Here is a 57,671-nt window from a genome sequence, read left to right as displayed (position 1 = left end):
GCGAAACGCCACCACTTCGGCCTCAACCACAGCACCGCTCTGAAGGTGTATCCGACACAGTTGGCCAAGCCCCACGGACGGGCCGCTGCTTTCAACGGTCAGCCCGGAGACGTGGGTTACAGCCCCCTTGCGTGATCCGACGGGAGCCTGTCGTACCGCCTGGATCAACGGTTCAAAATCCACAAACGATAATGTTTTATCTTCAGTCATAGGTTATGATACCTGATGCAGGGCCATTTCAATTTGGCGCAGATGTTCCTGGATCGTGCATTCCATCGTTCCCTCGCCGGTTTCGATGACGCACTCGGCACGTCCCACCGACCAGTCTGGTGTCAGTTTGACATCCTGCCCCACAAGGACGTGGCCATTTTTGATCATGTCCTCACAGGTTTTCAGGTCGTCCGGATTGAGCCGGATTTCAAGAATCGGGCCGGACGCATTCTGCTGGATAGCCTGGGTCAGAATCTTGTCGATTCCATAATGGCCTTGTTCTATCTCGCGGGCCAGGACTCGCGATGCAATCTGAAGGGACAGATGAATCAGCTGCTCCCGGTGCGAGACAAACAGACTGCGTCCATAAGCCTCTACCCTCTGGACGGCCTGCTGGAGGGCCTGGCAAAGCGATTCCAGTCTGCTTTTCAAAGCGGCGGTTTCCTTGGCCGCCGCAGCGGCTTTGTCGGGTGTGATGGCACCGGCCTCAAGAACACGGACCGCACCGATCGCGGAATCGAGCTGAACACATACCTTGCCGTTCATCTCTATTCTTCCTCTTCAATAAACAACAGGTCTCCTGATTCATTGGCTTCACGCAGCGGTTTAGCCACTTCTTCGCGTGCGGCCTGTACATCTTTTTTTCGCGGTTCTCCAATCAGCGACAATTCATCGTCAATCATTTGTGAGAGACGCTCTGAAATATTGGATCGGATTTTCTTGGCGATTGCCTCATCTGCACCAAACAGAGCTTTTGCCAGTATACCGGCCTCCACTTTCCGCAGGAGACCCTGCAGACACTTATCATCAATTTTCACAATATCTTCCCAGGTCACCATCAGGGCCTTGACCGTGTTGGCAGTGGCTTCATCCCGTTTACGAATCTGCTCCAGCAGACTATCGCGGCGATCCTTGGGAAGTCCGCTTAATACGAGTGCGACCCGGCGGAGCGTTTCTTTGCTGGCGTTTTCCTTGATGACGGGGACCTGCTGTTCGGAGTTCATTTCCATCAGCCGATTACATACGATCTCCCCGATGCGACGCAGGGTTTTGATGGACACCTCCTGCGGGAGAGTCATACGCCAGATGACCTGTGTACTTAATGACTCGTCGAGCTTGGCCAGGACTTCCGTGCTAAGCTTGGGCGGAAGAGCCGATAATACCAGAGCAATCGCCTGGGCCGGTTCAGTCCCCACAGCGGCGGCGATCTGCTCGGCAGGGCTGTTGGCTATATAAATAAAAGGGTCTTTCTCACGCACAGCCTTTTCAAGACGTGACTGGATATCAGAGACCTTTTCTTTGCCCGAGGTACTCTGGAGAAGATTGCTGATAAAGCTTTTAACGTGCAGGGAGCCGCCGCCGCGATGTTGCAGTTCAGTGCAGAAGGTCCGGCTAATCATGGTGGCCTGTTCCGAGCCGCAGAGTCCCTTGGCATCCAGCTGGGCCAGTTCCATGGCGATTTTCTGCACTACATCGGCCGGCTGTCCTTTGAGCAGTTCGGTTGCAGTCGCCGGATCCAGCGTCGTCAGCAGCAATGCGGCTTTTTGAATTCCTGTAAGCATGGCTGTTTACCGATCCTCAGCAAGCCAGTTGGCAAATAATTGACGCACCTGTTCGGGGTTCTGACGCAATTGTGCCGCGATGTGCTGACGAATGGCATTGGCAGCATCTGCTCCGTTGCCGGCGGTCAGCAGGGGAGCTGTCCCGGCAGCCAGTGTATTGGCCGATTGCTGGGCGGCCGCGGCGGCTTTCTTTCCGGCACTGGTAAAGATTTTCAATGCCAGCAACGCACACAGGGCCAGAATGCCCATGGAGGATTGACGGGCAATTTCGATATAGCGGTCCCATTTATCAAAACTCATCGCATCGTTGATTTCAGGACTCATCGGACGATTGAATGGGACATGTTTGACAGTGAGATTTTCTTCTTTTAACAGCTCAGGGCCAATGGCTGTTCGAACGATGGCCTTTACATCCTCTTCTGTCAGCAGCAGACTGGTGGCAGCTGCTGCCGGAGATTCCGACGACGGCTGTGCACCCTGTGCTTCAGAGCTTTGCGATGCCGGCGGCTGCGGTTTGGTTAAATCCGCAATAATGGATACTGACCAGCTTGTAATTTTGCCTGGCGCGCTTTGTCGCGTGGTAACGGTCTGGGGGACTTTGTATTTGCTCTGGGTAGAGCCGGTTTTTTCTGTCGTGCCTGGACTGGGGGAATTTCCATCCGCAGAAGGTGAACCCTGCTGAATATTGGAGGATTCATCCACGGTTTCCTCTTCGGGAATCCCTTTTTCATAGGTCGTTTTGACTTCCGATTCGCTGGTCAGATCCACCATGGCACTGGCCAGAACGGTGGCCTTACCCGGCCCAAGAATCAAATCCAGGGAACGCATCAGACGCTCAGTCATTTGCTGTTCAACCGCGGCTTTGTAATCTTTATATGTATTGGCTCCCGCGGCAACCGTATCCGCCTGGGTGGTTCCGGTCAAAAGATTTCCCTGACTGTCGGCAATGGTAACATTCTCGGGCTTGAGACCTTCGACAGCTCCGGAAACCAGATTGGTAATGGCGGCGGCAGAGGCCTGACTGAGTCGCCAGCCAGGACGCAGCTTAAGCATGACCGAAGCACTGGCCTTTTGGCCATCGCCGGTGAACATCGTTTGTTCCGGGCGAACGATATGAACACGGGCATATTCCACGCCGTCGAAGAACTGGATGGTCTTGGCCAGTTCACCTTGCAACGCACGGTTGTAATTGAGTTTCTGAACCAGGGGACTGACACCGAGTTTCTCGTTATCGAATATTTCATACCCAGGTTCTCCCTCCTTGGGGCCAAGACCCTCTTTGGCCAGCATCGCGCGGACTTCATAAACCTTTTCAGAAGGGACATATATGCTGGAGCCGCCTGCGCCGATCTTGCATTCGATGTTTTTCCCCTGGATTTTGTCGGCAATGATTCCCGCCTGCTCGGCGCTGAGATTGCCATAGAGCAAACGCATCTCAGGGCGAGTGGCCCACTTGGTCAGCAAGCCGCCTGTAATAATACAGGCCATGATTGCTGCCGCAAGCACCGCCCGCTGCACCAATCCAATTCGTTGCCAGACTGCGTTGATTTTGTCAAACAAGGGATATTCCGTCAAAAAACGTTACACCGAGACCATTCTAAATCTGCATTCGCATCGTTTCTTTATAGGCTTCGACCAGTTTGTTGCGAACACCTACCAGAAGTTTGAAACTCATATCCGCCTTGGCCATGGATGCTACGACGGTATTGATGTCCTGCTGTTTGCCGCTGAGCAGGTCCACAATGGACTGGTTGGATTCAGTCTGGTCCTGATTGACCTGGCGAAAGGAATTGAGCAATGCGTTACCAAATGTGGTCTGCTCGGGGTTTTCCTGCCGAATACCCGGCTGCGATAACGGGCTTTGAATGGCCGGAGACTGCAGGTTGGGATTAAATTGTATGGACATAAAGATAATCCTTAACGAAGGAGTTCAAGACTGGTTTCGATCATTTTCTGATACCGTTTTAAAATCGCGGCGTTGGCCTGATAGGCTTTGCTGGCGATATTAAGGTCGATCATTTCCCGGGGCCAACTGACATTGGGCATGGCGACATAGCCATTTTCGTCAGCCTGAGGATGTCCCGGGTCTAAAATATACTGAAAATCACTCGGGTCCTGTTTTAGCTCTCCAACCTCCACACCATGAACCCCGTCTTTGCTTTCTTCGGCCTTGAATTCCAGCGTAAGGCGACGGTACGGCTGCCCGTTGCCGGTGTCAGTGGTCTGCATATTGGCGATGTTGGACCCAATGACTTCCATTTTGCGGTTGGTGGCTTTCATGCCCGATACCGCAATATGAATTGTGTCAAACATATTACTTTCTATTTTCACGGGACGGATTCCTTTCCGATCGGTCACTCACAAAGGCTTTTGATACAAGAACTTAATATTGCAGCTTGATCGCTGAATCCATTTGCTGGTATTTCTTTTTCAGCAGTGACATATAAGCCCGGTGCCGCAGAGAGTTCTCAACCATCTTCCCCAATTCGGTATCCAGGGATACATCGGATCCATGTTCATTAATTGGGGTATTTTGAGGTTGATAGAATTCCATTTTGATTTTATCAGGATTTATATCTTCGCCTTTGGCCATCGCCTTTTTGAGTTCCATCTCAAAATTGACGTCAATACGCCGATAGCCCTCGGTATTCATATTGGCAACATTGCTGGCAATCGCCCGCTGGCGAAGTCCCTCGGCCTGCATGGCTGATTCGAGCAGATGAATCACGGTATTGTCTTGAATCATAGCTTGTCCTGTCCTGCAAACGGTTCCACATTGACATACTATCAGCTGCTCTTAATGTAGCAACCTTTGTGCCAGGAATAGGAATGCCCTTTTTTTGATTCAAAAACAGTTTTTTTCACGATCGCTGGGCCGGTGGAGGTGTCTAAAATATGCAAACTTGTATGAGCTTTGGACGAGTTTGAATATAAATCTATAATAAAGGTGTGATATACCCTGATACAGGAAAACAGGTCTTTTTAATAAACCTCTCGTAAAGGGGCTTGCAAATATCAGGAATTAGGGTTAGATTACCTTGGCTGGCAAGATTTTAGATTATGGAGAGGTGTCGGAGCGGCTGATCGAGCTGGTTTCGAAAACCAGTGTACCCATTGGGTACCGCGGGTTCGAATCCCGCCCTCTCCGTTTTTTCTTTTGCCCGAAAAACACATCTCTATTTTCCTGGTACTTTTTCCACAATTTTCATTCGCTCAAAGGGGTGGTACTGTGTTATATTGAGGTGCTCAAACGGATCGATTTTGTGTTGTAAATTGAGACAAGTCTATTTTTTCATGAGGTTTACATTTTTCAAATGTCTCAGTTTTTGAGGAAGGCATCACGATGAACCCCCATGTTTGTGTCTCCAAGCACATGTTGGATGTCTAATCGCTCAGTTTGAATTAAACAAGGAACATTATGTTTTGTCTTTCGCAACACAGGTTCTTTTCAACAACATACTTCCATACCGAAAGGCCGCATAATGTGACTGCTTTCTATTCTTTCCCTGGCAATTATGGATGAAAACCTGAATAAAAGATATAGATCGGCGGGTATTAAGGAGAGTCTCGGATGGGTACTTGTGCGAAGAATTATGCGGTTGGGGTCATCCTGAGTATGGTATGGATTAGCGGCCAGGCAGTTGCGTCGCTGGCCGAGCTTGCTGAGCCAAAGGATGGCCGGAGTATGCGGACGACCAGTACGCGGCGGTATGCCAAAGGCGAGGAAAACAACTATGACAATCAGAAGGTCAAACCGGGCGAAACCGTAGTTTTAATGGATGAGAAAGGGCCTGGCGTAATTACCCATATCTGGCTGACGTTTCTGGGGCCAGAACCCCAGGCCTGGGCCCCAAACGGTTCGGCCAGCCATCAGGATATGGTGATTCGCATGTACTGGGACGGGGCCAAAGAGCCTGCCGTCGAGGCGCCGGTTGGCGATTTTTTTGCCAATGCCTTCGGCAAACGCAGCGAGGTCATCAGTTTGCCGGTGATTGTTGAAGACGGCGATTCGTATAACTGTTTCTGGCACATGCCGTTCCGCAAGTCGGCCCGGATTGAAATTGAGAATCAGAATCCTGACAAGCCCATCAGCCTGCTGTATCACAATATCGACTGGATTAAAAAAGACCGCATCGACAAGGATACTCCGTATTTCTATGCCCGCTACCGCCAGGAATACCCTGTCGAGGGTGGCAAGGATTACGTGATTCTCGACACACAGGGCAAGGGGCATTATGTGGGGACCGTACTGAGCGTGCGGACTCGCAGTCCATCGTGGTTTGGGGAAGGCGACGAAAAGATTTATATCGACGGCGAGAAAAGTCCTTCCATCTGGGGCACGGGGACAGAGGATTATTTCTTGAGCGCCTGGGGGTTAAAAACCACCAGTACGCCGTATTTTGGCGTGCCTTATTTTGACCAGTGGGGCATTGTCGGTGGCCATACGAGCGCGTATCGCTGGCACATCCAGGACCCGATTGTCTTCCAGAAGGGCATCCGGGTGACGCTTGAGCATTACGGCTGGATATCTCCGGATGAGAATCCCGACTTCAAGACCACAAGCTGGAATGAGCGGCAGGATGATTATTCAAGTGTTGCATTCTGGTACCAGACCGGCAAACCCACGTTTAATCCCCCTCTGCCCACGGCCCAGCAGCGATGGCTTCCCTCACTGGACCTGCAAATCATCTATGCTGCAGAATTCACTGCTGACACATATCATGGCCCAGGAGCCGCAAGTGCTCAGGAACTGCCGGATTTATATCCTAAATCGCAGTTATTCTACAGTCCCACATCGCTGGATAATGGCTGGATTGAAATTCCTTTCAAGGTGGAAAAGAAACAACCGGTGCGTCTGCTGATTGTGGCGACCCAGGCGCCGGATTACGGGATTTATCAGGCCACGCTCAATGGTGTGAAAATCGGTCCCAGACTGGATTTCTATCATAAGGACATTCGTTCCCAAGAATATCACCTGCTGGATTTCTGGCCGGAGCCGGGAGACTATACTCTCCGGCTGGAGTGTGTCGGCAAGAATCATTTCTCGGAAGCGGCCAAATGCGGGATAGAGTCGGTCCGGCTTCGCCAGCGCCAGCCGCGGGTTACGCAATATGGGCATGAAAAAGATAAAAAATGGCAGGAAAATCCGACTTTGTACAATTGAGGAGCAAAATAATCTGTATTATGATTATCAGAAATCAGCGGGGTATTCCAGGCAGGTTGTAACTTTAATGAATCTATTTTTATCTGTATCAGTGGGCACCTTTGGTCAGTCCATTGCATCGTCAGGGTTTGTATGGTAGAGTAACCCCTTTGCGTGGTCTTAGCTGGTCGGTAAAGAATAGCCTCAACAGAAGATTTCGATCCAGATGCATTTTATCTGTTATAGTATTAATTTTCATACAGCGCCATTGGAAATAAGGGAGACAGTTTCGCTGGATTCTTCCCGGCAACGGGATTTCCTGGAGGTTCTTCGATCTGCCGAGGATGCAGTCGAAGCGATGGTGCTTTGCACCTGTAATCGTACTGAATTATATCTGAATTGTCCCAAAAAAGTCAAACCTGAAGCCATTGTCGAGAAGGCATTGTCTGTGGTCAAGCCCGAGGCGGTGGCAATCTGGCAAAGTTATTGCGACGTATTTGAGGACAAAGTCGCCATAGAACATCTATTTTCACTGGCTGCAGGTCTTGAATCGCAGATGCTGGGGGAAAACCAGATTGTGCATCAGCTCAAGGATGCCTATGCGCAGTCGATTGAGGCGGGAACCAGCCGGTTTTTTTTTCATAAGCTGATGCACTGTGCCTTTCGGGCGTCCAAAGCCGTCAGGCAGGGCACAGAGATTAGCTGCGGAGCGGTGTCGCTGAGTATGGCGGCGGTAGAGACGGTGCGGGCCAAATCCCGGCTGGAAGGGGCGAAGGTACTCTTGATTGGGGCAGGGGAAAATGCAGCATTAGTGGCCAGGTATCTGGCCAAGTCAGCACTCTGCCGCCTGACGATTATCAATCGTACGCTGGATTCGGCTATGCAGCTTGCTCAGACCATTCGAGGGGCTCAGGCCGCAGCACTGGCATGCCTGCCGGAATATTTGGCGGATGCGGATGTGGCGATCTTTTCCACGGCTTCACCGCATCCGGTTTTGACGGCCGAAGATGCGGGATATTATCTTTCTCAGCGGAGCAGTCCGCTGTTGATTATCGATCTGGCTGTGCCGCGGGATGTGGATCCGGCGGTGGGCAGTCTGGATCATGTCGAACTGATTAACATTGATCAGTTGAATGAGCAGGTTGAAAAGAACCGGGCCAATCGCAGTGTGTGGATTGAGCCGGCCCAGAAGATTGTTCGTCAGCATACCATGCGATTCATCCGCTGGCAGGAGTCGCTGGACACGGCGGCGGTGATTGCGGAGTTGACCGGCAGGATTTTGGGTGAGGCAGGCTCCTACGCCAAACGGAACCGCCGTTATTTTGCCAAAAGCGATCAACAGCGGCTGGAACAGTTTGCCGAAGGGCTGGCCCGAAAGCTGCTGCATGGGCCGATACAATATCTCAAAGAAGCCGATTCACCGCGTGCCCGGGGCGATAAAGCCCAGGCAGTTGAACTGATCCGAAAGCTGTTCCTGGATACCAAACGGCGGAGGAAGGGGCAATGACGGTTATGCGGATTGCCACACGCGGTTCGGCGCTGGCGCTGGCTCAGACAAAGCTGGTTGCGCGGATGCTGGAGGATAAACACCCCGGCCTGCACACGGAACTGGTTATTGTCAGTACGCGGGGGGATCAGGATGTCGAGCAGCCGCTGTGGAAGATGGAGGGGGTGGGGTTTTTCACGACGCAGCTGGAGCGGGCTTTGCTGGACGGCAGGGCGGATGTGGCGGTGCACAGTTATAAGGATTTGCCGACGGCGGATACGGCGGGATTGATGATCGCTGCCGTGCCCGTTCGGGAAAATCCGGCTGATTGTGTAGTCTCGCGGCTCAAGATTGGGTCGTTTATGCAGATTGCACCGTCGGCATTTGTCGGGACGTCCAGCTTGCGGCGACAGGCCCAGCTACTCAGGCTGCGTCCGGATTTGACTATCAAGCCCATTCGCGGCAATGTGAATACGCGGCTGCGAAAAATGGATGAGGGACAATATGATTTGCTGATTATGGCGGCGGCGGGTCTGTTGCGGTTAGGCTTGCAGGAACGCATTACGTTTATGTTGGAGCCCGATCGTTTTTTGCCCGCTCCGGCACAGGGTGCGTTGGCGGTGCAGGTTCGGGCTGATGATGCGGCGACGCGTATGGTTGTGGAAGCGATAGATGACAGGCAGACTCGTACGCTGGTGGAGGCGGAACGGATTGTGCTGCGGCGGCTGCATCCGGGCTGTCACGCGCCGGTTGGAGTGTATGCCCGCCGTGTGGGACAGCGGATTGTGATGTCAGCATTTGCGTCGCGGCCGGATGGGACGGATGAGCTGCGGTGTCAGGTCGAAGGTAACTTTGCGGCGGCCCAGGCGGTAGCTGAAGGGTTAGCAGAAAAAATGATTTCGGGTGGAGCGATAGACATTCTGGAGGAGGGCTAAACGATGAAAAAACCGTTGGTGTATCTGGTGGGAGCAGGGCCGGGCGATCCGGAGCTGATTACGCTTAAGGCTATCCGGTGTTTATCGGAAGCGGATTGTGTCATTTTCGATGGGCTGGCGAATGCAGATTTTCTGGAGTATGCGCCTGCGGCTGCCGAGAGAATTTCTGTTGCTAAACGCGGCGGACACGACAGCATCAAACAGGACCAGATCAATACACTGCTTGTGCAGAAAGCCCTGGAGGGCAAGACCGTGGTTCGTCTCAAAGGCGGCGATCCGACGCTGTTTGCCCGGGGCGGGGAAGAGGCCGCGGTGTTGTGTCAGGCAGGGATCGCATTTGAAATTGTGCCTGGTATTACGGCCGGGTTGGCCGCAGCGGAATACAGCGGGATTTTTCTGACCGACCGCAATACCAGTTCGCAGGTGGTGTTCGTGACCGGACATCCGTCGGCGGACAAGGCGTTTGATTCTATCGACTGGGACTATCTGGCACGGTTTGACGGCTCGATTGTGCTGTATATGGCCATGAGCAATCTGGCCCAGATTGCCGAGCGGCTGATTGCCGGCGGCAAACCCGCCAATATGCCCGCGGCGGTGATACAACATGCGACGCTGCCGGGGCAAAAAATGGTCAGAGGGCCGCTGGATAAGATTGATACGCTATGCAAAGCAGCGGGATTGTCGGCACCGGCGATTGTGATGATCGGCAACGCCGCCAAGAGTCCCGATGCATATAACTGGTTTATGTCACAGCCATTATTTGGAAAGACGGTTGTTGTTACCCGTGACCCGGCGGGCAATCGGCGTCTGGGCAAGCTGCTCAGCCAGCAGGCGGCCAGTGTGGTTCATTTTTCATGCATTGAGCTGCAGGGGCCTGTCGAAAGCCCGACACTGAAGAATGCCATCCGGGATTTGAACGATTACGACTGGGTCGTGTTTACCAGTTCGCACGGGGTCGATTTTACGATGGAATTGCTGACTCGATATCGTAAGGACAGCCGGGCATTGGGTTCTGCCAAAATTGCCTGCATTGGCAAACCGACGGCGGAGTCCCTTCTGCGATATGGTATTCGTGCGGATTTTGTGCCATCGGAATTCACCGGCAAGGCTCTGGCTGCAGAACTGGCCGGGCATTCGGACCTGCGGCGAAAGAATGTTCTGCTGCTGCGGTCGGGGGCGGCAACCGACGACCTTGCCGACAGCCTGCGGCAAAGCGGAGCGGCGGTGGAGGATATTCGGATTTACACCACAGTGACCAGACAGCAGACGCAGGAGGCAAAAGACCAGATGGCTGCGTTGATTGAGTCGGGCGGGGCGGACTGGATTACCTTCACGAGTTCATCGACGGTGCAGGGCTTTTTTGAACAGATTGATCAGACGCTGGTGAAAAACGCAGCGGTCAAAATCGCATCCATCGGCCCAGAGACGACACGGCAACTGCAGGCTCTCGACCTGACAATTCATCTGGAAGCCAACCCCCATACAGCCGCGGGCCTGGTACAATCGCTGGCAGCGTATTATTCTAAAATCGGAACATAGCATCAGGCCAGAGTCCCGAACAGCGTCAGTGCAGATGTTTTGCAAATACTGACTTTGACAAATTGTCCGGCCAGCGAGGCGGGGCCGTTAAAGACCACGATGTAATCATGGGCCGTACGGCCAATCAATTGCGGATTATCGTCTGAGTCGGCAGCATTCAGGTGAGCCTTTTTGCTTGGGCCTTCGACCAGTACTTCCAGTGTTTTTCCGACAAAGCGTTTGTTGTCCTCTTCGGCGATCTGATTGACGATTTCCAGCAATTCCATATTGCGCTGCTGTTTAACCTCATCGGCAATATCGTCAGCCAGATTCTGTTCGGCGCGGGTGCCCGGCCGTGGTGAATACTTGAAGATAAAGCAATTTTTGTAGCGTACCCGGCGAATCAGTTCGGCTGTGGCCTGATAGTCCTGATCTGTCTCGCCGGGAAAGCCGACGATGAAATCCCCTGCGATCGCGATATCGGGTACGGTGGCGCGGGCCTTGTCCATCAGGGCCAGATAATAGGCGGATGTATAGCCGCGATTCATTGCTTTCAAAATGCGGTCCGATCCGCTCTGAGCAGGAATATGGAGATACGGGCATACTTTAGGCAGATCGGCCATAACCTGAAGGATCGAATCATCAAAATACCCCGGGTGGCTGGTGATGAATCGAACCCAGTGCACGCCGGCGATGTCACTGACCTTTTCGAGCAGGTCGGCCAGCGTCCATATTTTATCTCCTTGTTCATAGCGATAGGCGTTAATGCTCTGACCCAGCAGCGTGATTTGCCGGATGCCGGCATCAGCCAGTTTTCGGGCCTGTTCCAGAATCATCTCGGGCGGACGTGAAATCTCAGGCCCGCGCACATAAGGCACAATACAGTAGGTGCAGAAGTTGTTACAGCCCCGCATGGCACGGATAAAGGCCTGCGATTTGATATGATTTTTGTCAGAATCATATTCCATCTCGAATTCATCGAGAATCTGCTGATGTTCGAGACTATCCGGCCGGCGGATCGATTCTGTGACGGCCAGGCGGCTGGTGTGTATCTCGATGGCTTCATCAATCAGGCGGGGAACCTCGGCCAGTTGGCCTGGGCCGGCGACGATATCCACGCTGTCATGGTTGAGCAATTCTTTCCCCATACGCTGAGCCATGCAGCCGATAACAGCTACCAGCAGAGACGGGCGGGTCTTTTTCAGGTGTTTGATATGCCCCAGATGAGACAAGACGCGGTCCTCGGCATGCTGACGGACCGAACAGGTATTGATGATGATGACATCGGCTTCCCCGGCCTTGTCGGTAGGTACGTAACCCCTGCTGGAAAGGGCATTAAAGAGCAGACCCGAATCCAGCTTGTTCATCTGGCAGCCAAAGTTTTTTAAATGAAATTTCCTTGAATTCATAGGGCGGCTACTATACCACAAATCTTTGTTTTTACAATTTACAATTCTCGGGTTTGGCCGTACAATTTCCCCTCTATACGATAGACTATGAAAGCAATCCATCCAAATCGAGAATTGATAGAACATGGCGGCAAGCACGCGGTCAAACGTGGCCTGCTGGGATTTATCCATTGGGAAAATTTCGACTTTCTTAATCCGGTTGTAGAATTTCTGGTCAAGGTTGTTGGGCTTTATGGACGAGGCTACCGCAATGCAACGGCTATTCGCCTGGAACAGGTGGTACTGAATTTGCCTCGGCTGCCGAGGGCTTTTGACGGATTTCGGTTATTGTGGGTATCGGATATCCATGTTGAACGGTTTGACCACCTGCCGGATTTGATTCTCAAGCTGATTGAACCACTGCAATACGATCTCTGTGTATTTGGGGGCGACAGTTGTTTTGAGCATTTTATTTCTGATAAGGCCTGCTGTCTGACGGAGCGACTTGCGGCCGGGCTGGTGAAAAAATCGCCGGTATTGGGGATTTTGGGCAATCATGATTTTTATCAAATTGCCCAGATACTGGATTCGCTGGGTGTGAAAATGCTATTAAATGATAACCTGGCGATTGAACGTGATGGGCAAAAACTGTGGTTTGCGGGGGTGGATGATTGTCACTATTTTTTGGCAGATGATATCCGACAGGCATGTCACGGCATTCCGGAGGATGCCTGTAAAATTCTGCTGTCCCATTCGCCGGAACTGTATCGGCAGGCCGAGAAGGCGGGCTTTGATGTGTGTCTTTCGGGGCATACCCACGGCGGACAAATCTGCCTGCCGGGGGGGATTTCGGTGATTTCCAGTGCCTCGGTACCGCGACGCATTCGACGGGGACTGTGGCGTGAAAACAACATGCTGGGCTATACCTGTCGGGGGACGGCAGCCAGCGGAGCGGCGGTGCGTTTTAATTGTCCGGCGGAAATTACTCTGTTTACCCTGTCGGGCCGATGTTGTTAGCAATCGAATTATGAGCAGGACTCTATTTGGGCGGGATTTTTAAACGCATTCCGGGTTTGAGTTGCTCGGGTTTTTGAAGACTATCCTGATTGGCATCCAGAATTTTTTGCCATTGTGAGAAATTGCCGTAATATTGGGCAGCTATGGAACCGAGGGTTTCACCGGGCTGGACAATATGGATTTGAGGCTGATTGTCCAGCGAAGAAGTGTTTTGTTGCGGCGTCGGTAAAGAGGGGCTGGCCGGGTTCAGGGGGGGCACTGGAGCGGGGACGGATTGTACTGTTTGCGGAGCGGGATTGGTGGGTTCGGTTTCAAATTGCTTGAACCGCCGCTGCTGGGGACTATCCGAAAATAGAGCAAACAAAATCCACCCAACCAAAACAATACCGGCTCCTGCCAGCATTCCAATTTTCAAATCCTTTTGCATCGTATATCCTGTTGTCCGGTCCTGTTCTGTTGCCAATGTAAAATGTAAAAGGTCCCAGCGGATTATTCAACAAAAAAAGCCGGGATGTTCACGACATCCCGGCTGGGCTATTGAAGCAAGTAAAAGATGTCTTTATTCGGTTTTTTTGGAGCTTCCGGTAATCAGAATGGGAGCTGCAATCGCGACGGATGAGTAGGTCCCGATGAGGATACCAAACAGCATCACGAAGTTGAATCCGCGGAATCCCGAGCCGCCCCAGACATACATCACAAAGACCGCGATGAACGTGGCAAACGATGTCAAAATGGTTCGGGCGAGGGTCTGGTTAATACTGTCGTTGATAATCTGGGCCGTCGGCAGAACATTCTTGCCGCGATTTTCACGGATACGGTCAAAGACCACGATGGTATCGTTGACCGAATAACCAATCAGGGTCAGGAACGCTGCGATCAGTTCGAGGTTGATCTTGAAATCTTCTATCAGCAGTGCTCTGCCAAAGACGGTTTCGGAGATATAGGTGCAGGAGACCACGACGCCCAGCGTGATTAACACGTCATGGATCAGGGCTACCACTGCCGCAAAGCCATACCGAGCGGTACCAAACCGCACCCACAGATAACCAATCATGCCCACAAACGACAGCAGCATGGCAATCAGGGCCCGGGTCTTGGCCTCGGAACCGACGGATGCATCAATTTGCGTAACCCGGGACAGGGTGCTTTCCAGCGAGCCGGCGGCGATCAGTTTGGACTTTTCATTTTCAACATAGCTGGTCCATTCCGTATCACTGAATTCACGGAAACCCGCTTCCGGGTGCACACTGACAAAGACAAACCCGGTGATCTTGTCTTCCGGCGCCAGAGCGGCCAGGTCGGTGCTGAGCAGTCTGTAGTTATACCACTTGATATTCTGCATATCCGGCTTGAAGCGAATTTCATTGATACGAGATGCAATATCGGCTGCGGTGGTTTCACTGCCCAGCTTGCAGACGATTTTAATGCCGCCCAGGAAGTCATTCAATTCTCCGTTGGACTCACCGATTTTTTCAACCGAGACGATTTCCGGATTGAGGTTTTCCTGGACCGCCAGGTAATCGGCAAAAGCTTCGCGGACGGCATTGGTTACCACTTCGTCCACATGCAGTTCAGACACCGTTCCGTTTTGTCCGAGAGCTTCCATCAGAACCTGTTTGACCATCGATGCATTGACACGGGAGGTTACGATTTCGAATGTCGTTGCATTTTTGGGGGTAATATTCAGCTTGGACAAAACAAACTGCTGGGTGTCTTCGGCCTGGTGAATGGCTTTCGCCAGAGAATCCACGGTCTGGCCGGGCTGATTCATGGTTATGATCGCAGTGGTGCGATTGGTTTCGGTGGTGGTGATTTCGAACTGCCGTCCGGTGTCGCCGACACTGTTAATGCGGGCGGCTTTGAGCGGCGAATCGCCGACATGCTTTTTGAAGATTTCTTCCACTTTGCTGCGATCAAAACCCGTGCCTTCTTTCAGGTCGATCTGCACGCTGGTGCCGCCGGTGAACTCGATGTCATACTTGCTGTTGACCGATTCATCGCGGGTAAAGAACGCAATCATACCCAGCACAATGAGCGAGCCGGAAACAACAAAGAATACCGGCCGCATCCTCATCCAGTTGATATTGATCTTCTGGAACAGCCCCAGCATCTTGAGGTCCTTGGTCAGCAGGCCCCGGCTGGTCAGGAAGTCAAAAATCAGCCGTGTAACAAACAGGGCCGTGAACATACTCCATGCGATACCGATCATCAGCACGAGAGCAAAGCCCTTGATTTCTTCCGAGGCCACCAGATACAGAATCAAGGCGGTCAGGAAGGTCGTCAGGTTCGAGTCGAAGATGGTCGTGAAGGCACGTGAATACCCGTTGGCAATGGCTGCCCGCAGCGATGAGCCGCGCCGCAGTTCTTCACGGATACGCTCGAAAATCAGCACGTTGGCGTCCACGCTCATTCCGATAGTCAGCACCATACCGGCGATACCACCCATGGTGAAGGTGGCCCGCAGCATGGACATGGTTCCCAGCACAAACAACACGTTGAGGACCAGTGCGATGTCGGCGATGGCGCCCCCCAGCAGATAATACAGCATCATGAAGACAGCGGTGGCGATCAGAGCGACTTTGCCGGACAGAAGACCGCGATCCTTGTTGTCAGCACCGACAGCCGGGCCGATGGTCTTTTCCGAAATCGGCAATTCCGAAAGGCGGGCCGGGAACGAACCGGCGTTGAGCTTGTTGACCATGTCTTCGACGTCGGTCTGGCTGAATTTGCCGGTGATAATGCCAGATGAACTGATGGCGCTGTTGATATTCGGGGCAGAAATGGCAATGTTGTCCAGCAGAATGCACAGCGGTCGCTGCAGGTTGGCGCTGGTCAGACGATAAAACATATTGGATGCCACTTCGTCAAACACAAAACCGATGGCACGTCGTCCCTGGTCGTCCACGGTCGGATAGGCTCGTTTGAGTTTCCAGGCCTTGTCGCTGCGAACCATCTTTTCGTTATCGAGGTTGCTGGCCAGCACATACAGCTTGTCACCAAACTGTTCGACGATGCCGCCTTGCCAGGTGGTCGGATCTTCAACCTCGCACCAGATATACTGGGCGGTGGAAGCCCCTTTGGGGCCTTTGGTCTTCAGGGCTTCACGCTGGGCTGCGGCATCCACGCCGGAATCACCGGGTGTCGGCAGAATGCGGAATTCCAGTACACCGGAGCCCTTGAGCATCCGCTTGAGGTCTTCGGGGTCATCCAGTCTGCCGCCAACTTTGGCATAGGTATCATAGGCTGCAACCACGTTGCGAATCGCTGTGGCGCGGGAAGGAAATTTCTCCTGCAGTGTTTTGAGCATCTCGGCCCGCTGGCTGGATTTAGCGGGCATCTCAAGAATCTGACGAAGAGTGTCAATATTCAGGTTAATCGTGCTCAGTTTGGCGACCGCCGCATCCCACTTGGCGTTCAGACCGGTTTCTTCTGCGGTCAATTCATTGACAACAGAGGCCCATTCCTGATACAGGTCCAGGTACTGGTCAATCATTGGCAGGAATTCTTCAGCTTTGGTGGTAACCCCCGCCGGCAGGGCGTTTTTGAGATAATCTTGAATCTGGGTCTTGCGTGCCTCGGGAGCGGCTTTGGCCCAGGTCTGAACCTGGTATTCCAGTCCGCTTTCGGGAAGCCCCATTTCAGTCATCTGCTTTTTGATCGTGTCCAGCTTGGCGGCCAGATCATCGCGTTCGGCCTGCTTGTTGCTTCGCAGGTCATACACCGAGGTCAATTCATCGATAATCTGCTTGCGCTCCGGGGAATCCTTGGAGAATTTGGCCAGTTCAGCATCGCGGGTTTGGGCCGGAAGACTCAGGGCACGTTTAATCTGAAGCAGGTTGATGTTTTCACTTTCCAGCTTCATCAGCGCTTCTTCGTAAGCCTTGCGCTTGGTAATCGTGTCGCGGCTGGAGACCGGCAGCTGAATTTCGATGCGGGTATCCCCCTGAGGACGCATGACAATGTTGGCTACATGGGTCGGGTCAATGCGTTTAAGCAGAATCGGAATCATCTTTTCAGCCAGCCCGCGGCGGTCCGCCGGAGACAGGTCGCTGGCGTCAATTTCATAAATCAGGCTGGTGCCCCCGGCCAGGTCCAGACCCTGTTTGAGTTTTTCCGAAGGCGGATAGACGTAAATCCCCGCCACTGCAATCAGAAACGCTACCAGTGCTGCCTTCCAAAGCAAATCCTTATACATAGTCGGTTTCCTGAAAAATAGTGCTTGTTATTGATTTTTCTTCTCGTCGGTTAATACCTGGGCGACAGCCGAAGGTATAATACGTATTTTGGTGTTGTTGGCTTCATCGATTTTCAGAACGATTTCGTCATCCCGAACATCGATAATGGTGCCCAGGATGCCGCCGATGGTGCGGACCCGATCATTTTTCTTGAGACTGGCTACCATTTTCTGCTGTTCCTGCTGACGTTTCTTGGGGGCGCGAAACAGCATGAAATACATCAGCACAAACAGGAAGACCATCAGCATTATCTGCGGCCAGACGCTTTGAGGCTTGACAGGCTGTGCCGGGGGGGTCGTTCCCGAGGTCTGGGTGGTGGTTGTTGTTGCCGGGACCTCTCCGGCGGGGGCGGCCTGCTCCATGGTGATGACAGTGCCGTCCTGCGAGTTGCCCGGGGTCTGGGCTTCAGCGATCATCCAGTACATACTCATTGTTCTATTCCTTCCACGTATGAGGTTGATTTTTCTTTATAGTTCGCAATAAATTCGGCAGACCAGTCGGCAAACGTGCTGTCTTCAATCCGCCGGCGTATGTCATGCATCAGACGCTGGTAATAAGTAATATTATGCAGCGACAACAAAATCGGGCCTAACATCTCCCCGACATTGAAAAAGTGTCGTATCGTACCCTTGCTGAAATGCTGACAGCAATAGCACGGGCAGCCTGCCTCCACCGGCGACGTATCTTTCAGAAAGGCGCTGTTGCGAAGCCGAATCGGACCGCTGGCGGTAAAGGCAAAGGCATTTCTGCCGTTTCGTGTCGGCAGAACACAATCAAACATATCGATACCTGCCCGGACGGCTGCGACAATATCGGCCGGCATTCCCACCCCCATCAGGTAGCGGGCCTTGTCAGCCGGCAGCAGAGGGGCGGTGAAATTGACCGTCTCAATCATCTGATCATGGCTTTCACCGACACTCAGGCCCCCGAGAGCATATCCATCGAAGTCCATCGCGATTAGTTTTTCGGCACAATCCCGACGCAAATTCAGGTCCAATCCGCCCTGGACAATCCCAAACAGTAGCTGACTGGGATTGCGGTGAGCCTCTTTGCACTGTCCGGCCCAGCGAATCGTGCGTTCGACGGCCTCTGCCAGCCGTTTCGACTCGCAGGGATAGGGGGTGCATTCGTCAAAACACATGATAATATCGGCCCCGAGCCGGTTTTGGGCGACAGTCGCGACAGTGGCGTCGATATAAAGCCTTGCCCCGTCAATATGGCTGGCAAACTCCACGCCGTCCTGCCCGATGCGGTTAAGGGTGCTCAGCGAAAACACCTGAAAACCGCCGCTATCGGTCAAAATCGGGCCGTTCCAGTTCATCAGGGCGTGCAAACCGCCAAGGGCTTCGACCACCTCAACCCCCGGACGTATCAGCATATGATAAGTATTCGCCAGGATGATGCTGCTGCCGGTCTGGGCCAGATGGGCCGGGGTAATCCCTTTTACGGCGCCGCGCGTCCCCACCGGCATAAAAACCGGGGTACGCACCTGTCCATGGGCCGTGGTCAGCAGCCCCAGACGGGCATGAGTTCGATGGTCGTTTTTGACTAATTCAAATCGTTTCATTGCAAATCCGGCAATGTTGTTATCTGGGCGCCGGGATAGTACCAGCTTAAAATCTCTCTGACAGTTTTGCCCTGACGGGCCATATTTTCCGCTCCCGTCTGGCACAGTCCGACGCCATGGCCGAAGCCGCGGCCATCAGAAAACGTGTACAAGACTCCCTGCCGGGTCATCGTAAAAAGGGTGCTTTTGAGCTTCATTCCGCTGGAATCCAGCGCCAGGCGGAAATCTTCGCCTCGGAGAAAATCCTTTTTTCCATTTTTTCCAAAGACCGAAACGCCCACCACCCGGCCGATCTGTCCGAATCGAACCACCTCGACAGAGGTAATTTCGTCCAGTTTTTCAGCCATCCCGGGATACCGTGAAAACAATTTGAGCTGGATTTCGGGCAGCGTATATTGAACCGGTCCCCAGTTCCAAAACTGCTGGCGAGCGATCGCTTCGCAATACGGACATGGCACTCCGCCAAGCGGAGCAAATGTGTCTCCGAACACATTGCGACTGTCTTCGGTATGACCGCCGCAGGTGGAACTATAATAGGCTGGGAATACCGCATGGATGTCATTCCCGCCGTAAGTCAACACCTGGTTTTTTGTCGCCTCCACAGCCTGTCGAACCGTTGCTGTTTCGGCGGCAAGACCCCGATAGACCTGGTTCGCCTGGGTGGTGGTTACATCCCAGGAGCGATTCCGGCCAAAGCGGGACTTGACATACAACGCATAAGTCCGAGCGGTAATGGCCTGAGCCTGCAGGGCCTGCGGTTCCCAGTAACTGTACATTTCTGCGCCAACCACACCCAGCAGATACGATTCCAGCGGGACATGATTAACGACGCTAAAGCCGTTGGGGTCCTCTCCTGTGGAAAGAATCAGATTGCCCCGATACCCCTGTCCATCAATGAAACAGAGATAAGGGGGACGCGGACAGATCGTTACCGGGCTGTCCATGTGAACATCACCCACATACATTTTGCCGTCTTGAAGACGAATCCGGACCGGCTCGCTCGTGTCGGAAAAGCCCGCCTGGACTCCGCGGGATTCATCGACTGCGGTAAATCCGTCAGGGGCGCTGACGACACACTCTGTTCGATTGCCAAAGAGCAAAACCCGCATCCATTGTTCCGATGGTTCGGACATATCGGATGTGGGCCGTATGGGTTCCCGTTTCGCACATCCGCCCTGAAGCAGGGCAAAGACGATAATGGCCCACAGTGCCGTATTACCGTATGCTGCGGGCCAGGGTCTGTTTAACGCCAACAATGACATTCCTTCCTGAATGCCGCACAAACTCGGACGGTCCGACCGTGTTAGTCCAGCTTTCGCAGGCTCAGGCCGAACGTTGCCAGTTTTTCCTTGATCTCATTGAGGCTGGTGACGCCGAAATTCTTGCATCCCAGCAGTTCCGCCTCAGTCTTGTTGACCAGGTCGTAAAAAAACTTGACGCCCAGCTTGGCCAGGGCCCGGCGGGCCCGAACCGACAGCTCCAGCTCATCCACGGATTTATTAAGCAGCTCTGGGCTGGCTCCGCTGATGTCCTCGGTTGCTGACGCGGGAGCCACAGGGCCGGCTTTCTGTTCCAGTGCCATACCAAGGCGAAGGCCTTTGCTGTCCAGGATTTTTTTGATTTCCTGCAGAGAGGTCTCTCCAAAGTTCTTATAGGATAACAGTTCGGCTTCCGTGGTTCGAAGCAGGTCGCCGAGGGTGGAGATATTCATCTTTTTCAGGCAATTACGGCTGCGCACCGACAGCTCAAAATCGGAAATGGGTATTTCCAGAATCTTGTTCTGACGATCCTTGCGTTTTTCGCGTTCTTCATCATAAATCATCGTTTGCGAGCTGGCGATGTCTTTTTTGAACAGGGCGGCTTTGGCATGGTTGGGATGCGAATTCAGTACAGCGTTGACGCACTGCATGGCTTTTTGATAGTCTTCTCGATCTTCGTACAAAACCGCCAGGTTCAGCAGGGCATTGACATGCGACGGAAGAATTTGCGTGGCCTTCTTGTAATAGTCCATCGCAACGTCTTCCTCGCCGCGTAGATCATGGGTGTAGCCCAGCTGGAACACTGCCTGCACATGATTGGGGTCGAGGTTAATAGCAATCTGATAATTGTCCGCTGCCTCGTCGTACTGCCCCAGCGCGTCCTGAAGACGCCCCAGCTGATAATGATACTCCGCACTGACATTCTGGAAGTTGACGCAGGCTTTAATTTCCTTTTGGGCCTCGTCAAACTGCCCGGCACGACGATAGGTTTCGGCTTTTTCCATCGCAACGGTCAGCGACTCGGCCTGCTGTTTTTTGGCGGACTCAAACAGTTCGATGGCTTTATCATAATTGCCCTGGGACCGGTATAAACAACCCAGGGCCAGGCTTTTCTGGACACAGTCCTTGGCCTTCTTAAGCAATTCTTCGGCCTGGCTGTAGCTGCCGCAAAGCCACAAAGCGATGCCTGCGGCCAGAGGATTGGAACTGCTCTCCAGGGCTTTCTGCCGGATGGCGTCTCTGGTGCGATCGCTGGAATTGACGAACGCAGAGAGCTTTTTAATCTGCTCAAACGACGGCAAATCCTTGCCAAACAATTCCGTCTGGAGTTCCGCTGTTGTTACCATATTCGGTTGTGCTCCTGTTTACTTGTACTGGGCAGCTGGCAGACAATGTCTGACCCGAGCCGGCCTGAATTCTCTTATTTGATTAGATTTCCTCTACAGAATCCCGAAAAGCCGGGATAAGTGGGACATTATACGAACCTGACGAATCTTTGCAAATTTTTTTTAACACCCCCCGGCATTCAGACGTTCATTAATAGGATGCGTGAAGATTTGACCCCGAATAGAGTCGATTATTGGGAACAGACCCATGAAACGCAACAATTCGACCCCAATGGGAAGGTGTCTATGAAATATCATATAGCATGCTTTGTTTGTCTTGTTACTGCCTCTGCGATCAGCTCTGCAAATTTCCGAGCCTATAACGACTGTATTCGTGGATCAGGCGATATGACGGCTGCCAATGTGACAAACTGGACGGTATATAACGGATTTACGTCCAATATGTCCGGTAAATTGGTGGATTTCAATACAGGTCTGGAGACTCCGGTGACGGCAACCTTTTCCTGGAACAGTGCAGCGGGTCTGCGAACCAGCGAGGTCAGCGGGAGTGCAGACGGTGAATCTCAACCCAGGCCCGGCACGCCAGCCTATGAAGTGTTTGGAGGAATAGTAGACTATTCATATCGCCTTGTTTATTATGGGAATACCGGCTGGTTTGTGGAAATCGAATTTACAGGTCTTAATCCATCCAAAAAGTACTCATTTGTCACCACAGCCATTCGCGGAGCCAATTATCCGGACCGATTAACCCTTTTTACCCTCTCCGGCCATCTCAGTGCAGTGAATAATAGCTCCGATGGAATTTATCTGAAAAACGGAAACCAATCGGTTTTAAGAGCGGGTGGAAATCATTTGGATACAACGGGTTATGTTGTTCGGTGGGATGATATTTTTGTTGCTGATAATGGCGATGGCACCGGCAGCTTCAAAGTCCGTGCCGAAGCCTATACATCCTATGGATACCCTTTTGGCGGCTTTATGCTGGAGGAACTGGATTCCGGGCTTAATACTGCACCGCAGGTTGTTATTGATCCTGAAATTACAATTCAATGGCCCAAACACTATCTGACCTTGTCAGCCCAGGTCACCGATGATGGAATTGGACAGCCAGAAGGCTTTTTGTCCACCCACTGGTCGCTGGTTTCCGGCCCGCAGCCAGTTGAATTCTGCACTCCCGAGCAAGCTTCGACCCAAGTTATCTTTCCGGCTCCAGGACAATATCAACTGCAAATCAAAGCCACTGATGGTTTATTAGAAACGACGGCTGTGACCACAATCACTATTCTTGAGCCGGTATGTCCGGTAGGGGACATTGACGGGGATTGCAGAGTCAGTTTGTCTGATTTTATGTGGTTATCGGACCTCTGGCTGTCAGAGACACCGCAACAGGCAGATTTGGATGGAAATGAGCAGGCCAATCTTTTGGATCTGAGCCTGGTTTGTCAGAGCTGGCTGGAGGACTGGACCGGGTCAGTGACGGTTACGCTGTTACCCCTGGAGGTTGCAGGGAGCGGGGCAACCTGGCGACTGGATCAGGGTCAATGGAATCCATCCGGATATATTTTGTCTTCTGTTCCAGAGGGGACACATCAGATTGAGTATTCAGTTGTCACCGGATGGGTGAGTCCTGAACCGCAAGCGGTTGAGGTGGTCCGCGGCCAGAATACATCGCTTTCGGCGACATACACTGAAATCCCTCCAGAATCCGTAGTTATTAACGAATTCATGGCCGTCAATTCCAATGTCAGCAATTTAAAACCTGTACCCTCGGTTAATATCTATACCATCATTGGGGGAGAAGTCTCTTATGATGACTGGATTGAGCTTTACAATCAAACCGATACTGCGGTAGACCTGGCCGGCTGGTATCTGAGCGATGACCCAGCCAATCTAACCCAATGGCAATTCCCGGCAGGCACAACCATTGCGGGCAAGGGATATCTGGTGGTTTATGCATCCAAGAAAGATCCGCTCAAATATGGCTACCCGTTTATCGATGATTTGGGCAGACTGCATACCAATTTTGAGTTGGCTTCCAAGGGTTATTTAGCTCTTGTTGGGCCGGATGGACACATAGAATATGAATATCGGAATTATCCCAAACAGAGAGGCTTTGTGACCTATGGTCTGACCTCCGACGGACGGGTTGGCTATCTGACCGGTGCCACCCCCAATGCTGCCAACACCGGCATCTATGAAGGCGAAGTTGCCGATACCAAATTCAGTGTTGGCCGGGGTTTTTATGATCAGCCCCAGACGGTGTATCTGAGTTGTGCCACGCCGTCGGCTGTCATTCGTTATACTACGGATAGCTCGATTCCGACAGAGAACCATGGATTGATTTATGACCCGGCCAATCCCATTGTCATTACGACGACCACCTGTCTTCGGGCAGCGGCTTTCAAACCCGGGTGGCTGGCGTCCAATGTGGATACGCAAACCTATCTTTTCCTCAACGATGTCATTCGGCAGGCGACCAATCCGAGCACCGGAGCTCAGGTTGTTCCCGCGGGTTATCCAGCCTTATGGGTCAGCAATTACAATGGTGCTACCGTAACCGGGGATTATCAAATGGACCCGGATGTGGTCAATTCAACAGCCTACTCAGCCACCATCAAAGAGGATTTAAAATCGATTCCCACGGTTTCGGTGGTTGTACCAGTGGAGCAGCTTTTCGGAACGTATGGGATTTATGTGGACCAGTCTCAGGATGGCACCGAACGAGCCGGCTCGGTGGAACTGCTTGATCCCAGTGGCAATGAGATGTTTACTATCGGTTGTGGTGTCAAGATGCAGGGGGGCGTGGGCAACGTCACCGGAGATCCCGGCGGAACCACGCTGAATCGCTGGAAGTGCTATAAGTTATCCTTCCGCCTGGTATTTCGCGGCGTTTATGGCGGCCAGTTAGACTACCCGTTATTCGGCCCTGACGCGGCGGACAGCTATGATACGGTTGTCTTGGATTCTCGTCCGCAAAACAGTTGGCTGCATTCGACGGAGATTCAGCGAATACGGGGGGAATATGTCCGTGACCAGGTTGCTTCCAATCTCCAGCTTGCCCTGGGCGGGTATGCCTGTCATGGCCGTCCGGTGCATCTGTATCTTAATGGTCTGTACTGGGGTTTGTACTGGCTGCATGAGCGGCCGGACGACTCCTTTGCAGCATCCTATCTGGGGGGAGACAAAGAAGATTACGATGTGATCAAGCATGATTATGAAAATGTCATCTGCGGCAGCAACACGGATTATATTGCCATGTTCAACCTGTCGGCAACGTCTCCCAATACGGTTGCGGCGTTTGAGGCTCTCAAGGGAAAACTGGATGTGGCGGACTTTATGGATTATCTGCTGGCCAATTATTATCTGGGCAATGGCGACTGGGACGGGAAAAACTGGTATGCCTCACACAATCGCTTTGATCCGGCGGGCCGCTGGCGCTGGCACATGTGGGATGCGGAACATGTGATGGATGACGGTTCCATGACGGTTGTCAATGCGACGACCAAGAACACTCCTATGGCTCCGACGGGCCTTCATCAGAAGTGGATTGCGAGCAATCCTGAATACCGAACGCTGTTTGGCGACCGTGTACACAAGCATTTCTTCCATAATGGCGCACTGGTTGCGGGCAATTTTGCCGCATTATTTACGAATCTGACCAATCAGATCGACCGGGCCATTGTGGGTGAGTCTGCCCGCTGGGGTGATAACCGCCGTGCCGCAACGCCCTATACGCGCGACAATGAATGGCTTACCGAAGTCAATCGCCTGCTGAATCAGTTTATTCCCACCCGACGTGATGTCGTGCTGGCACAGTTTACCGGAAAAAGTCCGGCCTGGTATCCGACGGTTACGGCGCCGGAGTTTCGCATTAATGATGTCACTCAGTATGGCGGAGATATCTCCGTGCCGTCGAGCCTGTCTTTGTCGATATCCTCCGACGAAGTATGGTTCACGCTGGACGGATCCGATCCGCGTCAGGCCGGCGGAGCGGTCAGCCCTTCGGCGATACGCTATCTGGGACAAGCGATTACGCTGGATAAATCAGTTCAGGCCAAAGCCCGTGCCCGCACGTCAGGGGGGAGCTGGAGTGCCCTGGCCGATGCGGTCTTTGCGGCCGGTCCGGTGCGGGACAATCTTCGGATTACGGAGATGATGTATCATCCAGTGGATGCCAATCTCGAATACATCGAATTAAAAAACATTGGGTCTGTGTCATTGAATCTTAACCTGGTGCGGTTTACCAAAGGTATCCGCCAAACCTTTGGCGATGTGTCAGTCGATGCGGGCGGTCTTGTACTGCTGGTCAGGAATCAAGCCGTGTTTGAATCGCATTATACGCAGATTCCAGCGGGTGTTCCCGTAATTCAGTGGCAGGAAGGTTCGCTGGATAACGCCGGAGAAAAAATAGAGCTTCAGGATGCTCTGGGACGCATCATCTTGTCATTTGACTATAAAGATTCCTGGCATCCGCTGACCGATGGTGATGGTTTCTCGCTGACGATTCTTGATCCTGCCAATCCTGATAGGACGCTGTGGGGGCAAAAGGCCGGCTGGCGTCCCAGCGTGTTTGCCGGAGGTTCTCCCGGAACCGATGAAGTCGGCCTGGCTCCCGGAAGCATCGTGATTAACGAGCTTCTGGCCCATTCCGACAATGAAAATCCGGACTGGATTGAATTCTATAATACGACCAGCCAGGATATTTCCCTGGGCGGCTGGTATCTGACCGACGATGCAGCGAATCCGACCAAATACCGCATTCCGGACAATACTTCGATTCGTGCTCATGATTATCTGGTATTGTATGAAAATACGGATTTCGGTTCCGCGTTTGCCCTCAGCGAAAACGGCGAAACTGTGATTTTGTCGGCGACCCTGGACGGGCAGATGACTGGTTTTCAGGTTGTGCAGGATTTTGACGCATCCGAACGCAATGTGTCCCTGGGCCGATATATCAAAAGTACCGGCGGAATGGATTTTGTGGCGATGGCTTTGCAGACGCCGGGTGGCGAGAATTCTCCGCCCAGGGTGGGGTCAGTGGTCATTACAGAGCTTCAGTACAATCCTTCTGCAGATAATAGCGGAGATGAATATATTGAGCTGCGAAATATCTCCGGTTCAGCGGTGATGCTGCAGGATGCGGTCAAGACCGAAATTGCTCCCGGTGTGTATCAGACCGATGTTGTGCCGTGGAAGTTTACCGAGGGAATTGACTATACCTTCCCGATGGATACGACAATTCCGGCCGGCGGTATCCTTATTATCGCCAGGAATCCCAGTGCGTTTACGGCGTATTACGGCGGACAGATGCCTGCGGGTACCGTTGTGTTAGGTCCGTTTGCCAATGATACCAACCTGAGCAATGGCGGTGAAAAAGTGCGTTTGTGTCGGGCGGGTGACCAGCTTTTGGGCAAACCTCGCAACTATATTCGAATCGATCAGGTCAATTATGATGATGAGTCTCCCTGGCCGGTCGGTGCCGACGGACAGGGCCAGAGTCTGACGCGGGTTAACCCGGCTGCTTACGGCAATGATGTGGGCAACTGGACTGCCGCGGCGCCCTCTGCGGGGTGGTAATCCTGCAAAAGGTTGGCAAAAAAAGAGTGTTCAGACGGGGACCTGTGTGGTATAGTCCCCGCCTATGAAGAATTGGATTTATCATCTGGGTCTGGCGGCCATTGCGGTATTGTGCCTGCTGAGCATTTTCGGCGCGTTTCTCGGTGCCGAGAATGCCCGGGCTTTTTTTAATTCCATTCCGCTGGCGGGCTGGTGGATCGGCTTCACAATTCTGCTGGTGATGTCGATTGCTGCTTTTCGTGCTCTGCACCAACGGTCCATGCTGTTTTTGGTGCATGCCGGATGTGTGCTGATTCTGTTGGGGGGCTTATGGGGCTCACGTGCGGGCCAGAAAATGACGTCCTCCGTGCTGGGCAGGCCCTGGATCGAACCCTGCTATTTGAAGTTGTACCCTGGCCGGCAATCCTCAACAGCTTACCGGGCAACCGATGGACAACCTCTGGATTTAGGCTTTTCGGTTGCCTTAAATGATTTCCAGATACACTATTATGACAATCCGACGACGCTGCTTGTGATTCAGTCTGAACTGGGGCAATGGCAAATTCCGCCTGCAAAAGGGGCGGAATATCTGTTGTCAGCCCGGGCCGGCTCCGTGCGGGTGCTGGAGACGTTTTCGAATCTTAAGATTCGCATGGAAAACGGAAAGCCCGTCGCTTCCGAAGGTCCGGCGGTCGAATCCAACCCTGCCTGGCTGCTGGAATTTGTCAGCCCGGATGGCAAGGCGACTCAGCAGTTTGTGTTTGAAAAATTCGCAGGCCACGCCATGCCAGGTTATCCATTTCTGGTGATGCCTCAGAAGCGGGGGATGGTTCGCGATTATATCAGCGATGTGCAGATTTTTCGTGATGGCCAGCGGGTTGCAGCTAAACAGATCGAAGTCAATGATCCGCTGCATTATGCGGGTTTTCATATTTATCAGGATTCGTATGGTCAGGATGAAAGGGGACAATATGCTGTGCTGCAGGTCGTTCCAGACCAGGGCGTGAATCTGGTCTTTGGCGGATATGGGCTGCTGACGATTGGGCTGGTGGTTCATTTCACACGCAAAGTGAATCATCATCGGAGGCCTGGCCGATGCACGTGAAATATTCCAGTGAAGGCCTGCTGATTTATGCAATGATGGGGGTCGTCGCGATGGGGCTGGTGCTCAGACTGATTGGTAAAAAACAGGCCTCGGTGTTTGCGGCATGTCTTGCCTGCCTGGTTGGTCTGAGTGCCTGGACTCTGCGATGGATTGTGGTTGACCATATTCCGATGCAGAATATGTTTGAGGTGTTTTTGACCCTTGGTGTTTTTATGCTGCCGGTGGGGCTGGCAGCCCGGCGGTTTACCGGCATTGACCATCCGTCTGACGGACTGGGGGATTTTATCCTGACACTGATCCTGCTGTGTCCGGCGGGTTTTGTCTTTTCTGATGCACCGCAGAAACTGCCGCCTGCCTTGCAAAGCCCGCTGTTTGGACCGCATGTGGCGGTCTATATGCTGTCGTATGTGCTGATGGCCAAAGCGGCATTACAGGCCGGAATGGGTTTATATGATCACGCCCGCAGTGCCAAACCATCCCGCGGGCAATGGTCCTGCCAAGACCATGAACTGTCGGCGTATCTGCTGGTGTGTCTGGGATTTCCACTGCTGAGCCTGGGATTGTTTCTGGGCAGTGTATGGGGCAAACTGGCCTGGGGTGACTGGTGGGGCTGGGATCCCAAGGAACTCTGGTCGCTGGCCTGCTGGCTGATGTACGTGTTTTATTTCCACTGGCGGTATCTGTATAAACAAAAAATGCCGCGAACCAACTGCCTTTATGTCATTCTGGGATTTGTTTTTATCCTGATTACGCTGCTGTGGGTGAATCTGTCAAATCTGTTTAAGGGGATGCATAATTACGCCTCCTGAGGCGCGGGACGGGCGGAATTGACCTGCAAGGCGATATGTGATACAATAACGCGGATGTCCGTGTGCTGATACTCAGATCGGGAAAACGTGTCTGACACGAAAGGCGAGTGTATGCTGAGTGATTTTTTACGAACCGTCAAGGCCTGCGTTGTGTTTTTTGGTCTGCTGCTAAGCCTGTTTGCGATTTTCGAACTGCTGCGGATGTTTCAAACCCTGTATTCTATTCATCCGGCGGCCGGCTATGTGTTTCTGGGGATATTGGCCGGCGGGTTCATCTGGCTTGTTGTCTGGTTTTTCCGTATCCTCGGCAACAGTCCGCGGGCTTTGATACCACCTGCAACGGTAGATATTGAGCAGGCCGATCTCAGGCAGCTTCGCCGCTGGGCCCGATACCAGCTGCGTTTCCTGCAGCGGCTGACGCAAAATCCATTTTTAAATGAGCCGATGCGAGCGCAAATCCAGGCGGAATTGGATCGTCTTACCCCGGCATTCAGCCAAACACGTGAATTTGAGCGGATGCATCAGCTGGTTTTGACGACGGAGGAAAAAACCATTCTTCCGGCGCTGGATATGCTGGACCGTCAGGCCGCTCGTCAGGTCCGCGATTGTGTCCGCGATGTAATGCTGGGGGTGACGCTGAGTCCTTATAAATCCGCTGACATTTTTATCGTCTTGTATCGCAATGTGCTGATGGCCGGACGGATTATCCAGACCTATAACACCCGGCCTGCCCTGGGGCAGACGATTCGTATCGGAATCGATATTCTGAATATTGTGGCCACTGTGAATTATATCAATATGGGCAAAAATCTGATTGAGGCGCTGGCCTCGAAACTGCCCGGTGTGGGGCGTCTGACCGACGATATTGCCCAGGGAATCGGAGCCGGATTTATGACGTCCATCGCAGGCCATGCCGCCATGGATCGCTGCCGGGCGTTCCGACGATGGAATCCGCAGGCGGCCAAGGCGGGACTGTTGAATCGCGTGGGGGATTTCTATGCGGATGTCCGCGATATCTTCTTTTCGGACGTGTGGGAATTTGTCAAGGTTCGTTCCAGCCAGGCGACCGACCAGGCCAGGGATGCCATCGGTCAGGCTCTTGACCAGACGGCCAGGACGCTGACGGAATGTGTGCGGATTCCCGTGCGGGCGGTTGCGGCAACCAGCCAGTCGGTGGCAGAGACGACCGTCGCAGGGACCAGGGTGATCCGGCACTGGTTCTCTCGCAGCAAGTCGCCACGGCCTCCGGAGCAAAAAGGCTGAGTTGGCAGGGGGGGCTACTTGAAGTCTTCGGGCAGAAACTGGGGCTGGTATTTGGTGCCGCCCAGTTTGAGTGCTGCCAGATCGGCCTCACTGACCCGGCCTTCGATAAATTGCTGGACCAGATCGTTGGGGTGATTGCGAATATGGTTGGCATCACCGTCAGCGATGATTTTACCGTGATAGAACATGACAATGCGGTCAGCGATTTTGTAGGCACTTTTCATATCATGGGTCACCACGACGCTGGTAACCTTTAATTCACGCTTGAGTTTCAGGATCAGTTCATTGATGACATCCGAGGTGATCGGGTCCAGGCCGGTTGTGGGCTCATCATAGAGAATGACTTTGGGATCCAGTGCAATGGCTCGGGCTAATGAGACCCGTTTTTTTTGTCCGCCGGACAGACTGGCCGGATACTGATTCTGATAGCCGTCCATGCCGACCAGGGCCAGCTTATGCTTGACCAGGTCATCGAGGGCCTTGTAATCCGTGATTTTCCGATGCTGCTGGATAGGGAAAATAATATTTTCAAAGACGGTCAGGCTGTCAAACAGGGCGCCCATCTGAAAACAGAACCCGAATTGCGTCCGGATATCAGCCAGTTCCCGTGAGCGGAGGTTGTCGATACGCCTGCCGCGAAAGAAGACCTGACCTTCGGTTGGCCGTTCCAGAACAATCAGATGCTTCATGAAGACGGTTTTGCCGCAGCCGCTGGTGCCAATGATGACGGTGGTCTTGCCTTCTTCAATGGCCAGCGAGACATTGTCCAGCACGGTACGCTTGCCAAATACTTTAACCAGGTTTTTGGCGACCAGGATGCCATCTTCAGGATGAACGTCGGGACGGATCACGGCAGAATTCTCCTAAATCAGGGAACGCAGCGGCCAGAAGGTTTTGTATATGGCATCCAGCGTGACAGCAAACACATAATTCAGAGCCAGAATCGAGATAAAGCAACCGACAAACGCCTCGGTGCAGGCCTCGCCGACACCCTGAGCCCCTTCGCGGCAGGTGAACCCTTTGTAACAGCTGATCACGGCAATGGCGGCCCCGAAGAAAACCCCCTTGAGAATGCCTGTCCCGATATCCCAGAATTCAACCCCCCTGGCACTGAAATCCCAATAGGCACCGCTGTTGATTTTGAATTGGATGACGCTGACAAAATAGCCGCCCAGAATGCCCAGCAGGTCGGCATACACAATCAAGGCCGGCGTCAGCAGTAAACAGGACAAAACACGGGGTGCGACCAGGTATTTGACCGGATCTGTTCCCATGCTTTCCACTGCGGCAATCTGTTCGGTGACATTCATGGTGCCCAGCTCGGCCGTCAATGCGCCGCCAACCCGCCCAGCCAGCATCACTGCTGCCAGTACCGGCCCCAGCTCTTTGACGACGGCGATATTAATCAGCACCCCCAGACGTTCTTCCAATCCCATCGCGGCAAGCTGTCCATAGGCCTGAACCGCCAGAATCATCCCAACAAATGCCCCGGTGGCCATGACCACCGGCACACTTTTGACGCCGATGGTGTTCATCTGTGTCCAAATCAGAGGGTAGGTTTTAGGCTGAAACGCGGTAGTGAGCATACATTTGGAGGTGGCGAAAATAAACCGAGAGAATCTCCCCAGATTGTTGATGCTTTGTGTGCATTTGTCAAAAAATGATAAAATCATAAGGATTTTCACTCGCCGCAGTTAGTTAATTAATAAGATAGTATCGGCCTTTTTGGGTTCGTTTTTAATTTTTTCTGGAGAAGAGTGTAAGGAGTATGAGTTAAAATGGGTAAAAATAAAATTTTTACAAACAAAATTTCCGCCTATGGTTTCCTTCCTATCTTATTTTTATCAGACTTGAATTTTGTCGTATAGCGTTTAATTAGTGCCTAAGTTATTGATTTAAATAAAGATACATGTTTTTCTGGAAGTAATATCAAAAAACTTTGCATGTTCTCTATATGCCCCAAATTGACTAAAGAATTTTTTGTCGAGCTTCCGATAGTTACCCATAGCTTAAATGTTACCCATATTCACACAAAACAGTGAAAATGAGGCCAGAAAAGGTAAACAAGAAAAAGCTGAGAGGTAAACTATGGTCAAGGAATATGTTCTCGAACGGTATCTGAATTCACTTCTGGATGGCAACCGCATGGAATGTCGCTCGATCATTGAAGAAGTCCTGCAAACCGGCACACCAGCCAATCGTGTTTACGTTGATATTATCTGGCCGATTATGGTTGAAATTGACCGTCTGTATCGCCATGGTCAGATCGATTCCGCTCAGGAAGCCTTTGCCTCCCGTATCAATCGTACCATTGTTAATCAGTTACAAAACAAACTTCCTCGCAAATCCGGAAAAGCCAAAAAGGTTGTCGTTTGCTCTGCCAACAATGAAAAAGCTGAGCTGGGAGGGCAGATGATTGCGGATTTATTCGAAAGTGATGGCTGGGATGCGCGTTTTCTGGGTGGGACCGTTAGTAATGATGATGTGATGACCTTTATCCATTCCTTCAAACCCTCGATGCTTGTCATTTACGGTATTGACGGCAAAGATGCCCCCTCCGTGCGTCAGTTGATTGACACCATTCGTTCGGTCAATGCCTTCCCGGATATGCGAATTATGTTGTCTGGCGGTGTTTTCGGCAGGGCCGAAGGTCTGTGGGAAGAAATCGGTGCCGATCTGTATGCGGAGAATGCCACCGAGGCCATTACCCTGGCTAATGCCAATCCAGAGGCGATTCCTGCACCGGTTCGAACCATCAAACAGCGGTTGCGGGGGATGGAAAATCAGGGTGAACTTTTAGTAGAAACCCTCTGATTTATGCAGTATAATTATAATGCAGACAAGGCTGGAAATGATTCCAGCCTTTTTCAATATGACAGATGGATTGCCCAATCGAGCCTGATTAACACCGGAAATCCGATAGCCATGATCAGCAAGTTGGCCAAAGACAATAAGCGATAAGACTGGTCCGGATATGAAAAATTAACGATATTCTTATTGCATTCTGAATCGAGCAAAGCTATAAGAGTAGCTTTGTTTATAATGTAGAAAACAGGTGTTGGTTTAACAGGTAACAAAATATGATACTTACGCAAATTCTTCAGCCCAGTTGCATTTGCGCTCCGCTGAAAAGCAAAGACAAAGAATCGGTTATTGAAGAACTCGTCACCGTATTGGCTTCGGCAGGACAGGTCAAGGATGCCAATGCCGCACTGGAAGCAGTGATGGAACGCGAACAGACCCGCAGTACCGGTATTGGTTCAGGCATTGCGATTCCTCACGGCAAATGCAATGCCGTCAAGGAGTTGGTTATGGCAGTGGGCATTGCTGCTCAGCCGATCGATTTTGCCAGTATCGACAACAAGCCGGTTAATATCGTAGTGATGCTGATTTCCCCGCCGGACAAAACCGGTCCTCATATTCAGGCCCTTGCCCGCATCAGCCGGCTGCTGTTGGATGAGCAATTTAAGGCTAAGCTGGAAAAAGCGACTTCTCCAGAAGAGGCGTATCAGCTTATCAGTGCCAAGGAAACTGAATAAGTATAAAACGGAACCAATATGTCGTATATGTGCTGAAGAATTTACCAAACAAGAAGAGTGATTGGCTAAATCAAGAAAAGCAGGCTTTTAAGGTCTGCTTTTCTTTTTTATGCGCAGTAAGCCTTATTTAGTACTCCTTATATCTTATGCCATGGCGTGCAGATGGCTGGAAAAAAAGATGGTTCGAGTAGTATTATTTGCCGATACAAGATAAAATGGGTATCTGAAATGAGGCTATTTCATGATTGATGCGTTTTGGACACGATGGCGAGTACGCAGACTATGCAAAGCCGACCAGGCCCTTGCCGGTAGATGGCTGGATGATTACGCCGGATGGCTATATCGGCGTGCATGGTACTGTACCGGCCAAAATGAACCCCAAGCCCATCAGATTTTATCGCAAACCCTGGCTGCCGCCGCAGGGCAAATCGCCGACTATCCTGGCTCGTCAGTCTCTATGTCCGAATGGCTGCTGGGATTTTATTTGGCGACCGAAGGGGTCCAGAAGACAGATTTTTCATGGCTGCAGGATTCTGCTGTCCAGGCGATTGTGCGAACGATTACCACCCAATCCATCCCGGAGGATGCTAAAGCCCGAGAGAAATTGCTGCAGGCTTGTCAATGTGCTTTGGCCTTGTTGGGGCGGGATGATCAGGAGATTCTGATCAGCCGTTATCTGCGTATGGAAACTCCAGCCCAGATGGCTGCTGCTTATGGTTTGGATTCGTCCCAGATGCAGGAGCTTTTATATCGGGCCAGGCATGCCTTTCGCCGTACTCTCGAGTCGTTGACGGGGGCTGTCAGCAATGAAATAAACAGGGCTGCTCAGGACAGTATGGAAGTGCTTGAGGCCAATCTGGAGAATCTGTTCCAATCTCTCGGGACGGCCCCGAGGATCGATCCGGACCAGATGAATACAATTCGCGAGACTGTGCTTGAGATTCTTTCAAAAAACAGGCCGGGGTCGGTGTTTTTGCAGTTGTCGTGGAAAAAGCTTCTTATTGCCGTCTTCATTGCGGTGATGCTTCTCATTGGGGCTGTGTTCTGGCAGTCTGACGCTGAGAGCCAGGCCCCCAATCCGGAGCCGACTGGTGCAGCCGCACAAAAGACCACGTCTTCTGAAAACAAGAATGCACCTACGTCGGCTGAGATGGGGCAGCAGATGAAGCTGGCCTTTGAGCTGGGCGAGAATAAAGATGTTGAGGGGCTGATTCGGATCCTGCAAACAGGCTCTTATCCGGCTCAGCTTATTGCCGCCAGGTATCTGGGGCAGTGTGCCGATAAATCCGCCATCAATGCTCTGGACCAGGCCGCCCAGAAATGGTATGCCCACGAGACCAACGAAACCAACCCTTTTATCGAAGCAATCAAGGCCATCGAGAACCGAGCGAAGGTTCGACAGCGTCTGGAGGCCGAACTCGAAAAAATCAAAGCCCAGCAGACCAGGGAGAAATCGGCTGAGCAACAAGAAGACCCTTCAACACCCGAAACTGCAGAACCGAATCAGTCGGGTACGGAGCCGAATAAAGCGGAAGCTATCCCGGCTGTGACCGAGATTCCGATCCCGATATTCCAGCAGCCCGATCAGATTGTACCGGAAGACCTTACTCCGGTGCAGGCTATGCCGGCGACGGATCCCAATCGTGTGATTCCGCAGGAACAAGGGGACGATGCTGAGCCTGGCATCAGCCTGCCTGTGTCCGATCCCAATCGAATGAACGATGAACTGGTCCTGTAAAACCACACCTGTTGTAATCATCCAGGCTGTATTCGTAATTTTAGTTGCGATGGCAGGATGCATGACTGCCGGCCAATCCGGACGATTGGCTGTTTACTCCCCACGCTGTGATATGGCCTGGATTGGCCCCAGTCCAGAGGGATCGCATTTTATTGAAATGCCATCCGGCCGGCGATTTATCGTCTGGGGTGTCAATTATGACCACGATGATGAAGGACGGCTTTTGGAGGATTATTGGCAGCAATGGGATGTGGTTCAGGAGGATTTTCGTGAAATCAAATTGCTTGGAGCCAATGTTGTTCGCATTCATCTGCAGCTGGGCCAATTCATGCGTACTGCCCAGGAACCAAACCATGTTTCACTGGACTATCTTCAACGGCTTGTCCGGCTGGCCGAAGAGACCGGACTGTATCTGGATATCACCGGACTGGCCTGCTATCATAAAGCCAGGACACCGGCCTGGTATGATGCCCTGAATGAGTCCCGGCGGTGGGACGTGCAGGCCCGTTTCTGGCAGGCCGTTGCTGGCGTTTGTGCCCAAAGCCCGGCGATATTTTGTTACGACCTGATGAATGAACCCGTCCTGCCGGGCGCGGACAAAATAGAAACCGACTGGCTGTTGGGTGAGTTTGGCGGCAGTTATTTTGTCCAGCGGATATCCCTGGATCTTGCCGGCCGTTCGCGAGAGGAGGTGGCCAGGGCCTGGGTTGACACGTTGACGACGGCGATTCGCAGTCGGGATACCCGGCATATGATTACGGTAGGGGTGATTCCCTGGGCGATGGTCTTCCCTAAAGCCAAACCTATTTTCTATGCCGAGCAAGTCGGAGCGAATCTGGATTTTGTCAGTGTGCATGTGTATCCGGAAAAGGGCCAGATCGAAAAGGCCATTGAGGCGTTGAAGGTGTATCACATCGGCAAGCCGCTGGTTGTGGAAGAGATGTTCCCGCTTCAGTGCAGCATTGAGGAAATGGATGCTTTTGTCGAGGCTTCGCGGGAATTGGCCGATGGCTGGATAAGCTTCTACTGGGGCAGGACGATTGAACAGTACCGTAAAAAGCAAGATATCTCCGCGGCTATTGTCAGTGCGTGGCTGACCTACTTTAAGACCAAGTCCACCGAGATCCTGACAACGCAGCCATAACAGCATAGTTGGGTATTGCTTGACAAAACCAGACGGTACGATAAGCTGATGATGTGATGAGATGATAAAATCACTGTGTCTTGAGCTACGATAGAAGCTGTGAGCAGTGAAATGGATGGTTTAACAACAGATTCAAGGAAAGAATATATGATGCGTCGTTTTTTTCCCTTTGTGCCTTTTTTTGTAGGACTGTATCTGGTGGTCAGCCTCGGTTCGGCACAGGAGCCGGTTTTTAAGGAAAAAATCACCCCGCCGGAGGGTTTTGAGTGGGTTGACGGGCCAGCAAAGACTACTCCCAGTGTACCGGTATTTGTCAAAAGTGCCCGCCCGGCTGATACCGAAGAGCCCGTGCAGACGTTATCGGAGGCCGAAGGCCCGGACCCCAGACAGTTTACTCCGCCGCGGCATTATATCTGCATGCGGACCGAAAGACCGCTGGTGATTGATGGACGACTTGATGAACCAGCCTGGGCCAAGGCCTTGTGGTCGGAACCCTTTGCTGACATTCGCGGTTACCTGTCAACCCGTGTTCCGACGTACACCACCCGGATCAAGCTGCTCTGGGACGACCAATACCTCTACATTGCCGCCCGACTGGATGAGCCTCACGTCTGGGCGACTCTGAAAGAACGCAACAGTGTGATTTTCCATGACAATCATTTTGAGGTGTTCATTGATCCGGATGCCGATAGTCATGATTATCTTGAATTTCAAATCAATGCCCTCAATACGGTTTGGAATTTGTTTCTGAATAAACCTTATAAAAATGGCGGCATACCGATTATTCGCGAGATGGCGGGGCAAAAAACCGCTGTTTTTGTTCAGGGCACCCTGAATAATCCCACTGATACAGACGTCTGCTGGCAGGTTGAGCTGGCTTTTCCATTCGCGTCGATAAAAGACTTTGCCGGCAGGGCTTGTCCTCCCCGGGACGGCGATCAGTGGCGGATGAATTTTTCCCGGGTTCAATGGAGAGTGGAGATTGCCGAGGACCAATACCGCAGAATTCCGCCGTATGGTGATCCCGCTGCTCTGGGCAAGGAAGATAACTGGGTCTGGTCGCCGCAGGGGGTGGTGAATATGCATCGGCCGGAAACCTGGGGCTATGTGCAGTTTTCCAGCCTGCCTGCGGGCGGCGAAGTGGAATTTATTCCGGACCCGACCGAGTGGGCACGTTATGAGCTCCATCGGGTCTTGTATGCCCAGACCTGGCATCATCTGAATTTCGGAGGCTATGCGTTTTCACTCGAGCTGCTGGGCTTGGATTCAACGCCGCCGATGTTTGCTGACAAACCCATTCAAATCGAAGTGGGGCCGGAAACCTTTAAAGCCTCTGTTCAATTGCATCTGCCGGATATGTCCCGGCGTATTCTGAGTATTGATCAAGATGCAAAGATTGTATTGTCCGAAAACAATGAGCGAGACAAGAGCAATGAGTCAATTAGGCGATAAACATCAAACGATATCGACTGCGGCCTGGATTCCCCTGTGGCTTAAGGTGCTGCTGGGGATGGCGGCTTTTGTGGTTGTGGTGGCAGGAATGAAGGCGGCAGCAGGGCTTCTGGTGCCGTTTCTGCTGGCGATATTCCTGGCCATCATCAGTACCCCGGCCCTCATCTGGCTTCAGCATATCGGGATTCGCCCTGTATTTGCCATCATTATCATCACATTGATTTTATTGACGGCCGGAATCTTTGTCGGGGCGGTTCTGGCTCAATCCCTGCCGGCGTTTGCCAAATCGCTGCCGGAATATACCAACAAGCTTCAGGAGAATATTGATGTCTTTTGTGCCTGGCTGCAGGGTAAAGGGATTCATGTGGAAAACCGGCATATTTTGCAGTATTTCAAGCCGGATTCGGCGATAAAAATCTTTGGTGATTTGCTCAGTCAGCTCGGAAACTTGATGAAAAAAGGCTTTTTAATTTTTTTGACACTGGTATTTATCCTGCTGGAAGCGTCGATTTTTGAAGTGAAACTGCGGAGTGCTTTGCGAAATCCCGACCAGTCCCTGCAGCGGCTGGCGAAAATCACAAACGACGTCAAGATGTACCTGGCGGTCAAGACCGCCATTAGTCTGGTGACCGGAATTCTGCTGACGATCCTGCTGATGGCAGTGGGGGTGGATTATGCCGTCTTTTGGGGATTGCTGGCCTTTGTGCTGAATTTTGTGCCCAACATCGGTTCGATTTTGGCGGCGATTCCGCCTGTCCTTCTGGCTCTGATTCAATTACCCCTCGGCAGTGCCATTATCGTTGCCGCGGGCTATCTGGTTATCAACGTTTCATTGGGCAATTTCCTCGAACCTCGCCTGGTTGGGCAGCGGCTGGGATTGTCTACGCTGGTTGTGTTTTTGTCGTTGGTGTTCTGGGGCTGGGTGCTTGGGCCGGTGGGGATGCTGCTGTCGGTTCCATTGACCATGACGACCAAGATTGTGCTGCAGAGCAACGACGATACCCGCTGGATTGCGATTATGCTGGGCTCCGGTCCCTCCGTGCCAAAAAAGAAAAAAGCACACCATCCCTGATACCGTACAAAATAAAAAAGGCAAGACGTTTGGGTGTCTTGCCTTATTCATGATTCACAAAACGCTGAGCTTACTCAGCAGCTTGGGCAGCAGGTTTATAGTGCCGCTTGGGGGGCTTGACGACCAGGCCCATCTTGATTGCTTTGGCCGAGGCCCGGATGCGGGTCACTTTGCCATTGATGACGGCGCGGACAGTCTGCACATTAGCCTTGAATTTTCGTTTGGTGATGCCGGTAATCTTGCGACCGACACCGCCCAGATACTTGGCTTTACCGCGACGGGCAATGCTCCGCCCGAACGTTGTTTTTTTACCTGTAAATACGCATACTCTTGACATATCTGACTCCTGTTTTCGATTCAGCAGGGTATTGCTGGATTATCCGCACCTTTCTTTCTCAACGAAAGACCCATTACTATAGTGATTTAGATGATTTTTGCAAGAAATTTTGGAGAAATTTTTGGAAATTCCTGGTTTATCGCGTCGTGAGTAGGTTTGGATAGATTGTATGTTATTGTTAACAAAAGGCTTAGATCAATCAAGGTGAGGTCAGAGCAGACCCGTTTTGCCGGATTACGAGAGCAAGGACGTCCTCTGGAGGAGTGGGGTATGTTGGGGGCGGTTTGGCTGGTGGGGGGGGGATAGTGTAGCTATCGGTGATACAGTATATCTCTATATCCAGACATAGAATGCCCTATAATAATCAAGACCGTGACAGATGTCTTTTTTTGTGGGCGGTCAGGTTTTGGCTCTTGCATTCGGCAGGCCGATTCTATATATTTTATAATCTGTTTATTTGGATATACTTATGACGATTCGGAAAGAACAATATAAAAGCGCATTAACCTGCCTGATGGCAGCCAAACGTGTGTTGATTACGACCCATATCCGGCCGGATGGCGATGCCTGCGGCTGTGTGCGAGCGATGATGGAGGGCCTTAAAGCGGCAGGTAAAGAAGTCGAGGGACTTTTTTTGTCGCCTCTGGCCAGCTGGTATGAGTCGATGTTCGAGACACACGTTGCAGTTTTGAATAACGATATTAAAAAAGAGGAACTTGATAATTACTATCGCGATATTGACCTGATTGTGATAGTCGATACGAATAGTCTTGTACAGCTTCCAGGCCTTGAAGAATGGATCAAAAAATGCGGCAAAACCATACTGGTTATAGACCATCATGTAACCGGGGATGGTTTGGGGACGGTGGAGTTGGTTGATTCTTCGGCGTCGGCGGCAGGGGAAATTGTCTATGATTTCTTCAAGTCGGTTGGCTGGGCGATTACGCCTGTGGTGGCGGAGGCGATTTTTATCGCAATTTCAACGGACACCGGCTGGTTCAAATACGGCAATGCAGACTGCCGGATTTTTCATACTGCGGCGGAACTGATTGAGGCCGGGGTCCGACCCAATGATGTGTATCGCAAGATGTATCAGAGCTTTACGCCGGCACGGCTGAAGCTGATGACGCGGATGCTGGAGCATCTGGAACTGCATGATGGGGGTCGAATTGCCACCCAGTATATCCTTCGCAAGGATTTTGATGAGACAGGCTCGTCCGGGCCGGATACCGAAAATCTCATTGACGAATGCCAGCGTATCCAGACGGTGGAAGTAGCGACGCTGTTTGTGGAATTGGCTGATGGCCGATTCCGCTGTTCTCTGCGGAGTAAAGGGCGTGTGGATGTTCGGCAGATTGCTCAGAAATACGGCGGCGGAGGGCATACCCTGGCATCGGGTGTGAATCTGGAAGGTCCGCGAGAAAAGGCGATGGGAGCAATTCTGGCCGAGATTCGCCAGCAGCTTCAGACAGGATAATATACCCGTTAGCCAATCTGACGGAAATGGGGGATGGGGCCTTACTCAACACCGAGTTTGAGGCGGAGGGTTTGGAGATTGAGAACGTCTTCGCGGTTGTAGATCAGAAGTGTTTGGAGGGCGGCGAGGTCGTTGTTGTTGATATAGTCCCACCAGAGTTTGACGGCCATCCAGCCATTGATGCCTTTGGACTGGCGGGCGATTCCCAGTTTGTCTTCAACGGCTTTGAGGCCGCCTTTGAGCTTGTGTCTCCAGCAATCGTACATCAAATCCCGGTGCTTGAACTGCCGTTCGAGGTCCAGGCCCAGGCTGTGTTTGATGAAGGGCAGGTCAAAACGGCGGCCGTTGTAGGTGTACAGGATGTGAACGCCGGTCAGAATGTCGGACAGGGCAAGGTCAGTAATCTGCGGGCCGACGAGCTGGAAGGGGGTGATAATGCCTTCTTTTTCGACGGCGACGCCGATGACGGTCAGGGCGTGGTGAATGCGGCTGCTGCCGGTGGTCTCAATATCCAGATAGGCCCGAATGATGCTCATGCTCAGGCCCTGGCGATGGCACTGGCGACTTTGATGACATCAGCCATCGGGGCGACATCATGGACGCGGACGATGGAGATGCCTTTGGCGACAGCCAGTGCGACGGTGGCAGCGGTGCCAAAGAGGCGGTCGGCGGGGATATTTTTGCCCGTCAGATGGCCGATGAAGCGTTTGCGACTGGTGCCGACCAGCACTCTGTAGCCGGATGCGGTCAATGTGTCGAGGTGATTGAGCAGCGTCAGGTTGTGGTCGGTGGTCTTACCGAAGCCGATGCCGGGGTCGAGAATGATTCTTTCTTTCGGAATGCCGGCGTGCTCCGCAGCCGCAGCTCGCTCAAGCAGGTACTCATTGACCTCAGCAACGACGTCATTGTAGTGCGGATTGTGCTGCATGGTTGCGGGGGTGCCCTGGGCGTGCATGAGCACGACAGGGACTTGGCTGGCGGCGGCCAGGGCGGTCATCCGCGGATTGGCCAGGGCAGTGATATCGTTGATGATGGAAGCTCCCGAAGCCAGGGCGGCGGCAGCGACGTCGGGATTTGCGGTATCGATGCTGATGGGGGCGTCAGTCTTTTTTCGCAGGGCCTCGATGACGGGTATGGCACGGCGAATTTGCTCAGCGGGTGCGACGGGCTGGGAGCCGGGACGGGTGGATTCAGGACCGACATCAATGATGGCAGCACCGTCGGCAAGCATCTGAAGGCCATGGTCCACGGCTTTGTCTGTGGACAGAAATTGCCCGCCGTCGCTGAACGAATCAGGCGTGACGTTGAGTATCCCCATGATGAGGCAGCCAGAGGAAAAGTCCAGCCTCCCGCAGGGCCAGCGAAGAATGGATGGCATTATCCCTGACATATCTGAAAACCGATTCCGGCCAGTTTGCGGGCCAGTGAGCTGTGGATATCCGGCACAAAGACCTTGGTATTCTGGAATTCCCGACGTTCGGGATAGTTTTTGCGGAGCATGTCGAAGAACTCACCACGTTTGGCGGGTTCCTGCAACAGGATTTCGCGGGTGTTGAAATCGTCGCGATTGATGACATAAATCGACTGGACAACGTCGTGAATAATCTGTTCCTCGAATTGTTTAAGCTGCTCAGTGGTCAGGTGAATTTCCGGGACCTGCGGTTTTGGGAGAAAATCGGCGAGGGTGTGGGCGGTTTTGAGGTTGAAGAATTTGCACAGGGCCTCGTAAATCATCATCAGGCCGGCCACTTTGCCGTCGAAGGAATAGCCTGCAATGTGCGGGGTGGATAAATCGACGCGGGCCAGCAGGTCGCCGTCGATATGGGGTTCATTTTCCCAGACATCGAGCACAACCCCGCCGAGGCGTTTTTCATGCATGGCCTTTTTGAGGGCCTGGGTGTCCATGACGGCACCCCGGGAGGTATTCAGGAAGAAGGCTCCCTGTTTAAGCCGGGCGAAAAAGGCGGCATCGGCCAGGTGATATGTTTTATCCTGTCCTTCGCGGGTCAGCGGCGTGTGCAAAGTGACGAAATCGCAATGGAAGACCTCGTCAATGGGACGATATTGCGGATCGCCGGTCTGGCGGGCCAGCGGTGGGTCGTTCAGGACAGTGGTCATGCCCAGTGCCTGGCATTTTTTTGCGACACGGGAGCCGACATTGCCGACGCCGACGATGCCGATGGATTTGCCGGCCAGGCGGAATTTGTATTTTTTGCCCAGTGCCAGCAGGGCTGCGATAATATATTCGGCGACGCTATTGGCGTTGGAGCCGGGGGCGGAGGAAAACCCGATATGGTGCTCGTTGAGATAATCCCGGTCGATGTGTTCGAAGCCGATGGTGGCGGTGGCGACGAAGCGGACCCGGCTGCCGGCCAGCAGGTCGCGGTTGACCTGGGTGACACTGCGTACCAGCAGAGCATCGGCATCGGCAACCAGCTCGGGGGTGATTTTCCGCCCGGCACAGAGTTTGACTTCACCCAGATGGGCAAAACACGGTTCGACAAACGGAATATTCTGGTCGGCTACAATCTTCATCGTTTTTCTCGGAAACGGGGAATTTATCAGATTTTACCTGCGTAGTTTGTCCATTTTCTGCGGCTCTGTCAAGCAAGAAAAAAGGCCTTTGGACGATTTGCCAAAGGCCTTCGAAAGCCAATCGAATCGACGGAATTTATTTGATTTCTTCTTCAATCCAGCCGAGCACCTCTTTGAGGTCGTTCATGGTGATATCGCCCATGTGAGCAATGCGGAATGTCTTGTCTTTCAGGTCGCCATAGCCGTTGCTGATAATCACATTGTGCTTGGCCTGAAGGGCTTTGTTCAGAGCGGAGATATCGATATTGCGTGTGTTCTTGATGGTTGTCAGCGTGTTGGTGCAATATTTCTCGTCGCAGAACAGATCAAAATGCTTTTTGGCCCAGGCGCGGCAATAATCGGCCATTTCCTTGTGGCGTTTCCAGACATTTTCCATGCCTTCTTTCAGCAACCGTGAGGCTTGATAATGCACGGCTGCAATATGCGGAATGGACGGGGTGGTCGGCGTATTGTCTTTTTCGTTATTCTTGGCGAAATCGACAAAGTCAAAATAATACCCGCGTTCAGGCACGGTCTTGGCCTTTTCGACGGCCCGTTTGCTGACCGCAGCCACGGTGAATCCCGGCGGAATGGCAAAGGCCTTCTGGACGGAGGCGAAGGTTACATCCCAGCCGAGCTTGTCGAAATGAATCGGCATGCCGACCATGGCGCTGACCGAATCGACAAAGACCAGCACATTGGGGTATTTTTTCTTCATCATGTCGCTGATTTCATAGACGGGGTTGGCCAGGCCGGTGCTGGTTTCGGAATAAACCAGGGTGATGGCGGCATATTTGCCGGTGGCTAATTTTTCGTCAATGGCTTCGGGGGTATTCGGCTTGCCCCATTCGACCTTGAGCATATCCACGTTGCGCCCGCAGGACTTGGCGACACTGCCCCATTTGTCGCTGAAGGCACCGCAGCCGCAGGCCAGTACGGTTTCATCCTTGGCGACACAATTGCGAATGGCACCTTCCCAGATGCCTGAGGCAGAGGAGGTGACCAGAAAGACATGCTGTTCGGTAAACAATACCTGCTTGAGCATCGCAATGGTTTCATTGTGAAGCTGAGCGTATTCCTTGTTGCGGTGTCCCATGGTGGGACGAGCCAGTTGCTGAAGCACTTCCGGCAGCACGTGTACCGGGCCGGGGATAAATAATTTCGGCGGATTCTTCCAGTCAACCATGAGTTACTCCTTTCCAATACATTGTGTCAGAGGACGGTTATCGTACGGTTCCATCGGGGCGATGGGTAATCTGTGAATGGTGACGCCGGAAAAGACCTTGGGATAAAAGAAGGTCGATTTCTGGGGCATTTTTTCACCGGCGGCGGCCACGGCCTGAACCTGGTCAATCCGTGTGGGATTGACAAAAAATACGGCCTGACAGCGGCCGCTGTCGACTTTCTGTATCGACTGGTCGATGGCGTCGCCGATATCTTTGATGTATTCGATGTGACTTTCTTCGGCAAGCTGCTTGTCGCCGATGCCCAGATGCTTTTCGAGAATCAGCAGATGCAGGACATTGACATCCAGGCTGCGGGCAGCGTCGCTCATGGCCGGGGCGACTTTTTTCATCGCCGCAGTGTCTTTAAGGGTTACGGTGTAAAAGGCATGATTGGCAGCATAAATGCCAAAGATATTTTTGCCTTCGCTGCCGGCCTGAGTCATCCGGCTGAACATGGCCTGTCGGGCTTTGGCTTTGGATGTATCATCGGTGAAATCAAATTTGATGATGGGGTCAAACTCGCCTTTGAGCTCCGAGATCAGCTTGTCGATGGAGAAATGGGTCACATGGTTAATCAGGCGATGGGTCGGCTGAATGACAAGACCTTCGTTGTGCATGTTGACGAAGGTCATCATCAGGTACTGGGCATCCGGGTGGCCGGTCTGTTTCCAGTAGTTCAGGGCCGTTTCATAACGGTGATGACCGTCGGCGATGATTGTCTTGCGGGTCTGAATCATCGCCGCAAAGGTCTTGATCATATCCTGCTGGGCGATCATGTAGATGCGGTGGCGGACATTTTCAGTGTCGGTATGATCCAGCACCGGATTGCCGGCAGAGGCTTTCTGAATGATGGCCTCGGCGGTCTTTTGGGGATCATCGTACAGCATGAAAATCTGGCCAAACTGCGATGCAGTTGCCCGCGTCAGACGCAGGCGGTCGGCTTTGGGACCATCGAGCGTTTTTTCGTGCGGCTGGACTCCCTGGCCGAACGGTTCAATTTTGCCCAGAGCGATGATGCCGCTGCGGCGGTAGGTCTTGGGGCCAATCGCAAAATCCTGCACGTAGGCATAAATCGCCGGCTGCGGATCTTGTTTTAAGGCGCCATCAGCAATGGCTTTCTCCAGATACTCGCGGGCGCGGGTATATTGATTATTCGTCTGGGTGTCCGACGGCATAACTTTGCCGAGAATGGCCCGGACGATATTGTATGGATTGGCATCGTAAAGGGCCTGCTGGAGTTTGGAGTCAATGACGTCATACGGCGGGGCAATACATTGCCCTGCATTACCGGTTACTGATCCATCAAATCGGTACGCACAAAAAGGTTTAATTTCCATAATTTCTTAGCTAATGTAGTAGGTTTCGGGTTCGTATTGTTCCTTGTGGAACAATAAATGTGATTTCATTCACAATGTAGGAACTACTATAACAAAAAAATGGCAGTTTTCAATGGAAATGCTACAGGATTTTATGGGCATTTGACGATTTTGAAAAGATGTCTTCAACCATGACAACGTTGAAAATAAGGATAGGCAATAATGGCTCAACGCGAGTACACCAAATATCAGCAAAAAATAATATCCAATTATTACCAAAATCTGGATACGATGGCCCTTCAGCGACTGCAGGAACTGGTAACCGAATTGTTTTTGGCGGATACGGATAAAAAACGCCAGCGCCTCTGGGAACAGGCGGAAAAGGCGATAGGAAAACTGGACATTAAGCCGGCGGTTAAAAAGCATATTCTGGAGTCTCGGGATGTTCAGGTGCTGGCCAAAAATCTGAATGAATGGTTGACAAAAAAATAGTCTTTAAAAAATATGGAGTTTGTCTTTATGGGGGGCAGTGGTTGAAAGGGCCGATTTTGTGGCTTGATTTTATGAGCAAAATTGGTTTTTAGCCTTGAAGCGGGGCGGCTTTATGGTATTATTGCCCCGCTGAGTGTGACTTGCTCTGGAGAGGTGTCGGAGCGGCTGATCGAGCAGCCTTGGAAAGGCTGTGTAGGGTTTACTCTACCGTGGGTTCGAATCCCACCCTCTCCGGTTTTTTCTTTATCCGCCAAAATCACGTCTATAAGTTCTTGTAATTCAATGGGTTGTGTATTTTTTTGGGGGGCTGTCATTTCTTTCCCTGTTGGCACCCTGTATTCAGAACCTTAGGTCTTAGCATCCCTGGCAGCGGTGTGGGTCTGGAAACAGACGACCCGGGGGCAGGGCTGTTCAAAAAGAGGTACTGGTGAAAAACGAACTTGTTCTTATTCCATTTCCGGTTACCTTTTTATAGGGATTCTTTTTAAGGATTTAAAGATGCGACAGGGACCGATGCTGAAAAACGGAGAGAATACGGCGTACCGCTTGCATGGTTTTGCGTTGAGGATGCATTTTCCGTTGTTTGTATGGTTTTGGGTTCTTGTTATTCTGGCCGCTTCAGTTCAGGCAGGATTGGGCCTTACACCCCAGTTTGTCACCGAACAGTCACAATCAGGCAGCTTTCCTGTCGTCGCTTCCGGTCAGGCGTCATCGCTTTGTTACGATTCCGGCGATTACAAGGGCGTGATTCGTGCCATCGGCGACCTTCAGGCTGACATTGAACGCGTCACCGGCCATAAGCCGAACCTCAAGACGGACCGTTCCGGTTCCGGGTATGCCATTATTATCGGCACGCTGGGCAAGAGCAAGCTGATTGATGAGCTTGCTGCTTCCGGCAAACTGGAGACGGCGGATCTCAAGGGAAAGTGGGAATGTTTTATCATTGCCACGGTGAATCAGCCCGCCCCTGATATCGATCAGGCTTTGGTGATTGCCGGCAGTGATAAACGCGGTACGATTTACGGTATCTATGAGCTTTGTGAACAGCTTGGCGTTTCGCCCTGGTACTGGTGGGCAGATGTTCCGCCGAAAAAACGCAGTGAAGCTTATATTCTTTCTGGCCGGTACACGTCGGGCGAACCCGCTGTAAAATATCGCGGGATTTTTATAAATGATGAGGAGCCGTGTTTTGGTCCGTGGGCCCGGGAGAAGTTTGGCGGCATCAATTCCAAGATGTATGCACACCTGTTTGAGTTAATCCTGCGTCTGCGTGGGAATTACCTGTGGCCTGCGATGTGGGGAAAGGCATTCAATGAAGATGACCCCGAAAATCCGAGACTGGCTGATGAATATGGTATTGTGATGGGGACATCCCACCACGAACCCATGATGCGTGCCCAGGCGGAATGGACCAAGCACAGGTCTCGTTTTGGTAATGGTGCATGGAACTATGCCGTCAATGAGCAGGGGCTTCGGGCGTTCTGGGAAGAGGGGATCAGACGGAATAAGGACTACGAGAATCTGGTTACAATCGGCATGCGAGGGGATGGCGATGAGCCCATGATCAAAGGGGGCGACATGGATGCCAATGTCAAGCTTCTGGAACGCATAGTCGCCGACCAGCGGAAGCTGCTTGCCGACATTGTCAACCCGGATGTGACCCGGATTCCTCAGCTCTGGACGCTCTATAAGGAGGTTGCGGATTACTATGCTCATGGGATGAACGTGCCGGACGATGTAACGCTGCTGTGGTGTGATGATAACTGGGGCAACATTCGCCGCCTGCCAACGCCACAGGAGCGAGGACGTTCCGGCCGGGCCGGCATCTATTACCACTTTGACTATGTGGGTTCGCCGCGTTCCTACAAATGGATCAATACCAATCCGCTTCCGAAGATTTGGGAGCAGATGAACATGGCCTATGAATACGGTGCCGACAGGGTTTGGGTTGTCAATGTCGGCGATCTGAAGCCTATGGAGCTGCCCATCGAGTTCTTTTTGCGTATGGCGTGGAATCCCAAAGCCATGCCCAAGGAAAAGATTGCTGAGTTTACCCGGGAATGGGCCAAACGCGAATTTGGGGCCCAGTATGCCGATGCGATTGCGGATATCGTTTCCAAATACGCCAAATACAACGGCTGGCGGAAACCCGAGCTGCTGGAACCGACCACGTTTAGCCTGGTGAACTTTCAGGAAGCCGAGCGTGTTTTGGCGGGCTGGCAGGCCATTACGGCACAAGCGGAAAAAATCAATACCCAGTTGTCGCCGGAATGGCGTGATGCCTTCTATCAACTGGTGCTCTATCCGACCAAAGCATCGGCTACGGTTGTTGAAATGTATATTGCAGCCGGGCGAAACCGGCTCTATGCCGCTCAGGGACGTGTCAGTGCCAATGCACAGGCCCAACGGGTGTGGGAGCTGTTTGAGCGTGACAAAGAACTGACCGAGGCTTACCATCGTCTTGGCGGCGGCAGGTGGAACCATATGATGGCCCAGACTCGCATTGGCTACACCAGCTGGAACGAACCAAGAACCAATATCATGCCGAAGGTCACGGAATTCAATCCGGATGCGTCTGAATTGATGGGGGTTGCGGTTGAAGGATCCGAACGTGCCTGGCCGGGTGAATCGAACGCTGCGGTACTGCCTGCATTCGATTCGCTCAATCGCCAGAGCCGCTGGTTTGAGGTGTTCAAACGCGGCAGTAAGAACTTTGCGTTCTCGGTGTCAGCGGACAAACCGTGGATTCGGTTTAGCACCGTCTCCGGTACCGTCGATGAGGATCAGCGTATCTGGGTGAGCATCGATTGGGAAAAAATGCCTGTGGGGGAATGGTCGGCTGTGATTACCGTATCGGGTGCGAATGGAGAAAGTGTGCCCATTCAACTGAATGCCGTTCGTTCGGATCAATATACCCGTCAGAATGTCGCTGCCTTTGGCGGCTTGACCGGGCCGATTGTCATTGCGGCTGAGCGAGCGACAAAAATGATTGATGCAGGCCATGTCCGGTGGGACAAAATTCCGGACTATGGCCGCGGCGTGTCAGGGATGGCTATTTTCCCGGTGACTGCCCAAAGCGTAACGCCGCCGGAGAATTCCCCGCGGATGGAGTATCCTGTACTGATTGCCGGTTCTGGGCAAGTTCATGTTGATTTAGTCATGGGACCGACTCTGAATATTCAGCCGGACAGAGGCGTGCGAATAGCCGTCTCGTTTGACGACCAGCCGCCGCAGATTATCGACGCATTTCAGGGGCAGTCGTATGCGGATCCTTCCAGACGCCCCGATCTCTCGGCCCCGGCAATTCGTGACTGGTACACCTGGGTTAAAGACAATGTCAGAACGGTCAAGTCGACCCATCAAATCTCCGAGCCAGGTGTGCATACGCTCAAGGTTTGGATGGTGGATCCGGGTGTGGTCCTGGAAACATTGGTTCTGTACCGTGATACTTTACCAAAATCCTACCTGGGACCCATAGAAACCCTCTGGTAATAGACTTTATTGTGGATAGGATTATAACCGGATTATTGACAAAAGGCTGATTATGAAATCAACAACTGGACAGAATCGGGTATTCTTTTACGTCATTGTACTGGCTGTGTGGGGAGTGACTCACGCAGCAGGTCTCAAACCAGGCACGGATTATCACTGGGTGGGGACCTGGGCTTCGTCGGCTCAGGAAGTGGAAACGAAATTGATGCCTTCGACATTTCAGAAACTCGACGACACGACCCTGCGGCAGGTGGTGCGTGTCTCCATCGGCGGCGAAAAAGTGCGTATCCGTTTTTCCAATGCTTTTGCGGACTGGCAGGATGGCCTGAAAATCAGCCAGGCCTGCATCGCGGTATCTGCCGGCGGAAATGTTATCCAACCGGAGACGGTCAAACCGCTGACCTTTGGCGGGAAGACGTCGGTTGTGATTCCTTATGGCACGCTGTTTGTTTCGGATCCGGTGGATTTCGACCTGAAGCCGGGTTCCGATCTTGCGGTTACGATGCATATCGCAAAGGCTCCCAAAAAAACCACAGGCCATCGCAGTGCCAGAGGCGAAGTAGTCTTTATGCAATCCGGAAATGCCGTCAGCGAGAAAGCACTGCCGACGTCCGTCGCAAACACCTGCTGGTATTATCTGTGCGGCGTGGAGGTGCTGGCCAGCCGTACCGCTGCCGCCGTGGTTTGTCTGGGGGATTCGATTACGGATGGTAAAGGCTCCACGGAGGGACAAAACCGACGCTGGCCTGATTATCTGGCCCGCCGGATGCTTGCTCATCCTGAAACGGCTCAGATTGGGGTACTCAATCAGGGAATCGGGGGCAATTGCCTGTGGTCCGGCGGCATCGGTCAGCCCGTGATACAGCGGCTGGATCGGGATGTACTTGCCCAGCCGGGGGCTCGCTGGGTCATTTTGCTTGAAGGCATCAATGACCTTGGCGGGGGACATACCGCCGCCGAAGAGATCATCACTGCGATGGAGCAAATCGCGGTGCGATTACAGGCCTGCGGTCTGCGTGTGTATGGTTCCACGATTCTTCCGTGCGGCGACTCCTTTTACTACAACAATGAACTGGAGGCCAAACGGCTGAAAATTAATGACTGGATCCGAACCAGCGGGGTTTTTGATGCGGTGATTGACTGGGATGCGGTTGTTCGTGATCCTCAGAAGCCTGCCAGACTGCGTCAGGAAGCCGATAGTGGCGATCATCTTCATCTGAGTGATGAAGGATATCGAATGATGGCTGAAGCGTTGGATTTAAAGCTGTTGTTGAATTAATCGCTTGTTAATGAAGGTGGCATTTGTACGTGACAGGTAACAAAAATGGAGAGAAAACACATGGAAGAGGCATGGGGTCCGTCGTGTGGTGATGATGAGAGTTTATACCTGGATGTTGTGTGCTGCAGTGCCGGTTACGGCTGCCGGGTCAACCGAGCCTGTGTCCGTTAACACTGTGATTGATGCCGGCAAAAGGATGCCTCCATTCAGCCTTATCTGAAGGGGATTCCCGCACCTGCGACGTTTGCTCTCTTTCGTATGAATATCGATGAATTTCCGAGGAAGTACTGAATACCAATTGAACTTATAGAAAGGTTTTTTATGAAACAATTATGTATCATATGGATTACCGTCGTACTGATTCTGTCAGGCTGTATTCTGTATGCTGCCGAGGCCAATCCCGGCAAAATCGTTGTGCAGGCCGACAAACCCGGTGCCAGATTCAGTCCGTTGTTTTATGGTCTGATGACGGAGGAAATCAATTACTCCTATGAGGGTGGACTCTATGGTGAATTAATTCAAAACCGCATCTTCCGGAATCCCAGCGGCCGCGGCAGTGGGTTGGCTCCGATCGTTACGGGAACCAAAGAACCCGGCCTGTTCAGGAGTGAGCATTATTCAATGAGTGCTTTCTCCTGCAAAATTCCCAACGGCAGGTATCTGGCAAAGCTTTACTTTGCGGAGACCTACTCCGGCATTACCGGTCCCGGCCAGCGTGTATTCTCCTTCAATGTCCAGGGGCAGGAATTCAGGGACTTTGACATTTGGAGCAAGGCCGGTGGTCCCAACCGTGCCTATATCGAAACAGTGCCTGTGGAGGTGACCAATGGAGAATTTCGGATTGTATTCACACCCAAGATCGAAAATCCGGCAATTAACGCCATAGAGATTATTCCACAGACCCCGGCAGCACCAGCCGAAGCCACGGTACGAATCAGAGCCGGACAGACTACACCCTATACGGATTCCAGCGGCCAGGTTTGGCAGCCTGAAAAAGGATTTGAGGGCGGCGATATTGTTGATCACGGTCCGATTGTGGACACTCCTTCCAGCGAGATTGCCGGTGCTCCTCACTGGTTTCTGGTGACCTCTGCAGGTGCTGAAGGTGTGGCAGCGATTGACACAAATGATCCGATTAATACTTCTGCTCTGACGACCAGTCTGAAACTTGCGATTTCCAATGTGCCGGACGGCGGCCGCGTGGGTGTGGCCAATGATGGCTATTGGGGTATTCCGGTTAAGCCTAACACCACCTATCAGTGCTCTTTCTATGCCAAAGCATCGGATGGTTTTGCGGGTGCACTCACTGTTGCCATCGAATCCAGCGACGGGAAAACGATTTACGCATCCGGGAAACTCCCTGCAATCACAGCCAAGTGGCAGCGTTATCGCCTTACCCTGAAGACCGGGGATGTCAAGCCGACAGATGATGCCCGTTTTGTGATCTCCGCCGGCGTCCGGGGGACGGTGAATTTCAATCTGGTATCGCTATTTCCCCCTGTATTCAGGGAACGTACGGGCGAGGCTCTGGGGGGGCGTCCTGCCACCGGATTCAGAACCGACATCATGCAGCTTTTAGATGATATGCATCCTGCGTTTCTCCGTTTTCCGGGCGGCAATTATGTTGAAGGATCCAATTTCGCTAATCGATTCAACTGGAAAACGATGATCGGGCCGTGGGAAGAACGCCCCGGCCACCAGAGTCCCTGGGGCTATCGGTCTTCGGACGGCCTGGGGCTGCTGGAATTCCTTGAATGGTGCGAAGAATTGAATATGGAGCCTGTTGTGGGTGTATATGCCGGTCTGCATCTTGACGGCGGACGCGATGTCAGAACGGGTGAAGCACTCAAGCCGTTTATTCAGGATGCTCTGGATCAGATTGAATACATCACCGGTGATGTAAACACAACATGGGGTGCCCGCCGTGCCAAAGACGGCCACCCGGCCCCATTCAAGCTGAGATATGTCGAGATTGGCAATGAGGATTTTCTTAATAACGGCACCGCAACGTATTGTGGGCCCGAAGGCCGCTTCGCCATGTTCTATAATGCCATCAAGGCCAAATATCCACACATTCAGGTGATTGCCACCGTGGACCCCAAAGTCCCGCATGATGTGATTGACAATCATCATTATATGTCGCCGAACGCCGCAATTCGAAATGCCCATCTTTATGATAATGCCGATCGTAACGGCCCGAAAATTTTCGAAGGCGAATGGGCCTCTCAGGAACGCGGAACGCAAAGGGGACTGACCCCGTCTTTCCAGTGCGCCATTGCAGACGCGGCCTTTTTGACCGGCCTGGAGCGCAACGCTGACATTGTGATTATGACCTGTTATGCGCCGCTGTTTACCCGCGTGAATCCGGGCGGCAACCAGTGGCGTACAAACCTTATCGGTTATGACACCCTGACCAGTTATGGATCACCTTCCTATTATGTTCAAAAGATGTTTTTCAATGCCAGGGGTGATCAGATTATCCCGATTTCTCAAATTGTTCCCCAGACGATACCCGCCTCTGCTTCCGGGTCGGGGCAGGCTCCCGCGGGGCAATCGCCTGGTCGCGGTCGCATGGATACTCCTCCCAGTCCAAACGAGCCTTTGTTTGCCTGTGCCAGCAGAGAGGATGCCTCCGGCGACATCATCCTGAAAGTGGTCAATGTCTTTGGCGTCGATCAGACTATGACGGTAGAATTAAAGGGAGTCGATGTCAGCAAACAAGCCGTCGGGCAAGTCATGACCGGACAGCCCAATGATACCAACTCGGTGGAGAATCCTTTCCATATTGTCCCGAAAGAGTTCGTTATCCAGGATGCAGGCTCTCTATGGAATCATACCTTCCCGGGCAATTCCATTACGGTGATACGTTTCAAAACCAAATGACGGAGAAGAAAATGAAGACCCCCATAACAACGACCGTATTGTTGTTTTTGATCATCACGGCTTTGTCGATGTCGGCTCCTTTGAAACCGCGTCTGGTGGTACTGACGGACATTGCTCCTGACACCGTGGAACCCGATGACATGCAATCTCTGATTCGGCTCCTTGTCCATGCCGATCTGTTCGAAATCGAAGCCCTGATTCACTCAACAGGCTGGAGTGTGGGGGGGGATGCAGGGGAGACTGGTATGAATTTGATCAAAGAAGCGATTGATTTGTACGAGATGGATCTGCCGAACCTGATGAAACGCTCCGGCCAGACGGGAAACATCCACGGTGACGAGCAGCAGGAAATCGGGTATTGGCCGAGTGCAGACTATTTGAGAAAGCGGGTTCTGCTGGGTAGCAAGAACAGGGGGCAGAAGTTTATTGGTGACGATAACAATTCTGACGGAAGTAGGGCGATTATTACCTTGGCTGACGAACAGGATGACCGTCCCCTTTGGATAACCGTCTGGGGCGGCGGCAACACCCTCGCCCAGGCCTGCTGGCAGGTACAGCAAGAACGCAGCGATGAGGAAGTCAGGAAGTTTTTGCGTAAACTCCGTGTTTATACAATTACGGATCAGGATGGAGCTCAAAAAAAGGGGAACGTCATTGATTGGCCAGAAAGCTCTCATCTGTGGATGCGCAAGGAGTTTGAAAAAGATCTTCTGTTTATCTGGGACGAAAGCGCCTGGCTTTACCAGAATGGTACCGGCAGAAGCAAATGGAATGATTATCAAACACATATTCAGGGCCACGGTAATCTAGGAGGAAGGTATCCGAAATATAAGTATGGAGTTGAGGGCGATACTCCTGCGTTTCTTCATCTAATGCCTGTTGGACTCAATAACCCGGACGTTCCAAATCAAGTCGGCTGGGGGGGATATTTTGAGTTTGGAGAGTGCAAGGACAACGCGACCCGTGCGTATCAAAATCATGGCGGGGATGCCAAAAAAATTTCCTCAAAATATCAGCAGTATTTCTATCCGGCCACCTTTAACAATTTTGCAGCTCGGATGGACTGGGCCAAAGACGGCAAGGGAAACCGAAATCCGGTTGTTGTCATCGATGGTGACAAAGGCATGGATATTCTGTTCCGCACGCCCAGGCAAGGCACGAAGGTCACCCTGGACGCATCAGAATCGTCTGATCCGGATGGGGATAAGCTGACGTTCAAATGGTGGGTATTACCTGAAGCGGGTACCTATGCCGGGGAGATTATCATCTCAAACAGCAGTTCCCATATCGCCTCGATTGATATTCCGGCAGACTCGGCTGGAAAGCTTTTTCATGTGATTTGTGAGGTTGTGGATGATGGAGTGCATAACCTGTCGGCTTACCGCAGAATTATCTTCAAACCCACAGACTAAGGACAATTTTCAGATTGAACACAAAACAGGAGTTGCAATGATGTCTAACACGCTCATCGGTTCTATGATCATGTCTATACTGGCTCCCATCGGTCTTGCTGCAGACACCCTGGATACTTCCTCCTGGGTGCAATTTTCGAGATTTGCATATACGGGCAAAGCTGCTGCAGAGCCGGCGGCGGATGAATATCTCAACCCCATCATTGCTGGCTTCTATCCAGACCCTTCCATTTGTCGGGTTGGCGAGGACTATTATCTGGTCAATTCCTCGTTTAATTATTTCCCCGGCATCCCCATCTGGCACTCCAAAGACCTGGTTCATTGGACACAGATCGGCAATGTCATCGACCGACCGTCCCAGTTTGCCATACGCGGGGGGCAGGTCTCTGCCGGGACCTTTGCGCCCACGATCCGTCACCACAACGGCACTTTTTATATGATCAATACCCTTGTAGGCGGAATTGGCAATTATTATGTTACCGCCACCGATCCCAAAGGTCCCTGGTCGGAACCGATCCGTTTGCCGGACGTCGGCGGCATTGATCCGGATATGTTTTTTGATGACGATGGCAAGTGCTATATCCTCAGTTGCGATGAGCCCGTGGGACAGGCCAAATACAACGGTCATCGCACCATCCGGATTCAGGAATTTGATCTCAATCAGAAAAAATTCGTCGGTGAAAAAACCGTACTTGTTGATGGCGGCACGGATATTTCCAAACGCCCCATCTGGTGCGAAGGCCCCCATCTTTACAAAATCAATAACAGGTATTACCTGATGTGTGCCCAGGGCGGCACCAGCACGGCCCATACAGAAGTCATCTTCAGGTCGGATTCGGTTCGCGGACCGTATATCCCATGGGACAAAAATCCCATTCTTGCTTCTGAGGGCCTGCCGTCTGACCGCCCCAATCCCATCACCTGCACCGGCCATGCCGACCTCGTCCAGACACAAAACGGCGACTGGTACGCGGTGTTTCTTGCCTGCCAGCCCTATCAGGCCGGTTTCTATAACACCGGCCGCCAGACATTTATGCTGCCGGTTACCTGGACCGATGGCTGGCCTGTCATCCTGCCCCCGAATACGCCGGTTCCTTTGACGGTGAAAAAGCCAAATCTGCCTGCGGGCAAGGCCCCGGCCGTACCCTCCACCGGCAATATCCATTTTACCGACAATTTTGATTCAGATATGCTGGACTATCGATGGACTGGCCTGCGGGCTCCAGTTTTAAAATGGTATGTTTTATCCAAAACAGACAAGGCTCTGTACCTTGAACCCCGCAGCGATCTTCTTTCAGGGCAGGGCAATCCCTCTTATCTGGCTGTGCGTCAGCAAAACAACGATTTTACCTGTACAGTGACCCTGAAGGCCCAGCCCGGAACCGCAAATTGTATCGCCGGATTAGCAGCATTTCAGAATGAAGGCCATTATTACGCGATAAACGTTAAAATAGACACCGGGCACCTCACTGAAATCTCTGTTGAACAGTCCGCCGGAGCAGCAGGCCGCGGATTCCGTCAAAGTGGCCAACCGCCGCAGCCTAAGATTTTGGCCTCTCAGGTACTGCCTGATGAGACTGTCTCTATTGACCTCAAGATCGAAGGTCAGGGTCCCAATATCCGCTTTTTCTACAAGACCGGCGGCGAGTACATACCGCTTGGTCAGGATTTCCAGGCTTCTTTCTTAAGTACCGAAACCGCCGGTGGGTTCCAGGGGGTAACGCTGGGCATGTTCGCCCACAAATAAGCAAAACGAATTTCTATGAAGAATAACAAATTCAGGGTATGATGTGATATCAATAAAGGTAATTACGGATAGGAGATCGAGTATGAAACGAT

45 protein-coding genes and 2 tRNA genes (2 of these 47 cut by a window edge) are annotated in these 57,671 nt (G+C 52.3%); 25 read left to right on the top strand and 22 right to left on the bottom strand.

Features of this window, described 5'->3' with window-relative positions; translation table 11 throughout:
- The 7 genes in view from ACQ9LF_RS06660 to flgB are tightly spaced (at most 52 nt apart) and all read right to left on the bottom strand, a layout consistent with a single transcriptional unit that may run on beyond the window.
- On the bottom strand, positions 1–210 hold the start of the coding sequence (locus ACQ9LF_RS06660; RefSeq protein ID WP_462488597.1) for a FliI/YscN family ATPase. It extends 1,185 nt beyond the left edge of the window; only the first 210 of its 1,395 coding nucleotides appear in the window; its start codon is at positions 208–210; its stop codon lies beyond the left edge, outside the window.
- A gap of 3 nt (positions 211–213) precedes the next feature.
- On the bottom strand, positions 214–756 hold the full coding sequence (locus ACQ9LF_RS06655) for a FliH/SctL family protein (RefSeq protein WP_462488596.1): 543 nt from the start codon (positions 754–756) through the stop codon (positions 214–216).
- A gap of 2 nt (positions 757–758) precedes the next feature.
- Positions 759–1,772 carry a FliG C-terminal domain-containing protein gene (locus tag ACQ9LF_RS06650; protein WP_462488595.1) on the bottom strand — a complete coding sequence of 338 codons (1,014 nt, stop codon included), beginning with the start codon at positions 1,770–1,772 and terminating at the stop codon, positions 759–761.
- A gap of 6 nt (positions 1,773–1,778) precedes the next feature.
- A complete protein-coding gene (gene fliF, locus ACQ9LF_RS06645; RefSeq protein ID WP_462488594.1) occupies positions 1,779–3,332 on the bottom strand; it encodes a flagellar basal-body MS-ring/collar protein FliF in 1,554 nt (517 codons plus the stop codon).
- A 37-nt stretch (positions 3,333–3,369) separates the two neighbouring features.
- A complete protein-coding gene (gene fliE, locus ACQ9LF_RS06640) occupies positions 3,370–3,678 on the bottom strand; it encodes a flagellar hook-basal body complex protein FliE (protein WP_462488593.1) in 309 nt (102 codons plus the stop codon).
- A gap of 11 nt (positions 3,679–3,689) precedes the next feature.
- Complete coding sequence (gene flgC, locus ACQ9LF_RS06635) at positions 3,690–4,103, bottom strand: flagellar basal body rod protein FlgC (RefSeq protein WP_462488592.1); 414 nt, start codon at positions 4,101–4,103, stop codon at positions 3,690–3,692.
- Between the two features lie 52 nt (positions 4,104–4,155).
- Positions 4,156–4,518 (bottom strand): flagellar basal body rod protein FlgB, encoded by a 363-nt coding sequence (gene flgB, locus ACQ9LF_RS06630; RefSeq protein WP_462488591.1) that lies wholly within the window; start codon positions 4,516–4,518, stop codon positions 4,156–4,158.
- Between the two features lie 316 nt (positions 4,519–4,834).
- Here flgB and ACQ9LF_RS06625 point away from each other — a divergent pair.
- From ACQ9LF_RS06625 to cobA, 5 genes are all read left to right on the top strand, one after another.
- Positions 4,835–4,920: transfer RNA gene (locus ACQ9LF_RS06625), tRNA-Ser, on the top strand.
- 423 nt (positions 4,921–5,343) lie between these two features.
- Positions 5,344–6,936: a glycoside hydrolase family 172 protein gene (locus ACQ9LF_RS06620; protein WP_462488590.1), complete on the top strand. Its 1,593-nt coding sequence runs from the start codon at positions 5,344–5,346 to the stop codon at positions 6,934–6,936.
- Positions 6,937–7,141: 205 nt separating this feature from the next.
- Entirely contained in the window at positions 7,142–8,422 is a 1,281-nt protein-coding gene (hemA, locus tag ACQ9LF_RS06615; RefSeq protein WP_462488589.1) for a glutamyl-tRNA reductase, read from the top strand.
- Positions 8,419–9,336 carry a hydroxymethylbilane synthase gene (gene hemC / locus ACQ9LF_RS06610; protein WP_462488588.1) on the top strand — a complete coding sequence of 306 codons (918 nt, stop codon included), beginning with the start codon at positions 8,419–8,421 and terminating at the stop codon, positions 9,334–9,336. The genes hemA and hemC overlap by 4 nt, the downstream gene beginning before the upstream one ends.
- A 3-nt stretch (positions 9,337–9,339) precedes the next feature.
- Positions 9,340–10,875 carry a uroporphyrinogen-III C-methyltransferase gene (gene cobA / locus ACQ9LF_RS06605; protein WP_462488587.1) on the top strand — a complete coding sequence of 512 codons (1,536 nt, stop codon included), beginning with the start codon at positions 9,340–9,342 and terminating at the stop codon, positions 10,873–10,875.
- A 2-nt stretch (positions 10,876–10,877) separates the two neighbouring features.
- On the opposite strand, the gene miaB is transcribed toward cobA, so the two are convergent.
- The gene (gene miaB / locus ACQ9LF_RS06600; RefSeq protein ID WP_462488586.1) at positions 10,878–12,263 is read right to left on the bottom strand and encodes a tRNA (N6-isopentenyl adenosine(37)-C2)-methylthiotransferase MiaB; all 1,386 of its coding nucleotides are present in this window, start codon (positions 12,261–12,263) and stop codon (positions 10,878–10,880) included.
- Positions 12,264–12,350: 87 nt separating this feature from the next.
- Between miaB and ACQ9LF_RS06595 the strand changes: the two genes are divergently transcribed.
- Positions 12,351–13,259 (top strand): metallophosphoesterase, encoded by a 909-nt coding sequence (locus ACQ9LF_RS06595; protein WP_462488585.1) that lies wholly within the window; start codon positions 12,351–12,353, stop codon positions 13,257–13,259.
- Between the two features lie 22 nt (positions 13,260–13,281).
- On the opposite strand, the gene ACQ9LF_RS06590 is transcribed toward ACQ9LF_RS06595, so the two are convergent.
- From ACQ9LF_RS06590 to ACQ9LF_RS06565, 6 genes are all read right to left on the bottom strand, one after another.
- On the bottom strand, positions 13,282–13,686 hold the full coding sequence (locus ACQ9LF_RS06590; RefSeq protein WP_462488584.1) for a LysM peptidoglycan-binding domain-containing protein: 405 nt from the start codon (positions 13,684–13,686) through the stop codon (positions 13,282–13,284).
- Positions 13,687–13,818: 132 nt separating this feature from the next.
- Complete coding sequence (secD, locus tag ACQ9LF_RS06585; RefSeq protein ID WP_462488583.1) at positions 13,819–17,454, bottom strand: protein translocase subunit SecD; 3,636 nt, start codon at positions 17,452–17,454, stop codon at positions 13,819–13,821.
- 27 nt (positions 17,455–17,481) lie between these two features.
- On the bottom strand, positions 17,482–17,925 hold the full coding sequence (yajC, locus tag ACQ9LF_RS06580; protein WP_462488582.1) for a preprotein translocase subunit YajC: 444 nt from the start codon (positions 17,923–17,925) through the stop codon (positions 17,482–17,484).
- Positions 17,922–19,061, bottom strand: coding sequence for a tRNA guanosine(34) transglycosylase Tgt (gene tgt, locus ACQ9LF_RS06575; protein ID WP_462488581.1), 1,140 nt, complete (start codon positions 19,059–19,061; stop codon positions 17,922–17,924). Before tgt ends, yajC begins: the two co-directional genes overlap by 4 nt.
- On the bottom strand, positions 19,058–20,314 hold the full coding sequence (locus tag ACQ9LF_RS06570; RefSeq protein WP_462488580.1) for a SpoIID/LytB domain-containing protein: 1,257 nt from the start codon (positions 20,312–20,314) through the stop codon (positions 19,058–19,060). Before ACQ9LF_RS06570 ends, tgt begins: the two co-directional genes overlap by 4 nt.
- 50 nt (positions 20,315–20,364) lie before the next feature.
- Positions 20,365–21,666 carry a tetratricopeptide repeat protein gene (locus ACQ9LF_RS06565; protein WP_462488579.1) on the bottom strand — a complete coding sequence of 434 codons (1,302 nt, stop codon included), beginning with the start codon at positions 21,664–21,666 and terminating at the stop codon, positions 20,365–20,367.
- A gap of 441 nt (positions 21,667–22,107) precedes the next feature.
- Between ACQ9LF_RS06565 and ACQ9LF_RS06560 the strand changes: the two genes are divergently transcribed.
- The 4 genes from ACQ9LF_RS06560 to ACQ9LF_RS06545 all read left to right on the top strand — a co-directional run bounded on the left by ACQ9LF_RS06560 (position 22,108) and on the right by ACQ9LF_RS06545 (position 30,399).
- Positions 22,108–27,243, top strand: coding sequence for a lamin tail domain-containing protein (locus ACQ9LF_RS06560; protein ID WP_462488578.1), 5,136 nt, complete (start codon positions 22,108–22,110; stop codon positions 27,241–27,243).
- A 64-nt stretch (positions 27,244–27,307) separates the two neighbouring features.
- Positions 27,308–28,327 carry a cytochrome c biogenesis ResB family protein gene (locus ACQ9LF_RS06555; RefSeq protein WP_462488577.1) on the top strand — a complete coding sequence of 340 codons (1,020 nt, stop codon included), beginning with the start codon at positions 27,308–27,310 and terminating at the stop codon, positions 28,325–28,327.
- Positions 28,318–29,136 carry a cytochrome c biogenesis protein gene (locus ACQ9LF_RS06550; RefSeq protein WP_462488576.1) on the top strand — a complete coding sequence of 273 codons (819 nt, stop codon included), beginning with the start codon at positions 28,318–28,320 and terminating at the stop codon, positions 29,134–29,136. The genes ACQ9LF_RS06555 and ACQ9LF_RS06550 overlap by 10 nt, the downstream gene beginning before the upstream one ends.
- A gap of 111 nt (positions 29,137–29,247) precedes the next feature.
- Positions 29,248–30,399, top strand: a complete 1,152-nt coding sequence (locus tag ACQ9LF_RS06545) for a DUF697 domain-containing protein (protein WP_462488575.1) — start codon at positions 29,248–29,250, stop codon at positions 30,397–30,399.
- 14 nt (positions 30,400–30,413) lie between these two features.
- Here ACQ9LF_RS06545 and ACQ9LF_RS06540 read toward each other — a convergent pair whose 3' ends face one another.
- Complete coding sequence (locus ACQ9LF_RS06540; protein WP_462488574.1) at positions 30,414–31,250, bottom strand: ABC transporter ATP-binding protein; 837 nt, start codon at positions 31,248–31,250, stop codon at positions 30,414–30,416.
- A 12-nt stretch (positions 31,251–31,262) separates the two neighbouring features.
- The gene (locus ACQ9LF_RS06535; RefSeq protein ID WP_462488573.1) at positions 31,263–32,072 is read right to left on the bottom strand and encodes an MlaE family ABC transporter permease; all 810 of its coding nucleotides are present in this window, start codon (positions 32,070–32,072) and stop codon (positions 31,263–31,265) included.
- A 415-nt stretch (positions 32,073–32,487) separates the two neighbouring features.
- Here ACQ9LF_RS06535 and ACQ9LF_RS06530 point away from each other — a divergent pair, with 415 nt between their 5' ends.
- From ACQ9LF_RS06530 to ACQ9LF_RS06505, 6 genes are all read left to right on the top strand, one after another.
- Positions 32,488–33,213 (top strand): cobalamin B12-binding domain-containing protein, encoded by a 726-nt coding sequence (locus tag ACQ9LF_RS06530; protein ID WP_462488572.1) that lies wholly within the window; start codon positions 32,488–32,490, stop codon positions 33,211–33,213.
- A 266-nt stretch (positions 33,214–33,479) separates the two neighbouring features.
- Positions 33,480–33,938: a PTS sugar transporter subunit IIA gene (locus ACQ9LF_RS06525; protein WP_462488571.1), complete on the top strand. Its 459-nt coding sequence runs from the start codon at positions 33,480–33,482 to the stop codon at positions 33,936–33,938.
- A gap of 241 nt (positions 33,939–34,179) precedes the next feature.
- A complete protein-coding gene (locus tag ACQ9LF_RS06520) occupies positions 34,180–35,676 on the top strand; it encodes an RNA polymerase sigma factor (protein ID WP_462488570.1) in 1,497 nt (498 codons plus the stop codon).
- On the top strand, positions 35,660–36,820 hold the full coding sequence (locus ACQ9LF_RS06515; protein ID WP_462488569.1) for a cellulase family glycosylhydrolase: 1,161 nt from the start codon (positions 35,660–35,662) through the stop codon (positions 36,818–36,820). Before ACQ9LF_RS06520 ends, ACQ9LF_RS06515 begins: the two co-directional genes overlap by 17 nt.
- Positions 36,821–36,967: 147 nt before the next feature.
- On the top strand, positions 36,968–38,272 hold the full coding sequence (locus ACQ9LF_RS06510) for a carbohydrate-binding family 9-like protein (protein ID WP_462488568.1): 1,305 nt from the start codon (positions 36,968–36,970) through the stop codon (positions 38,270–38,272).
- Positions 38,253–39,344, top strand: a complete 1,092-nt coding sequence (locus ACQ9LF_RS06505; RefSeq protein WP_462488567.1) for an AI-2E family transporter — start codon at positions 38,253–38,255, stop codon at positions 39,342–39,344. Before ACQ9LF_RS06510 ends, ACQ9LF_RS06505 begins: the two co-directional genes overlap by 20 nt.
- Before the next feature lie 70 nt (positions 39,345–39,414).
- Here ACQ9LF_RS06505 and rpmB read toward each other — a convergent pair whose 3' ends face one another.
- Positions 39,415–39,681: a 50S ribosomal protein L28 gene (gene rpmB, locus ACQ9LF_RS06500; RefSeq protein WP_462488566.1), complete on the bottom strand. Its 267-nt coding sequence runs from the start codon at positions 39,679–39,681 to the stop codon at positions 39,415–39,417.
- A 469-nt stretch (positions 39,682–40,150) separates the two neighbouring features.
- Here rpmB and ACQ9LF_RS06495 point away from each other — a divergent pair, with 469 nt between their 5' ends.
- Positions 40,151–41,158, top strand: coding sequence for a DHH family phosphoesterase (locus ACQ9LF_RS06495; RefSeq protein WP_462488565.1), 1,008 nt, complete (start codon positions 40,151–40,153; stop codon positions 41,156–41,158).
- 41 nt (positions 41,159–41,199) lie between these two features.
- Here the strand turns inward: ACQ9LF_RS06495 and ACQ9LF_RS06490 are convergent, their stop codons facing one another.
- The 5 genes from ACQ9LF_RS06490 to ACQ9LF_RS06470 all read right to left on the bottom strand — a co-directional run bounded on the left by ACQ9LF_RS06490 (position 41,200) and on the right by ACQ9LF_RS06470 (position 46,295).
- A complete protein-coding gene (locus tag ACQ9LF_RS06490; protein WP_462488620.1) occupies positions 41,200–41,685 on the bottom strand; it encodes a ribonuclease H-like domain-containing protein in 486 nt (161 codons plus the stop codon).
- A gap of 11 nt (positions 41,686–41,696) precedes the next feature.
- Positions 41,697–42,548, bottom strand: a complete 852-nt coding sequence (gene folP, locus ACQ9LF_RS06485; RefSeq protein ID WP_462488564.1) for a dihydropteroate synthase — start codon at positions 42,546–42,548, stop codon at positions 41,697–41,699.
- Positions 42,536–43,693 (bottom strand): 4-phosphoerythronate dehydrogenase PdxB, encoded by a 1,158-nt coding sequence (gene pdxB, locus ACQ9LF_RS06480; RefSeq protein WP_462488563.1) that lies wholly within the window; start codon positions 43,691–43,693, stop codon positions 42,536–42,538. The genes folP and pdxB overlap by 13 nt, the downstream gene beginning before the upstream one ends.
- 136 nt (positions 43,694–43,829) lie before the next feature.
- A complete protein-coding gene (locus ACQ9LF_RS06475; protein ID WP_462488562.1) occupies positions 43,830–44,918 on the bottom strand; it encodes a pyridoxal-phosphate-dependent aminotransferase family protein in 1,089 nt (362 codons plus the stop codon).
- A gap of 3 nt (positions 44,919–44,921) precedes the next feature.
- The gene (locus tag ACQ9LF_RS06470; protein ID WP_462488561.1) at positions 44,922–46,295 is read right to left on the bottom strand and encodes a DUF1015 domain-containing protein; all 1,374 of its coding nucleotides are present in this window, start codon (positions 46,293–46,295) and stop codon (positions 44,922–44,924) included.
- A gap of 201 nt (positions 46,296–46,496) precedes the next feature.
- On the opposite strand from ACQ9LF_RS06470, the gene ACQ9LF_RS06465 reads away from it, so the two are divergent.
- The 8 genes from ACQ9LF_RS06465 to ACQ9LF_RS06430 form a co-directional block, all read left to right on the top strand.
- The gene (locus ACQ9LF_RS06465) at positions 46,497–46,766 is read left to right on the top strand and encodes a hypothetical protein (RefSeq protein ID WP_462488560.1); all 270 of its coding nucleotides are present in this window, start codon (positions 46,497–46,499) and stop codon (positions 46,764–46,766) included.
- Between the two features lie 147 nt (positions 46,767–46,913).
- Positions 46,914–47,000 (top strand) — tRNA-Ser (locus tag ACQ9LF_RS06460).
- 264 nt (positions 47,001–47,264) lie between these two features.
- Positions 47,265–50,258 carry a glycosyl hydrolase 115 family protein gene (locus ACQ9LF_RS06455; RefSeq protein ID WP_462488559.1) on the top strand — a complete coding sequence of 998 codons (2,994 nt, stop codon included), beginning with the start codon at positions 47,265–47,267 and terminating at the stop codon, positions 50,256–50,258.
- Positions 50,259–50,310: 52 nt separating this feature from the next.
- Positions 50,311–51,537 (top strand): SGNH/GDSL hydrolase family protein, encoded by a 1,227-nt coding sequence (locus ACQ9LF_RS06450; protein WP_462488558.1) that lies wholly within the window; start codon positions 50,311–50,313, stop codon positions 51,535–51,537.
- A gap of 321 nt (positions 51,538–51,858) precedes the next feature.
- Positions 51,859–54,420 (top strand): alpha-L-arabinofuranosidase C-terminal domain-containing protein, encoded by a 2,562-nt coding sequence (locus ACQ9LF_RS06445; RefSeq protein ID WP_462488557.1) that lies wholly within the window; start codon positions 51,859–51,861, stop codon positions 54,418–54,420.
- Positions 54,417–55,832 carry a DUF1593 domain-containing protein gene (locus tag ACQ9LF_RS06440; RefSeq protein ID WP_462488619.1) on the top strand — a complete coding sequence of 472 codons (1,416 nt, stop codon included), beginning with the start codon at positions 54,417–54,419 and terminating at the stop codon, positions 55,830–55,832. The genes ACQ9LF_RS06445 and ACQ9LF_RS06440 overlap by 4 nt, the downstream gene beginning before the upstream one ends.
- A gap of 37 nt (positions 55,833–55,869) precedes the next feature.
- A complete protein-coding gene (locus tag ACQ9LF_RS06435; RefSeq protein WP_462488556.1) occupies positions 55,870–57,579 on the top strand; it encodes a glycoside hydrolase family 43 protein in 1,710 nt (569 codons plus the stop codon).
- Positions 57,580–57,661: 82 nt separating this feature from the next.
- Positions 57,662–57,671 carry the beginning of a family 43 glycosylhydrolase gene (locus ACQ9LF_RS06430; protein WP_462488555.1) on the top strand. Its footprint extends 1,310 nt past the window's final position, so only the first 10 of its 1,320 coding nucleotides appear in the window; the start codon lies at positions 57,662–57,664; its stop codon lies off the right edge, out of view.

Source organism: Anaeroglomus insulsum, assembly GCF_050689095.1.
GTDB lineage: Bacteria > Planctomycetota > Phycisphaerae > Sedimentisphaerales > Anaerohalosphaeraceae > Anaeroglomus > Anaeroglomus insulsum.
The sequence above is the reverse complement of the archived record's forward strand: the minus strand, read 5'-3'. Positions and strand labels throughout refer to the sequence as shown.

Excerpts from the sequence above, each read along its gene's own strand:
- tgt (WP_462488581.1), bottom strand. The coding sequence starts at position 19,061 with ATGAAACGATTTGAATTAGTCAAAAACGACCATCGAACTCATGCCCGT.
- ACQ9LF_RS06465 (WP_462488560.1), top strand. The coding sequence starts at position 46,497 with ATGGCTCAACGCGAGTACACCAAATATCAGCAAAAAATAATATCCAAT.
- folP (WP_462488564.1), bottom strand. The coding sequence starts at position 42,548 with ATGTCAGGGATAATGCCATCCATTCTTCGCTGGCCCTGCGGGAGGCTG.
- ACQ9LF_RS06650 (WP_462488595.1), bottom strand. The coding sequence starts at position 1,772 with ATGCTTACAGGAATTCAAAAAGCCGCATTGCTGCTGACGACGCTGGAT.
- ACQ9LF_RS06520 (WP_462488570.1), top strand. The coding sequence starts at position 34,180 with ATGATTGATGCGTTTTGGACACGATGGCGAGTACGCAGACTATGCAAA.
- ACQ9LF_RS06435 (WP_462488556.1), top strand. The coding sequence starts at position 55,870 with ATGATGTCTAACACGCTCATCGGTTCTATGATCATGTCTATACTGGCT.
- ACQ9LF_RS06505 (WP_462488567.1), top strand. The coding sequence starts at position 38,253 with ATGAGTCAATTAGGCGATAAACATCAAACGATATCGACTGCGGCCTGG.
- ACQ9LF_RS06565 (WP_462488579.1), bottom strand. The coding sequence starts at position 21,666 with ATGGTAACAACAGCGGAACTCCAGACGGAATTGTTTGGCAAGGATTTG.
- ACQ9LF_RS06475 (WP_462488562.1), bottom strand. The coding sequence starts at position 44,918 with ATGGTTGACTGGAAGAATCCGCCGAAATTATTTATCCCCGGCCCGGTA.
- ACQ9LF_RS06440 (WP_462488619.1), top strand. The coding sequence starts at position 54,417 with ATGACGGAGAAGAAAATGAAGACCCCCATAACAACGACCGTATTGTTG.
- ACQ9LF_RS06595 (WP_462488585.1), top strand. The coding sequence starts at position 12,351 with ATGAAAGCAATCCATCCAAATCGAGAATTGATAGAACATGGCGGCAAG.
- ACQ9LF_RS06445 (WP_462488557.1), top strand. The coding sequence starts at position 51,859 with ATGAAACAATTATGTATCATATGGATTACCGTCGTACTGATTCTGTCA.
- hemC (WP_462488588.1), top strand. The coding sequence starts at position 8,419 with ATGACGGTTATGCGGATTGCCACACGCGGTTCGGCGCTGGCGCTGGCT.
- ACQ9LF_RS06545 (WP_462488575.1), top strand. The coding sequence starts at position 29,248 with ATGCTGAGTGATTTTTTACGAACCGTCAAGGCCTGCGTTGTGTTTTTT.
- ACQ9LF_RS06525 (WP_462488571.1), top strand. The coding sequence starts at position 33,480 with ATGATACTTACGCAAATTCTTCAGCCCAGTTGCATTTGCGCTCCGCTG.
- miaB (WP_462488586.1), bottom strand. The coding sequence starts at position 12,263 with ATGAATTCAAGGAAATTTCATTTAAAAAACTTTGGCTGCCAGATGAAC.
- ACQ9LF_RS06470 (WP_462488561.1), bottom strand. The coding sequence starts at position 46,295 with ATGGAAATTAAACCTTTTTGTGCGTACCGATTTGATGGATCAGTAACC.
- yajC (WP_462488582.1), bottom strand. The coding sequence starts at position 17,925 with ATGAGTATGTACTGGATGATCGCTGAAGCCCAGACCCCGGGCAACTCG.
- secD (WP_462488583.1), bottom strand. The coding sequence starts at position 17,454 with ATGTATAAGGATTTGCTTTGGAAGGCAGCACTGGTAGCGTTTCTGATT.
- fliE (WP_462488593.1), bottom strand. The coding sequence starts at position 3,678 with ATGTCCATACAATTTAATCCCAACCTGCAGTCTCCGGCCATTCAAAGC.
- ACQ9LF_RS06530 (WP_462488572.1), top strand. The coding sequence starts at position 32,488 with ATGGTCAAGGAATATGTTCTCGAACGGTATCTGAATTCACTTCTGGAT.
- ACQ9LF_RS06550 (WP_462488576.1), top strand. The coding sequence starts at position 28,318 with ATGCACGTGAAATATTCCAGTGAAGGCCTGCTGATTTATGCAATGATG.
- ACQ9LF_RS06495 (WP_462488565.1), top strand. The coding sequence starts at position 40,151 with ATGACGATTCGGAAAGAACAATATAAAAGCGCATTAACCTGCCTGATG.
- flgB (WP_462488591.1), bottom strand. The coding sequence starts at position 4,518 with ATGATTCAAGACAATACCGTGATTCATCTGCTCGAATCAGCCATGCAG.
- ACQ9LF_RS06590 (WP_462488584.1), bottom strand. The coding sequence starts at position 13,686 with ATGCAAAAGGATTTGAAAATTGGAATGCTGGCAGGAGCCGGTATTGTT.
- ACQ9LF_RS06655 (WP_462488596.1), bottom strand. The coding sequence starts at position 756 with ATGAACGGCAAGGTATGTGTTCAGCTCGATTCCGCGATCGGTGCGGTC.
- hemA (WP_462488589.1), top strand. The coding sequence starts at position 7,142 with ATGCATTTTATCTGTTATAGTATTAATTTTCATACAGCGCCATTGGAA.
- ACQ9LF_RS06560 (WP_462488578.1), top strand. The coding sequence starts at position 22,108 with ATGTCCGGTAAATTGGTGGATTTCAATACAGGTCTGGAGACTCCGGTG.
- cobA (WP_462488587.1), top strand. The coding sequence starts at position 9,340 with ATGAAAAAACCGTTGGTGTATCTGGTGGGAGCAGGGCCGGGCGATCCG.
- pdxB (WP_462488563.1), bottom strand. The coding sequence starts at position 43,693 with ATGAAGATTGTAGCCGACCAGAATATTCCGTTTGTCGAACCGTGTTTT.
- ACQ9LF_RS06555 (WP_462488577.1), top strand. The coding sequence starts at position 27,308 with ATGAAGAATTGGATTTATCATCTGGGTCTGGCGGCCATTGCGGTATTG.
- ACQ9LF_RS06455 (WP_462488559.1), top strand. The coding sequence starts at position 47,265 with ATGCGACAGGGACCGATGCTGAAAAACGGAGAGAATACGGCGTACCGC.
- ACQ9LF_RS06510 (WP_462488568.1), top strand. The coding sequence starts at position 36,968 with ATGATGCGTCGTTTTTTTCCCTTTGTGCCTTTTTTTGTAGGACTGTAT.
- ACQ9LF_RS06515 (WP_462488569.1), top strand. The coding sequence starts at position 35,660 with ATGAACTGGTCCTGTAAAACCACACCTGTTGTAATCATCCAGGCTGTA.
- ACQ9LF_RS06450 (WP_462488558.1), top strand. The coding sequence starts at position 50,311 with ATGAAATCAACAACTGGACAGAATCGGGTATTCTTTTACGTCATTGTA.
- rpmB (WP_462488566.1), bottom strand. The coding sequence starts at position 39,681 with ATGTCAAGAGTATGCGTATTTACAGGTAAAAAAACAACGTTCGGGCGG.
- ACQ9LF_RS06620 (WP_462488590.1), top strand. The coding sequence starts at position 5,344 with ATGGGTACTTGTGCGAAGAATTATGCGGTTGGGGTCATCCTGAGTATG.
- ACQ9LF_RS06535 (WP_462488573.1), bottom strand. The coding sequence starts at position 32,072 with ATGATTTTATCATTTTTTGACAAATGCACACAAAGCATCAACAATCTG.